Genomic DNA, 46,780 nt, shown 5'->3' with positions numbered 1-46,780 from the left:
ATTATTAAAGGACATGTGTAAGGGATTAGGGTATAATAATATTAAAGTATTGTGATTAAGGTGATGAAATGGTTATAAAGATTAAGGAAGAATTCGCAAAAAAGATGAAGCTCCTTTTAAAGGATGATTTTGAGAAGTTTATGAAGGAATATGAAAACGAGCCATATAAAGCACTTAGAGTCAATACGTTAAAGATTTCAGTTGAAGAGTTCTTAAAAATATCGCCATTTAATTTATCTCCAGTGCCATGGTGTGATTCTGGTTTTTACTATTCTAACGATGATAAGCCAGGAAAGCACTATTACCATGATGTTGGTTTGTATTATATTCAAGAACCAAGTGCTATGGCGGTAGTAGAAGCCTTGAATCCTGTGCCAGGTGATATGGTATTAGATTTAAGCGCGGCCCCAGGCGGTAAGTCTACACACATAGCTTCAAAGCTCAATGGGGAAGGCTTATTAGTATCTAATGAGATAAATTCCAAAAGAGTAAAAGTTCTTGCAGAAAATATCGAGAGAATGGGTATAAGAAATGTCGTAATTTTAAATGAATCACCTGAAAGATTAGAAAATAAATTTTCAGGATTTTTTGATAAAATACTCGTTGATGCTCCGTGTTCAGGTGAAGGTATGTTCAGAAAAGATGAAACAGCTATAGACGAATGGTCTTTGGAAAATGTATTAAGCTGCTCACTTAGACAGAAGAAGATATTAGATAGTGCAGCAAACATGCTAAAGTCAGACGGAATTATTGTATATTCAACATGCACATTTTCGCCGGAAGAAAACGAAGGTGTAATCGACCATTTTCTAAAAAATCACTGTGATTTCGAATTAATAGAAATTTATAACTATGAGGGATTTGATAATGGTCATCCTGAATGGGTCAATGGATGCAGCGATTTAAAAAAATGTGTCCGCCTTTGGCCACATTCAATTAAAGGGGAAGGACATTTTATAGCTAAATTGAGAAAGAAAGGGAGTTTTAACGATGGTAACAAAGCAAGTAAGAAGCTTAACATAAAAAAAATTGCAGCAAAAGATCTTTTTTATGATTTTTCAAAAAAGTACCTTAAAGCAAGATTAGATGATTTAAACTTACACCAAATTGGTCAGCATGTGTATCATGTTCCTTATGAAATGAACTTATCAGGCTTGAAGGTTTATAAACCAGGATTTGATTTGGGACAATTTAAAAAGGAAAGATTCGAACCGTCCCATTGGTTGGCTATGTCATTAAAAAAAGACGATGTAAATATGATTTATAATTTAAAAGATGAAGAAATAGAGAGGTACATTCACGGTGAAACATTAAATGATGATGTTGACGATGGATGGGTACTTTTGACGGTAAATGGTTATTCTATAGGTTGGGGAAAAGCTGTAAAAGGAGTTATAAAGAATTTTTATCCTAAATCTTTAAGAAAATAAAAAAATTTTATTTTTGTATAAGGTGATGCATATAACTTTGCATCATCTTTTTTTGTGTAATATTATTGCCTATGATTTTGAGTTTTTTATTTCTGATGAGAAAAAATAATGTGAAATTGGGAATAATAATTTTGTAAGTATTTTGGGATAAAGGAGATGTGTTTTTCTTGGAGTTGACTACTTTTTTACACATGCTAATTGGAGCTTTGTTTACGCTTTTTTTACTTATGATTTATGATAAATTGAAAAGTAAAAGTAATCATTATGATGAAGAAGTAAATTTACACGATATTTTATTAAATCAGGATGAGCTTAAAAAACACGCCCAAGAATTAGCACAAAACCACTACATAATGAGAGATACTAAGTTAAATTACATGCTTATACCTCGCATGAATAAAAGTTATAATTACATAAAATCCGTATACAAAAATATCAACATGGCAGAAAGGACGCAGTCTATATCGCAAGATGCCGAATGGCTTTTAGACAATTTTTACATAATCGAAGAACAAGTTAAAGAAATAAGAAAGAGCCTATCAAAAGGCTATTATTCAGGGCTTCCTGGACTTAAGAATAGCATATTGAAGGGTTATCCGAGAGTGTACGCTATTGCCATGGAATTAGTGTCCCATACAGACGGGAAAATTGATGAAGACACAATTATAGATTTTATCACTGCTTATCAATCCAAGTCCCTATTGTCAAGCGGTGAATTATGGGCTCTTGGACTTATGATAAAAATTGCTTTAATAGAAAACATAAAAAAGAGCTCTGAGAAAATAACCATAACTCAGAAACAGTGGAGCAAAGCAGATGAAGTAGCAAATATAATATTTTCAAATAAAAATATGGCATTTGACGATATTAAAAAGTTAATACATGATAAAGTCATGACTATTGGGAAGATTCCTACGTCTTTTTTTGAAAGATTGCTTCAAAGGATTAGGATGGAAGGCGATGATTCAACGGTAATTGTCCAGTACATCGATAGGATTCTTCAAGAATATGATACAAATATTACAGACATTGTTGAATTAGATCATCAGATATTAGCCGCAAGACAAGTTTCAATTGGCAATGCAATAACAAGCCTTAAATACGTATCGACTTTGGATTGGTCTCAAATATTTGAGAAGCTTAGCAGTGTTGAACAGATTTTGCGGCAAGACCCTGATGGTACGTATGAAATGATGGATTTTGAATCAAGAGATTATTACAGACATCAGATTGAGGAAATAGCCAAAAGGTATAAAACATCTGAGACATTTGTAGCAAGGAAGGCTTTAGAGTGTGCGAAAGAAGTTCTAAATGACAATAGCAAGCCGGAGTATATAAATCATGTAGGATTTTATATAATTGGCAAAGGTAGAAGCATATTGGAAAGCAAGATAGGACATAAGAAAAATTTTGTGAAAGTAAGTCGTGTCGTAAAAAGCAATATGGCTATTCTTTATATAGCATCTATAGTTGCTTTGACACTTTTTGCGTCTGTTGCTTTATGGGCTTTGTTAATATTTAATGGTTTGGCAGCTATATATGCATTTATCTTGGCAGCTATTTCGATAATTCCTATAAGCGAGTTTGTGGTGCAGGCAGTAAACTGGGCGATAATACACATTAAAAGACCTACGATAATACCTAAAATTGAATTAAAAAGTGGAATACCTAAAGAAGCCGCTACAATGGTTATAGTTCCTGTACTTTTGACAAGTGTAAAAAGAGTTAAAGAGCTTTTAGCACAATTAGAAGTAACATATATCTCAAATAAGGAGGACAACCTTTATTTTGCTATCGTAGGCGATTTTAAAGACACAAACAAGGAGAAAATGGAGGATGACGAAGAAATAGTAAATACTGCTCTTGGTGGAATAAGAGAGCTTAATGAAAAATACGGTGGAGGAAAAGACATATTTTTCTATTTTCACAGAAAACGTGTATATTGTCAGACACAAAATGCTTACATGGGCTGGGAGAGAAAAAGAGGTGCTATAGTAGAGTTTAACGAACTATTAATGGGTTCAAAAGATACCAGCTTCTACATAAAAAGCGCCAATATCGATGACCTGCCAATGATAAAATACGTCATAACACTTGATGCGGATACAAATTTGATCATGGATACAGCAAAACGGCTTATTGGTACAATGATGCATCCGCTAAACAAGGCAGTTGTTGATAATGAGAAAAATGTAGTTGTTGAAGGATATGGGCTTTTGCAGCCAAGGGTAGGAGTGGATATTTTGTCTTCGTCAGCCACTGTATTTTCTTCTGTTTTTGCTGGCAATGGCGGCATTGACCCATATACAACTGCTGTATCTGATGTTTACCAAGATCTATTTGGAGAAGGTATTTTCACTGGGAAAGGTATTTACGATGTGGAAGTATTTAGAACTATACTTAAAGATTTAATACCTGATAATTCTGTATTAAGCCATGACCTTTTAGAAGGTTCTTTCGTCAGGGCAGGACTTGTGACTGATATACTGCTTATTGACGGGTTTCCGTCTAAATACAACTCATATATGATGAGGATGCACAGATGGGTGAGAGGTGATTGGCAGCTTTTGCCGTATCTTTCAAGAAGAATTAAGACGAGACAAGGCAACTATATGGAAAATCCTCTTTCGATTATTTCAAAATGGAAGATAATAGATAACTTAAGGAGAAGCCTTGTTGCACCATTTGCTTTGGTTTTGCTTCTTTTAAGCAATCTTATGCCTTATAAAAGCTTTATCATGTATGGGGTGGTGATATTAGCTTTATTTGAACCGTTTATAGCGGCAGCAATTGATGCAGTGCTGGAAAAATCAAGAGATATGAATAGTCGCAGCAGTTTACTTGCAAATAGCTTAAAAAATACTTTTTATGCAAGCTTATTGCAGCTTGTATTTCTGCCTTATCAAGGCTATTTAATGATAGATGCGGTAGTTAGAACTATCTACAGAGTTTATGTGTCAAGAAAAAATCTGTTAGAATGGGTTACCGCTGCTGATATGGAAAGACAACTTAAAAATGATTTTATCAGTTTCTTGAAAAGAATGTGGGTATCCATTCCCATTGGGGCTATTTTAATCTTGATGAGCATGTACTTTAAACATGATATGCTGCCATACTCCATTTTAATTTCTTTGATATGGTTTGCGTCACCGTACATTGCGTATCGGATAAGCAGTCCTATTGTTGAACACGAGTTTGTGATGGAAGAAAGTGACATTAAAGAGCTGAGAAAACTGTCCAGGAAAATTTGGAGGTATTTTGAGGATTTTGTTACGGAAAATGACAATTATCTGCCTCCTGATAATTTTCAGTTAGATCCGTATGCGGGTATTGCCAGAAGGACTTCGCCTACCAACATAGGTTTATATTTGACTTCTACAATATCGGCGAGAGACTTTGGATATATCACTACCTCAGAAATGGTTGATAGAATAGATAAAACGGTCAGCACTATTGAAAAGATGGAGAAATGGCATGGACATCTTTACAACTGGTACAAGACAGACGACTTAGAGCCATTGAAGCCATACTATATTTCTACGGTAGATAGTGGAAACCTTGTTGGGTACATGATAGCGCTTAAAGAAGGCCTTAAAAAAGTTCCAGACACACCACTAACTGAGAAATTGCCAGCAGGTTTATCAGACTTAATTGAGATCGTGAATGATGAATTAAAAAGTAAAAAGATAAAATATGAGATGCTTGAAGGAGATTACACCATTGAAGACTGGCATAGAAGCTTGAAACAACTTAAAGACAGCTTAAGCAGTATTAAATATAGTGATGATGATGGATGGTATATGAAAATTGTCGATACAATTGATTCTGATATAAAAGAATTGGAGGATCTTGTGCCAATTTATGATTATGACGAATATGAACAAATGCTTAAGTCAAACAAAGATATTACGCTAAATAATTTGAAGGCAATGTATGAAAAAATTTTAGAAATGCCGTCATCTGATAAAGAAAAGTTTATAAAGCCTTACGAAAATGTGAAGCATTTAATAGAAAAAGTAGAAGATTTGATAATTAGATTAAATATTCTTATAGAGAAAACAGAGTTTAGGCCATTGTTTGATGAGAAAAGGCAGCTTTTTTCAATAGGTTACAATATAGAAGATGAAAAATTGACTAAATCGTATTACGATTTATTTGCCTCTGAAGCAAGACAAGCCAGTTTTATAGCTATAGCAAAGAAGGAAGTAGACGCAAAACATTGGTTTAGAATGGGGAGAATGGTGACAGGAGAAAATGCTCACAGAGGGTTAATTTCGTGGTCTGGTACAATGTTTGAATATTTTATGCCGCTTTTGATAATGAAAAATTTTAAAAATACTATTTTGGATCAGACGTACAAATTTGTCGTAATGATGCAAAAAAAGTATGCAAAAAAATACAGGATTCCATGGGGAATATCGGAGTCAGGCTTTTACTCGTTTGACATTAAGCTTAATTACCAGTACAAAGCTTTTGGTGTTCCTTGGCTGGGGCTTAAGAGGGGACTATCTCGAGATGTTGTCATAGCGCCTTATGGTGCTATTCTATCACTTAGGGTAGATCCGAAATCTGTTGTTGAAAATATTAAAAGATTGAAAGACCTTGGAGTTGAGGGTAAGTATGGGCTTTATGAGGCTGTTGACTTTACGCCAGAAAGAATTCCTTATGGGAAAAAGTATGCTATAGTGAAAAGCTTCATGTCCCACCATTTAGGCATGAGCATGCTTGCGCTAAACAATTTTATAAATAAAAACGTGATGCAGGAAAGATTTCACTCAGATCCGTATATAAAATCTGTGGAAATATTGTTGCAAGAGAGAGTACCAGGGGGCCCAATGATTCTTAGAGAAGAAGTAGAGGCGCAAAAGGAATTTGAAGAGCAGAAAAAAGAAGAAGTAAAGGACGTTAGGATCGTAGAAGAGATAGATGACATCTTTCCTCAGGTGCATATTTTATCAAATGGAGATTATTCTGTCGTTTTGACGGATAGAGGAACGGGTTACAGCAAGAAGGAAGGAATAAACGTAACCAGGTGGAAAAACGCTTTAGATGAAATTCATGGGACATTTATATTCATCCAGAATGTAAACTCAAATACCACTTGGTCTACAACTTATGCTCCATTTTTTACAAAAGATGAAAAATATAAGGTCGTATTTAAGCAGGATATGGCTAAATTCATTAAAAAAGTCGGGAATATAGATACAGAAACGGAAGTCATTGTATCACCGGAAGACGATGTTGAAATAAGGCGTGTGACGTTAAAAAATCACAGCGATCATGATAGAGTGCTGGAAGTTACAAGCTATTTCGAACCGGTCTTAAGCGACATCAATGCAGACATTGCGCACCCTGCTTTTAACAAGTTGTTTATAAAAACAGAGATCTTGTTTGACAGCGACATGATAGTTGCAAACAGAAGACCCAGAGATTTAAAAAAGTCGTATTTGTGGGTTGCTCATGCTGTATACGTGGATGGTGGCGAGACGATAGGCGATACTCAGTTTGAGACAGACAGGGCTAAATTCATTGGCAGAGGACGGACATTAAGGAATCCTGCTGCCTTAGAGGCAGATAAACCATTGTCAAATTCAGATGGCTCTGTTTTGGATCCTGTCATGTCATTGAGGAAAAGGATTAAGTTAGAACCAAATGAAACGGTGAAAGTTGTATACATTACTGCTGTAGCAGAATCAAAAGCAGAAGCAGTCAAATTGGCTAATAAGTACAAAAATGCCAGTGCGACGGAAAGAGCCTTTGAAATGTCAATATCCAGAGGCAAAGTCGAATTAGACTACCTAAACCTTAAATCAGATGAATTAGGGCTTTTCCAAAGTATGCTTCCACATATAGTATTTTCAAGCCCCGTCAGGATAGCAAAAAGAGATACTATATTGAAAAACCAAAAAGGTCAATCTGGGCTGTGGGCATATGGAATATCAGGGGATATACCGATAGTGCTTTTGGAGATACGCAAAAAAGAGGAATTGCCTGTATTAAAAAAGCTTCTTAAGGCCCATGAATATTGGAGAATGAAAGGGCTATACGTAGATTTAGTGATTTTAAACAATGACAAAGGCGGATATATTGATTCATTGGGCGATAGAATCAAAGACGTGATAAATGGAAGTTTTGCATATAACATAATGGGGCAGTTTGGTGGAGTGTTTCTGATAAATAGAAGTAGTTTAAAAGAGGAAGATTACATTTTGCTAAATACAGTAGCAAAATTATCTCTTACTGCTGATATGTCTATTGAAAAACAAATTGAATATAATGAAGCAAAAAATAATCAAAAAGCTAAATTGCTTAATATAGATGAAAGCAACATAAGAAAGGCGTATCCAGTTCCACTTAGAGAGAATTTGCAATTGCATTACAGCAATGGATATGGTGGATTTTCTTTAGATGGACATAAATACATTATAAATTTAGATGACGACAAGGTAACGCCTATGCCTTGGATAAATGTTGTATCAAACTATAAATTTGGATTTCAAGTTTCAGAATCAGGAAGCGGTTTTACATGGGCAGAAAACAGCAGAGAATATAAAATTACTCCATGGTCAAACGATCCTGTTCTGGATGAAGGTGGGGAGATTCTGTACTTAAGAGATGACTTTACAGGTGAATATTGGACGATAACGCCAAAGCCACTAAGGGATAAGGGACAATATGTGATTGAGCATGGATTCGGATATTCTTCATTTAAACATGGATGTTCAGGAATTAACCATGAGATGTTAGAGTTTGTGCCTATGAACGATACCGTCAAAATATCGCTTGTAAAATTAAAAAACGTAAGTGGAGAGAAAAGAAGGTTGAGCTTGTATTATTTCATAAAACCTGTATTAGGCGTTTCAGAAAGCATAACATCCCCTTATGTGGTTACAGAGATGAATGAAGAAATCGATGGGCTCTTAATAAGAAATGTGTACAACGAAGATTTTAAGGACAGGATTTCCTTTATAAGCTCATCTGTCAAAGTTCAGTCATATACAGGAAACTTGTCGGAATTTCTGGGATCTGATTTTGACACTAAACGACCTGAAGCATTAAAAATGGAAGCCCTATCGAATAATGTAGGAATTGGTTTAAGCCCATGTGCCGCGATTCAAGTTGTTGTCGAATTAGAAGAAAACGAAGAAAAAGAGCTGTCATTTTTGTTGGGAACAGGAATCTCTTTAGATGATGTCAGACGGATTGTAAGTTATTACAAGAATGTCAATAATGTAAAAGAAGCATTGAATTACGTCAATACGTTCTGGAACAACTTTGTCGGCACAATAAACGTAGCAACACCTGACAAATCTTTCGATTTGCTTTTAAATGGCTGGCTATTGTATCAGACTATATCGTGTAGAATTTGGGCCAGGTCTGCATTTTATCAGTCGGGTGGCGCATACGGATTTAGAGATCAACTACAGGATACTATGAATGTTGTGTACGTTGCACCAGAGCTTACGAGAGCGCAAATATTAAACGCTTGTGCACATCAGTTTAAAGAAGGTGACGTACTCCATTGGTGGCATCCTGGCACTGACAAAGGAATACGCACGAAATACTCAGATGACCTTTTATGGCTGCCATACGCTGTAGCGGATTACATTGATGTAACAGGTGATACAGAAATATTAGATATACAAATTCCGTTTTTAGACGAAGAACCTTTAAAAGACGATGAAGATGAAAGGTATGGCAAACCCAAAGTATCAGATGAAACAGCCACAGTTTATGAACACTGCATAAGGGCCATAGAGCATTCACTGAAATTTGGGCAGCATGGAATACCGCTGATGGGATCTGGAGACTGGAACGATGGTATGAATATGGTAGGCAACAAAGGAAAAGGTGAAAGCGTGTGGCTTGGTTGGTTTATGCATGTAACACTAAAGAAATTTTCTAAGATATGCATTGAGAAAAATGACCATGAAAGGTATGAAAAATATGAAGGAGTTGCCAATGACATAATAAAATCAATTGAAGAATATGGCTGGGATGGAAGCTGGTATAGGAGGGCGTACTTCGATAATGGAATTCCGCTTGGTTCAAGTCAGAATAATGAGTGCAAAATAGATTCTATAGCGCAATCATGGGCTGCAATTTCAGGAGCAGCCAAATGGGATAGAGTGAAAGAAGCACTTGATGCACTTGAAAATTACTTGATTGACTACGACAATGCCATAATTAAGCTTCTGTCGCCGCCATTCGATAAAGGAGATTTGAATCCTGGCTATATAAAAGGGTATGTGCCTGGTGTAAGGGAAAATGGCGGTCAGTACACCCACGCTGCAATATGGGCTATAATGGCCTATGCAATGATTGGCGATGGTGACAAGGCTTATAGGCTTTACTCTATGATAAATCCTATAAACCATTCAAGGACGCCTATAGAAAACTCCAGGTACAAAGTAGAGCCTTATGTTATGGCAGCCGATGTATATGCCGTAGAGCCAAACACAGGCAGGGGAGGTTGGACGTGGTATACAGGTTCCTCCGGATGGATGTACAGAGTTGGCATTCAGCATATTTTAGGGTTTGAGAAAGAAGGTGACACGATTGTCATCAATCCATGTATTCCAAAAGATTGGGCAAAGTATAAAATAGAGTACACGTACAAGAACGGCACGAAGTATGTAATCGAGGTAGAAAATCCTGAAATGGTAAACAGAGGTGTCCGTGAAATTTCTGTAGATGGGAATACAATTGATGACAATAGAATCACTTTAAAAGATGACGGGCAGGTACATCGTGTTTTCGTGGTTATGGGTTCGAAAGTGCCTGTAAAAGCATAAAAATCAGCAGATGAAACATATCTGCTGATTTTTCGTTGATTTAATAAAGGCGATTGACTTTTTGTGACACTTGTTATATTATATATATAACAGATATTACAGTGGAGGTGAAGGTAAACATTGCTGTTAAAGATAGAATTTGAGTCAGATGTTCCCATATACACGCAAATAAAAAATCAAATAATAGAAGGAATAGCTTTAGGATTGCTTAAAGAGGGGGATGAGATGCCATCAATACGGCAATTGGCAAGTGACTTTGGCATAAATCTTCATACGGTGAAAAAGGCTTACGATCTTTTGAAAGACGAAGGATTTCTAAACGTTCATAGAAGGAAAGGCTATGTCGTAACTAAAAATGCTTTTGCCGATGATAATTTTATAGAGAAATTGGAGAAAGATCTTCAGCCAATATTGGCAAATGCGTATTCCAGAGGGATGATGCAAGATGAAATATTGAAGATATGTGAAAATATACTGCATAAATTTAAAAACAAAGAATAGGAGGTCTTTTAAGTGAAGGGATTGTATTTTATCAATCTTTTGATGCCATATTTCATATTAATCATAATAGGTGTTATTACGCCATTCATTACACGCAAGACTATTGTATTTGGTGTCCATGTTCCTAAAGATTTTTTAAATGATAAAGAACTTCAGAGGATTAAAACTTCTTATATAATAAATTTTTTGACTATAAGCTTAGTTTTTTTGATTCTTGTCGTCATCAGAATGAAAAATATAAGTTTTGCCGTTGGTGGCGTTTTTGTTGAGGTAATCATAATGCTTGCAATGTATATGAAAGCTCACCATGAAGTGGCTGCATTGAAATCAAGAAAAGAGTGGAGCAAAGGGAAAAAAGAAGTAGCAGTTGTAGACATAGACTTCAGAAAGGAAAAGATAGTTGTATCGTCTTTATGGTTTTTATTGCCTGCGGCAATAGTAATTTTGACATTAGTTGTAGGCATTTATATGTATCCAAAGATACCGCAAAGAATACCTATGCATTTCAATTTTCGAGGTGAGGCTGATTCATTCGCAGACAAGTCAATTTTGTCAGTATTTTCAGTATGCATAGTACAGACAGTTATGACAGCTTTGATGTTTTTTGCATACAAGATGATTGAATTAGCTAAACAGCAGATAGATCCTTCAGATCCAGAGATTTCGAAGGAAAAAAACTTAAGGTTTAGGAGAATATGGTCAGGCTTTATCGTGCTTACATCTATCTTAATTAACGCTATGTTGATGGTAACGGCATTTATTATGTACGGAGTAGGTAAGGGTTGGCAAAATATTATGGCTGTGTTTTCACTGGTACTGTCATTGATCATATTGATTATTGTGATAGCCTTATCTATAAAGACGGGTCAGGGAGGTGAAAGGATAAAAATAGGCAAAGAAAATGATAAGCTGACATCAGTTGACAGAGATGATGATAAATATTGGAAGGGAGGACTCATTTACTACAATCCTGATGATCCAGCGTTGTTTGTAGAAAAACGATTTGGCGTAGGCTGGACTTTCAATTTTGCAAGGCCGACAGCGTGGCTATTTGTATTGGCAGTTATATTGATAATTTCAGTGATAGCATTAATAAAATGATTAGAAAGGATGAAAAAGTATGGTCAATGATATAAAGATTTACTTTATCATTATTTCAGTGGCAATATCCATTTTGACGCCTGTAATTTTAATCATTTACTGCTATAAAAGGTTTAGGATTTCATTTAAAGTTCTTGCAACAGGTGTATTGATTTTCGTTGTTTTCGCTTTAATTTTAGAGTCATTGCTTCACCAATTTGTATTTAAATACACTGATATTTTAAAATACCCATATGTTTATGCAATATACGGTGCGTGTGCTGCGGCTGTGTTTGAGGAATTTGGAAGACTTATAGGTTTTAAAATACTACTAAAAAAATATCGCGAATGGAAAGATGGCTTAAGTTATGGATTAGGACACGGTGGTGCAGAAGCAGTCATTATTGGCGGCATTAGTAACATAAATAATTTGGTGTATTCATACATGATAAAATCAGGCTCATTAGATGCTTTAAAGGCAAAACTGCCTGCTGCAGCAGTCCAACAAATAAAAAGCTCTATTATCAATACACCGTCATATATGTTTTTGTTAAGCGGTTTTGAAAGGTTGTTTGCTTTTACAATACAAATAGCGCTTTCGATATTAGTATTTTATAGCATAAAGAATGGTAAAATTAGGTATTTTGTTTATGCGCTGCTACTTCATTTTACAACAGATATATTTGCTGCATTATATCAAGCTAAAGTTATAAAGAGCATTTTTGTCGTGGAAGCAATTGTCTTTGTAATAGCTCTATTTTCGTTAATATTTGTTCTTAATTCTAAAAAGATTAGTGGAGAAGCATCATAAAAAGTTATGATTTACAATTTGTTCCATATGAAACAATTAAAAATTAATGTAAAATTTATATTTTAGCGCTTGAAATTGAAAATTAATTGGGTAATATTAGAATTGAAGATGATTTTTAGAAAGGAGATGCAATAGTATGGATGCATCGGTAATCTCAATTTTAAGCACTGTCTTTATTGGTGTTTTTGCTATTGAAGGTATTTGGTGGATTGTATGGATGGCAATAGCAGCATCAAGAAAGATCATGGCAAATTTCTACTTCATGCTGGTGACGTTTGTAATTTGGTGTGGCCTGGATATATATGCGGTAATAAATATGAACGTCAATTTTGCAGTGATTGGCATTGTATTAGTCATCATACCGTTTATAATACTGCCTGGCATGGTGAAAATAATTACGGAGTACCAAAGGGGAGTCCTGTTTCGATTTGGAAAATTGTCTGGACTCTTAGGACCTGGATTTAATGTTATATTTCCATTTGGGATAGATAGAGTAATAAAAGTAGATTTAAGGACTTTTACAATCGATGTTGCAAAGCAGGAAGTCATTACAAAAGACAATGTTCCTGTAAATGTTGATGCTGTTGTTTACTTTAATGTGTTTGATCCTATATTAGCTATCACGAAAGTTGCAAATTACACTCAAAGCACCACACTCCTTGGGCAAACAATATTGCGCTCAATACTTGGTCAGCATGAACTTGATGAAATGCTGGCAAAGAGAGCAGAGCTTAACGAAAAGCTTAGAGAATTGTTGGATGAAGCTACGGATCCTTGGGGAATCAAGGTTACGGCAGTTGAAATAAAGAGCATTGAACTTCCTGACACGATGAAAAGAGCTATGGCAAAACAGGCGGAGGCAGAAAGGGAGAGACGGGCGAAAGTCATTTTTGCGGATGGCGAGTTTCAAGCATCTCAAAAACTTAAAGAAGCTGCCGCCGTCATATCCACAGAACCTGCGGCATTGCAGTTGAGATACCTTCAGACACTTCCTGAAATAGCTGCTGAAAAAAATTCTACTATATTGTTCCCTATACCAATAGAGCTTTTTAACGTTTTTACGAAACTTGTTGAGGATAAGAAAGAAAAGCAATAAATATGATGATAAAGTGGAATCTCGAGAGAGGTTCTGCTTTGTTTATTTATTAAAGCATATAATATTATTGGAACTAATTTAGTGAAATGAAGGGATGTTATGGTCATTAACGTTATGACATACAATATTCATGGTGGAAAGGATATAGAAGGAAATTTGACATTGTACGGGATTTCTAATTTGATAAAAGAAGCAGGTGCTGACATTATCGGTTTGCAGGAGATTGATGTGTTTTTAAAGCGTTCATATTTTTTAAATGAGATTAAGTACCTGGCAAGCAGGCTTAAGATGCATTATGCTTTTGGGCCGAATTTAAGAATGGGGTTTGGATCGTTTGGCAATGGAATACTTTCCAGGTACCCTATTGTAAAGAAAAAGAATTATCACATCCACTCAGTAGGTGAAAGAAGGGGTTTATTGACAGCGCTGATACAGCTAAACGAAAACAAAAAAATATGGTTTTTGACTACTCATTTAGGACTTAATCGTAAAGAGAGGCTGAAGCAATCACAGGAAATATTGAAGATCGTTTCGAACTTGGAATATCCGGTGATTATGACTGGGGATTTTAATGAGACACCTGAAGAAGAAGCTTATTCCACCATAAGCAGAGTGCTTAAAGATGCTGCAAATGCTCAAAATTCCGTTTTTCACACTTATGTAGATGGTTGTGAAAATGTCAGAATAGACTATATAATGCATTCGAAAGGTGTGTGGGCTGAATCGATAAAGGCCATTGACTCTACTTTATCAGATCATTTGCCGGTAGTAGCTTCTTTAAGGTGTGATTTTTAAAAATGTACTTGACACATAGACAAAAATAAATTATTATTTAAATAACAAGTTATTACTTTATCACTTTACAAAGATAAAGTAAAGTAATAGAAGAGGTGCTTTGATGAAGAATCTACCTGATGGAGTACAGGATTTTTTGCCTGATGAGTTGAGGTTCAAGCGAAACATAGAAAATATATTGAGGAATACATTTGAATTATCGGGATATGAAGAGATAATGCCGCCTACATTTGAGTATCTTGACAACTTTGCTACGACTTCAGGAATTTTTTTCGACGAAAACAATATTTACAGGTTTTTTGATAAAAGAGGAGATCTACTGGCATTAAGGCCTGATGTTACGACACAAGTGGCGAGAATAGCATCTACAAAATACCATGAATATCCGCTTAAATTTTCTTACATCGCTAATGTTTTTAGATATGATAATCCACAAGTAGGTAAAATGAGGGAATTTACACAGGCAGGAATAGAGCTTATAGGTAAAAATCATGAGTATTCTGACGCAGAGTGCATATCTGTTGCGATTGAGGCTCTTAAAAATATTGGGATAAAAGATTTTAAAGTAGATATTGGTCAAGCAGAATTTTTTAAGTCGATACTTTTTGAGTTGAAGCTAACTAAGGAAGAAGAAGACATTCTAAAAGGACTTCTTAAAGACAAGAATCAGTCAGAGATCGAATATTTTTTAAAATACAACAACATTACAGGGCGTAACTATGAATTGGTAGCTAATTTGCCACTTTTCTTTGGTGGTATAGATGTTATAGAAGATGCTAAAGGCGTATATGAATTTGAAAGCGCCATGAAAGCTCTAAACTATCTTGAGAGAGTTTACGACATTTTAAAAGATTTTGGCATGGATAGCTATATTACGTTTGATTTAGGCATGGTTCAAAGTATCGATTATTACACAGGACTAATATTTAGAGTGTTTGTAAAAGACCTTGGTTATGCAATTTGTGCAGGTGGCAGGTATGACAACTTGTTGAAAAATTACGGTAAAGACTTACCAGCTACTGGTTTTGCCATAAGCGTTGAAAGAGCCATGTTAGCGGTTCAAAGCCAAAGCGGCATAACCACTAAAAAGCCTAAGAGGGTGGCAGTGGTTTTTGATGAAAGAAACAGAAAAGTTGCATACGACATTGCGGTGAGATTGAGAAGGCAAGGGAATATAGCTGAACTTGTAAATATGGATAACAGTGAATATGCGAATAGGAAGAAGTTTGATGAGATTATCAAGGCAGGTGTGTAAGATGGATAGCATAACAGTAGCGCTGCCTAAAGGGAGATTGGCAGAAAAGTCTTTTGAAGTATTTGCATCATGTGGCATAACTACAAACATTCAAAATGAGATGTCGAGAAAACTATTTATATACGATCATGAAAATAATCTCAATTTTATACTTGTAAAGCCATCTGATGTGCCTACTTATGTAGAGCATGGTGCTGCAGATTTGGGTGTTTGCGGAAAAGATGTGCTTTTGGAATTGAAAAGAGACTGTTACGAGGTTCTTGATTTAGGATTTGGCAGATGTAAAATGGTCGTTGCAGGCCCTTTGAATAAGAAAGATAATTTTTTAAGCAATAAGAGGGTTGCGACGAAATTCCCAGCTATAGCTGAAGAATTTTACAAAAAAAAAGGAGAAAATGTGGAAATCATAAAATTAAATGGTTCTGTAGAATTGGCGCCATTAGTAGGACTGTCTGAAGTCATAGTGGATATTGTAGAGACTGGTACAACCCTTAAAGAAAATGGCCTTACAGTGTATGAAGAGATATTTTCTTCCAGTGCGAGGCTTATCGTAAATAAAGCCAGCATGAAGACAAAAAGTGATAGGGTAAAGGAAATAATATACAAATTAAAAAGCGCCATATAAATATATGTTTAGGTTTAGTATTGATTTGAAGGAGCTGGTGATAGTGATAGAAATTTACGATTTTAGAAGCTCAATTGATTACAGAGTCATAGAAAAGTTGACTAATAGATCAAAATTAGAAGATAAAAGTATGGAGGACATAGTCTATGAAATAATTCAAAATGTAAAGATGAAGACAGATAAAGCTTTGTTTGACTACACACTGAAATACGATGGCGTTGAAATAGATGAGAGCACAATAATGGTATCACAAGAAGAAATAGATGATGCATACAGCAAAGTAGATGGCGATTTTTTATCGTCTTTGAGGAAAGCCATAAAAAATATTGAAGATTATCACCAAAATCAAAAGCAAAAGACGTGGATGGATTTTAAAGATGGTGTAGTGTATGGACAGAAGATCAGACCTTTAGAAAGGGTAGGTATTTACGTACCTGGTGGAACTGCTTCTTATCCATCATCTGTCATTATGAACAGCATTCCAGCAAAAGTTGCTGGAGTTGAGGAGATTATCATGGTTACACCCATAAAGGTGGGGATAAGTCCGTTTGTGTTGGTTGCTGCTAATGAAGTAGGAATTAAAAAAATATATAAAATAGGTGGAGCTCAGGCAATTGCGGCATTGGCCTTTGGAACAGAATCTGTGCCAAGGGTGGATAAAATAGTCGGACCAGGAAATATATTTGTTGCAATGGCTAAAAAAGCTGTTTATGGATTTGTAGACATCGATATGGTGGCAGGACCAAGCGAAGTTTTAATAGTGGCTGATGAAAGTGGCAATCCCTCCTATCTTGCGGCAGATCTTTTGTCGCAAGCAGAGCACGATGTTATGGCATCTGCGGTTTTAATCACTACTTCGATTGAGGTTGCAGAGAGTGTAAAGATGGAGATAAAAAGGCAAATTCAGTATCTTGAAAGAAAGGAAATAATAGAAAAATCAATAAATGATTATGGAGCCATAATCGTCGTTGATGACTTAGATGTGGCTTTAAGCATAGCAAATGAAATAGCACCTGAGCACTTAGAACTTGTTTTAGAAAATTCATTTGAGATGATAGGAAAAGTAAAAAATGCAGGTGCGGTTTTCTTAGGAGAAAATTCGCCAGAGCCTTTAGGAGACTATATGGCAGGTCCTAACCATGTGCTTCCTACCAGTGGAACATCGAAGTTTTTTTCGCCGCTTTCCGTTGATGATTTCATTAAAAAGATGAGCATCCTCTACTATGACAGAAAATCGCTGATGAAAGTAGCAGATGACATAGTAAGGCTTGCAGAATCAGAAGGGCTTACTGCCCATGCTAATTCCATAAAAGTGAGGTACAGATAATGATATACGATTTGATTAGGGATGAGATAAAGGGTTTTAAGAATTATGATGTCCCCACAATAGAATGTATGTATAAAATGGACGCAAATGAGACCCCTTTTGGCCTTCCTGAAGCTACTATGAATAATCTTCAGGAAATAGTAAAAAGTGCGAATGTCAATAGGTATCCGGACCCTGTAAGCTTAAAATTGAGAGATAAATTAGCGGAATACTGTGGCACAACCAGAGAAAATATCTTTGTAGGGAATGGTTCTGATGAGATAATTCATATATTGATGAATGCTTTTGTCTCAAAGAATGATTGTGTCGTATACCCCGTACCGTCTTTCAGCATGTACAAAGTGTATTCTCAAATAGCTGGTGCAAAAAATGTAGAAGTGGCCTTGAAAGATGATTACAGTTACAATGTCGATGAAATCATAAATACAATAAACATATTTAATCCTAAAATGGTCATTTTATGCAATCCCAACAATCCAACAGGTACTACGTTGGATAGAGATGACATAGTAAAAATACTGAAGGTTAACGATGGAATTACGGTTGTTGATGAGGCTTACTATGAATTTTATGGAGATACAGTAGTTGATTTGATTGGAAAATTTGAAAGGCTTATTGTATTAAGGACCCTTTCAAAGGCGTATGGCCTTGCAGGATTGAGAGTTGGATATGCAGTATCAAACTCTGATGTGATTAGCTGCCTTAATATGGTTAAATCACCTTACAATGTAAACAGCATATCGCAAGCAATTGCATTAAGTGTTTTAGAAGAAGGACGAGTTGACGAAAAAGTTGATTACATCAAAAATGAAAGAAAATTTTTACAAGATGGATTAAAGGAAATAGGCAAATTAAAAGTGTATGATTCTAAGGCTAATTTTCTGCTGATAGAATTTGATGATGCCTACTATGTGTACAATAAACTATTAGAAAAGGGCGTACTTGTGAGAAATTTCTCAGGAGACAAAATCCTCTCTAATGCACTTCGCGTGACGATTGGAACGAGAGAGGCAAATAGTTATTTTTTAAAATGTCTTAAGGAGATATTAGTATGAGAGAAGCGGAAATTAGAAGAAAGACAAATGAGACAGATGTATATGTGAAGATAAACATTGATGGGAAAGGAAATTCGTCAATTGATACTGGAATAGGCTTTTTAGATCATATGTTAACTCTTTTTTCGAAACACGGTCTTTTTGACTTGCAAGTGGTTGCAAAAGGCGATTTGCACGTTGATACGCATCATACTGTTGAAGATGTAGGCATAACCTTGGGACAGGCTTTCTTAAAGGCTTTGGGCGACAAGATGTCGATTAAGCGTTACGGTGTTTCATATGTCCCAATGGACGAGGCACTTTTAAGAACGGTGATTGACATAAGCGGAAGGCCATATCTTTATTACAAATTGAGGCTTGGCTCAACATTGCTTGGGAACTTTGAAACGGAAACTGTAGAAGATTTTTTTAGAGCATTTGCGTTTAATTCTTTGATTACGCTTCATGTAGAAATGCTGCATGGTAGAAACACACATCACATAATAGAGGGTGCTTTTAAATCGTTAGGACGTGCATTAGATGAAGCGACAAAAATAGATGACAGAGTAGATGGAGTACCATCAACGAAAGGTTCATTATGATTAAGGCGGTGTTTAAATGATAGGCATTGTAGATTATGGAATGGGTAACTTAAGAAGCGTAGAAAAAGCATTCCAATATATTGGACATGACGCAAAAATCATCGATGATATAAAAGAAATTAAAGATGCTGCAGCGCTGGTATTGCCTGGAGTAGGAGCTTTTCCAGACGCTATGGAGATATTGAATAAAAGAGGAATTTCAAATGCCATCAAAGAAGAAGTGGAAAAGGGAAAGATGCTATTAGGTATATGCCTTGGCATGCAGCTTTTGTTTGATAGAAGCTTTGAGGTTAGGGAGACTGAAGGATTGCACATATTGAAAGGCGAAATATCTGAGATTAAGACAGATTTAAAAGTTCCACATATAGGCTGGAATTCTCTTATCATAAAAAAGGATAATCAACTTTTAAATGGGGTAAGGGATGGAGACAGCGTATATTTTGTCCATTCGTATTATCTTTCAAATGGAGATTTAGGTGATATATGCGCTACAGTTGATTATGGGATTTCAATACCTGCCGTTGTATGTAAAGACAATGTATTTTCTTGCCAATTTCATCCTGAAAAAAGCGGCGATGTTGGGCTTAAGATATTAAGGAATTTTGCAGAGATGATATGATTTTGGTTTTTGGAGGGATTTGATGCTTATTATACCTGCTATAGATATAATAGATGGTAAATGTGTAAGGCTTACAATGGGCGATTATGAGACAAGCACAGTGTACTATGAAAAACCTGATGATGCGGCGAAGGCTTGGAGAGATCATGGCGCTAAAAGAATTCACATTGTCGATTTAGAAGGAGCAAAAGAAGGACGCCTTGTGAATTTGCGTTCTATTGAAAAAATAAGAAAAGCATTTGACAAAGAGATAGAAGTCGGTGGCGGAATAAGAAACATTGAAACTGTTTCAGAGCTTTTTAATTTAGGTGTTGATTACATTATTTTAGGCAGTGTAGCAGTACACGATAGGCGACTATTATTAGAGATCACTGAAAAATATAAAGATAAAATTATCGTGGGAATTGATGCAAAAGACGGATATGTCGCTACGAAAGGATGGCTTGAAAAAAGCCACATAAAAGATGATGTACTTGCAAAAGAGATTAAAGATATAGGTCTTAGTACGGTCATATACACAGACATTAAAAAGGATGGAATGATGGAAGGCCCTAATTTTGACGCAATAAAAAATATCGTTAATAGTCAGTTGAATGTCATTGCTTCTGGAGGAATTGCCACATTGGATGACATACGGAGATTAAAAGACATTGGAGTATTTGGAGCTATAATAGGCAAAGCTCTTTACACAGGCAGAATAAGTTTAAAGGACGCATTGGAGGTCGTACAATGATTTCAAAGAGGATTATACCTTGTCTTGATGTAAAAGATGGACGAGTTGTAAAAGGTGTGAATTTTGTAAATTTGAAAGATGCCGGAGATCCTGTAGACATAGCAGATGAATACAATAAGGCTGGTGCTGATGAGATAGTCTTTTTAGATATTACAGCGTCTTATGAAAAACGGGATATAATGATAGATGTTGTTAGGAGAACGTCAGAGAAAGTATTTATACCCCTTACTGTAGGTGGAGGAATAAGGACTGTAGATGATTTCAGGCGGATACTGAAGGCAGGCGCTGATAAAATATCAATCAATTCCGAAGCAGTTAAGAATCCAGATCTTATAAAAGATGCCGCAAAGAAGTTTGGCAGCCAATGCGTCGTTGTTGCAATAGATGCCAAAAGAAAGAATGATGGCAAAGGCTTTGATGTGTATATAAATGGAGGTCGTGTTAATACAGGATACGATGTATTAGAATGGGCAAAAAAGGTAGAAAACTTAGGCGCTGGTGAGATTTTGCTTACAAGCATGGATGCAGATGGGACAAAAAATGGATATGATATTGAATTGACGAGAATGGTGGCTGAAAATGTAAGAATACCTGTTATAGCATCAGGCGGTGCAGGCTGCAAAGAACACTTTAAAGAGGTTTTTTTGGAGGCAAAAGCAGATGCAGCATTGGCAGCTTCCCTATTTCACTATGGAGAGCTTGAGATAATTAAGCTTAAAAATTATCTTAAAGATAACAATATACCAGTCAGGATGATTTGATGGAAAGGATCGTGTTTATGTACATTGATGAATTGAAATTTGATGAAAACGGGTTGATACCTGCTATTGTTCAAGATTACAAGACAAAGGAAGTCCTTATGATGGCTTACATGAACAGAGAAAGCCTTGAGAAAAGTTTAGAAACTAAGGAGACGTATTTTTTCTCAAGAAGCAGGCAGTGCTTATGGCATAAAGGCGAGACATCTGGCAACATTCAACACATTAAATCTATCAAATACGACTGCGATGGTGATACGATCCTTATAGAGGTTGAAGCGGATGGACCTGCTTGTCATACAGGCAATAGAAGCTGCTTTTACAGAAGCATTTTAAATCTTTCGGATGATGAAAGTGAATCGATTTTAGATAATCTCTACAGAAGGATCGAAGGTAGAAAAGAAAATCCTGTAGAAGGGTCTTACACAAATTACCTTTTTTCAAAAGGATTGAATAAAATTTTGAAAAAGATAGGGGAAGAAAACACTGAAATATTGATCGCATCAAAAGAAGGTGACAAGGAAGAAATAATATATGAAATAGCTGATTATATTTATCACTTGTTGGTTTTGATGGTAGAAAAAGAAATAGGTCTTAAAGATGTGTATGATGAACTTTCAAGAAGGTATTACAAAACAAATGAATTTCAAGAACAACACAAAATGAGAAAAGAGACAAAATAAAGATGCATCGCAAACTTCCATTAAGTAGTTTGCGATGCATCTTTATTTTCGATTTTGTAGACGTTCCAAGGAATCTTGTCTATCAATTTGTTTTTGTATATTGAATCAGCTCCCATAAATATATAATTCAAATTTTGCGTATTTGGAATGTCAATCTTAATCCAGACTACATTTTTGTTAAAGACTGGATTTGAAATTGGGACATTGTAGATGGAGTTTTTAGCCTTTCTGTACTCGTAAAGTTTTCCGCCTATCAATCCTATATCTATTCTTTTTATATCACCGTTGTAAAATAGCCTCATTTCCAAATGATAAGCTACTTTTTTTGATATAGGTGCCAATGATTTCATTCCTACGTAAAGCTCATTTCCTTTGTAGCAAAATGATGCCATCTCAGTGAGGTCTGCGCTTCTGTATATCTCTTGATTTAATACGCCTCCTGCAGGAACTTTAAACAATGTGTACGGCATTTTCGGCTGATTTAAGTTTGGAAGCGTGCTGACATCCTTTATATCTATTACAGGTTTCGTGCCAAAAAGCTCGTTTTGCCTTACAAATCCCATTAAAAATGGTTCCATCACAGCGATTTGAGATTTGTATTTCTTAAGTGCAACTTCCTTCTTCTGGATTTCGCTCGGCGTCAATTTAAACACCTGCCATTTTGTATTGCTGTCAGCCATATCAACAGGTGGAAGAAGCGGTCTGTTTGGCTCTAAAAGCCATGGGACAGGCCATTGTGGATGATGAATCAAAAACATATGCTCTCGTACATTTAAGTTCATGGCTACGATGGCATATCTTACAAAATTGCTTACAGCCCAATGATCAGGGTGTACGTCATCTGCCATTGGATAATAAATATCTGTAGGATTGAAAGATTTTATAATTTCTTGTATACAATTTTCAAGATTGTTTCCTGTATATGCTATGCCAGGTTTATACACATTTTTATAGGGGGAAAATGCGGATTTTGTTCCGCCACTGATTCTGGGAATGTTATTGTCCCAAAAATCGCTCCATAAAAAACGAGTGCTACCATCAGCAAAACCCAAAAATACTACATCATTTTTTGGAAGACCAAGTTCTGCCATTGCAGCTATGCTTTCACTCTGTCTTTGAAGGCCAAGCTTATAAAAATCTGATGGCGTAGGATTTACATGACCGGTAAGTACGGCAGCAGCCTTTTTGTAGCTATCTCCATTTGTAACTATGACTACTTTTACCGGAATGTTTTGGCTTATTGCTCGCTGTATGACTCCTGCCATCCCTAAAGATTCATCGTCAGGGTGTGGTACAATAACAAGTATCCGTTGCCCAGGATTTTTAAATTCCGGCTCCGGCTTTTTTTCCGTAAGATTTGCGAAGGTGGTCTTTAAATTCATAACATATGATACCAATAGCAATAATACAATTATAGTAATTATTAAATATTTCTTCACCTTCATCGTTTCACACCTCCAATTATGTCATAATTGTAGCATATATTTATTAATAATTTGTTAAAAAATTGAGATTTTATGTGAAAAATTTTTTGTAATGTATAACCATAAGCGTAAAATATTATTTGAAAGAAAATTTTTAGGAGGCATTGGCATGATAGTTGATTTTCATTGTGACACGCTGTACTTGGCTGAAAAATACGGAAGAGATATGACGATAAAAAATACTGATGGGCATGTTGACTTAGTCAGATTAGAAGAAGGATTGGTACATCTTCAAGTATTTGCCACTTTTGTTGAACCAGAATTTATGAAAAAAGATGCTGCAGCAAAAACGTTAAAGATGATCGATAAACTGTATCAAGCCATAGAAAAAAGCGACAGAATCAAATTAATTTTAAGTGGTGATGATATTGACGAAGCAAAAAATAAAAACAAATTAGGCGCATTATTGTCAATAGAAGGCGGTGAAGCAATAGAAAGCGATTTGTCTCTCTTAAGAATGTTTTATAGACTGGGTGTGAGAGCTATGACGCTTACTTGGAGCCTAAGAAATGACATAGGTGATGGCGTATTAGGATGCAAAGATTGCGGCATTACGCAATTCGGTAAAAGTGTCGTAAAAGAAATGAACAGGTTAGGCATGATCGTGGACGTATCACATCTAAATGAAAGAGGATTTTGGGATGTTGTAGATTTGTGTGATAAGCCATTTATAGCGTCCCATTCTGATTGTAAAGCTCTTTGCAATCATCCGAGAAATCTAAGTGATAACCAGATAAAGGCTATTGCTGATAAAAATGGCGTCATAGGAATTAATTTGTGCCCTGATTTTTTGAAAGAAGATGGCAATGCTACAATAGAAGACGTACTTGATCATGTGGAATATATTGCGGAATTAATAGGTGCAGAGTATGTTGGATTTGGCTCAGACTTTGATGGCATAGAAAAAACACCTGTTGGGCTTCATGATGTATCGTGCTTTCCCAAGGTACTTGAAGGACTCAAAAAAAGAGGCTTTAACGATGACGAAATAGATTTAATATCACACGGCAATTTCGAAAGAATAATAAAAGAAATCTTACATTGATTATTTTTACAATAAAAAATAGCCCCGATGATTTAATTGGGGCTTGCATATGTTAAAGGGGGAGTCATTGTTTTGACCAAGAATACATTATACATATAATTCAAATAAAAATCAAGAGGTTATTAAAAAATTATTTGATAAATAAATTTTCAGAAGATTATATTTTAGTGTCAACTTTTATACTTTTTTGTTGAACAATTTAGCTTCAGTAATTATAATAAAAATATAGCACTTTATTGCTGTATAGTGAAAATAAAAATTGGAGGTAAGACAATGAATATCGATATTATAAGAGAAGTAGATCCTGAAGTGGCTGATGCAATTTCTAATGAGATCAAAAGGCAGAAAAATAAAATTGAACTGATCGCATCGGAGAATTTTGTAAGCCCTGCAGTCATGGAAGCGATGGGTTCACCGCTTACAAACAAGTATGCTGAGGGGTATCCTGGAAAGCGGTATTACGGAGGTTGCGAGTACGTGGATGTGGTTGAGGAATTGGCAAGAGAGAGGCTTAAAAAGCTTTTTGGAGCGGAGCATGCAAATGTGCAACCTCATTCAGGCGCTCAAGCCAATATGGCAGCTTATTTTGCATTGATAAATCCAGGTGATACAGTATTGGGCATGAATTTGGCACATGGTGGGCATTTAACGCATGGCAGCAAAGTAAATTTCTCTGGCAAGTTGTATAACATCATACCTTATGGAGTAAGGGAGGATACCGGTTTTATAGACTATGATGAGTTAGAAAGATTGGCAAAAGAGTACAAGCCAAAGCTTATTGTAGCTGGTGCAAGCGCGTATCCCAGGATAATAGATTTCAAGAGATTTAGAGAAATTGCAGATTCAGTTGGAGCATATTTAATGGTAGACATGGCACACATTGCAGGACTTGTAGCGGCGGGACTTCATCCTAATCCTGTAGAGTATTCAGACGTTGTAACATCTACAACACATAAGACTTTAAGAGGTCCAAGAGGCGGCATAATCTTATCTAAAGAGGTTCACGCAAAGGCCATCGATAAATCTGTTTTTCCAGGAGTACAGGGTGGTCCACTGATGCACGTAATCGCTGCAAAAGCGGTATGCTTTAATGAAGCATTAAAGCCAGAATTTAAAGAATATCAAAAGAAGATCGTGAGAAATGCAAAAGCCTTGGCAGATAGCCTTATGGACAGAAAAGTGAACTTAGTTTCAGGTGGTACAGACAATCATTTGATGTTATTGGACTTAAGAGGGACTGGCGTCACAGGCAAGGAATTAGAAAAAAGGCTTGACTATGTAGGAATAACGGCAAATAAAAATGCCATACCAAACGATCCATTAGGTCCTAATGTCACTTCTGGTCTAAGGCTTGGCACACCGGCGGTTACTACGAGAGGCATGAATGAAAGTGACATGGATGTGATTGCTGATATAATCTATAATGTTTTAAAAGATGAAAATTACGTTGATGTAGCTAAAAAGAGAGTAAGTGAACTTCTTGACAAATATCCACTTTATGAATAAGCCTGCAGTTAGGCTTATTTATTTTTACGTGTTTTAGGATTTCTTATGAATGATAGTATCAATGCTATAAGCGGTATGATTATTTGCAGCGGCACATGAATATAAAGCGTCGTCAATTTAAGGCCAATCAGAATGTGAAGTGGGTATGAATCAGCTATTAATATAGATAAGGCGTATACGATAGTGCCCACAGGTATTAGCAAAAATTTATACTCTTTTAAGTTGAAGATCGTCTGTATTGTCTTTATGGCTGCATATGTAAAGACAGTTATTTTTATGACACCTCCTATAACAGTTACTATTGCATAAAATGGGTCAAGATTTCTAAAAGTTCCAAATTTCATTATAAGTGCAAGCTCATAAAATGGGAAATTTGCCCTTGTGGCTTCTGCAACTCCAAGGACTGAAAATATTTCCACTGTGTTTAATGCAAGCCAAAGACCTGTTACTATAACCAATGTAAAGCAGTATTTAGTCAATTTATTTGTGTTAAACTTGAATTCTGGGAACACCATCATAAATGTGATAAGTTCCCCGTATGGAAATGTAAGTATATTTGGGAAAGCAGCTTTTACAACAGGCATAAATCCATTTCCTAGAATGGGGAATATTTTTTTTATAGTTACACAATTTACGCTGAATACGCCAATGAATTGAAAAAATGCCATGATGATAAAAGTAGGCAAAAGGGCGTGTGACGATTTTATCATAACGCTTATGTCGAACATAAGGTAGTAGATGACTACAACTAAAATTGCAATTGAAAAGGCCGATACAGGTGCTTGCTTGTATATGGTGCCTATATTAAGCTCGGCAAAATCTCTTGTGACGCGGGCAGCTATGTACAAGAAGTAAAAGGCGTAAATGGCAGAAAGAACTTTGCCAAATGCCTTTCCAAATGCGGTTTCCAAAATTTGAGGAAGATTTCCATCGTGCATTTTATAAAGGGTTACGTATAAGTAGACCAGTGGCAGTGCAGCGACAGTTGCCAGCAATATGGATATCCATGCGTCTTGCTTTGCAGATGCGCCTAATACAAATAATACAGCACTTCCTAATTCAAATACCAGCATTGCAGAAAAAAGTTCCTTGTACGTTATTTTATTCATTAGTTTCACATCCTAATCTGATATTCTTGCTATTATGTTGTGAACAATTTTGTATTTTTACTCACTTAGTACCATTTTCAAACATAATTTCTATAAAATAAAACAGGTATTTTATTATAGGTATTACCAGCAATGTTGAAACAATGTTAAAAAACATATGGCTATTTGAAATTTGCAAAGATACATTGCCTGGAGTAATAAATTTCAAAAATTTATAGTAATAGTGTGTCAAAGGGAGAAACACGATTGTTCCTATTAGATTAAAAAGCACGTTAAAAATGGCTATTTTCTTTCCTTCTTTGTTTGTGGCTATGCTCATCAATAAAGCTTCAGAACACGTACCTATATTAAGTCCATACACGATGTAGATGGCATTGTACACAGGCATTATTTTAACATTTGCAAGAACTTGAAGCATTGCGATGCAAAATGTGCTGGACTGCATGATAAGTGCCATGATAATTCCAGTTATTATGCCATAAAATGGGTTTTCTGTCATGGCGACAAAATTCTTTATGGCAGAAAAATTTCTAAGTGGTGAAACGGCTATATCGATTATTTTTAGCCCTGCAAAGATAATTCCAAAGCCTAAAAGTATATTGCCTATGAACTTAAGGGTCTTTTGTTTTTGAAATCTGAAAATGGAGCCTAAAAATATCAAGTAAGGTACAGCACTATAAAGGTCAAATGCGTAAAGTTGAACGGCAATTGTTGTTCCGATATTTGCTCCCATTATTATGCCTGCTGCGCTGTACAAGTTTAAAAGTCCCGCATCAGCCATACTGACAGATACTATTGTAATCATGCTGCTGCTTTGCATCATTATAGCCAGAATGAATCCAATAAATATTGATAAATATATATTCCCTGTGTATTTTTCAATAAGTGTCTTAACTCTGTGCTTTGAAATGATTTTTAACGATGAAGTTAAAAATAAAAGTCCAAGGAGAAAAATTGCGATGCCTAAAACTATAAAAAAGATCGTATTTACCATTTCGACCTCCAGCGTTTTTTTAATACATATTTACTTTGATTTTGAAATATTACTACTAAATATGACTTTGTATAAAATGAATTTTTTTCTGGATACTAATTAGTAGTAATAATCATAGAAGGTGATGATATGAAAGCGATAATCATGGCTGGTGGTGAGGGTAGCAGGTTAAGGCCATTGACATGTGGAATTCCTAAGCCTATGGTACCTATGGCCGGGAAGCCAGCTATTTGGCATATTATAAACCATGTTCAAAAGCATGGCATAAATGATGTGGGTGTAACCCTTTTTTATTTGCCTCACAAGATAAAAGATTATTTGTATGAACAATACGGTGACTTGATAAAGTACTATATAGAAGATAAACCTCTTGGGACTGCAGGCAGCGTAAAAAATGCTGCTGAATTTCTTGATGATACATTTGTGGTAATAAGCGGCGATGTGATAACAGATATAGATCTAAAAAAAGCTTATGAATTTCACAAAAACAAAGGTTCGAAAGTGACATTGGTGCTTACAAAAGTAGATATTCCATTGGAATATGGCGTTGTAATAACAGATAATGAGGGAAAAATCGTGAAGTTTTTAGAAAAACCATCATGGGGAGAGGTGTTTAGCGATACTGTAAATACAGGTATTTACATCATAGAGCCTGAGATTCTAAATTTCATACCTGAAAACAGGCAATTTGACTTTAGCAAGGATTTGTTTCCAATGCTGCTTGAAAAAAATGTTCCTGTGTACGGATACATCAGCAACGATTACTGGTGCGACATAGGGAATGGGGTTCAATACCTTAAAAGCCACAATGATCTCCTAAGTGGGAATATCGATCTTGGATTTAAAGATAAGATAATCAAAGATGGGATGATTTTTGGTAAAAATGTGTTTGTATCTCAGAGTGCCAAGCTTGTTCCGCCTTTAATAATAGGCGACAGTGTTATTATAGATGATGGTGCAGTAATTGGGCCAAATGTAATAATTGGAAGTGGAAGCTATGTAGGACCTATGTCAACATTAAAAAACAGCGTACTTTGGGACAATGTAAAGATTGGCAGAAACAACGAAATCAGAGGAACTGTATTTTGCAGTGGAGCAATTACCGAAAATAACGTCAGGACTTTTGATAATTCAATAATAGGTGAAAAATCTAAGCTTCAATCGTTTTGTGAGATTAAACCAAACACGAAAATATGGCCCAATAGAATTATATCAACAGGGAATATAGTGGAAAGAGATGTTGTGTGGGGAAATAATGATGAAGCATCATTGTTTGGAGATAGAGGGATAAAGGGGAACTTGTATGATAATCTTGTGCCTGACAATTTGGTAAGATTAGGTGAAGTAATAGGCAGCGTATTTGATGGAGATATACTTGTGGGATGTGTGGATGATTCTTATGCAAGATTGGCTTTAAATCTTTTAAAAGATGGGATAATATCAGCGGGAAGAAAGGTGTACAATGCTCATTCTACCATATTGCCTGCCATGAGGTATTCTATCAAAAAAAATGGATATAAAGCAGGCGTATTTGTAAAAAAATTAGATAAAAAAGCGGTAAATATTATTTTAATAGATGAGAATGGGTGTGATGTTGACAGAAATGTAGAAAAAAAGGTATTGAATAAATACAAGATTAACGATTATAGTATAGCCTATGTTATAAATGACGAAGTTATAGTAGATGTAAACAAGGAGTACGCTGAAAGTTTATCTTTAAATGGCGATTCATTTGAAAATTTAAATGTAAATTTTATTGGTCAGGCCACAAAAAGTTTATTAAGTGTGTTGAATCAAAATCGCGGTTATGAAAAAGCTGTGGCAAATTACGATATAAGCATTAAGATTTCAGATGATGGGGAAAATGTTGAAATTTATGATGATGAAGGACATTTGCTTGATGAAGATGAATTGGATTATTTGAGGATACTTGTCGGCAAGGAAAATGGGAAAAGTAAGTTTATAATACCATTCAATAGCTCTCAGTTTTTAAGTGAAATGTCGAAAGAGCTTGGCATCGAGACGAAGTTTAGTAAAATCTCTCAGAGCGAAAAGATGAAAAGAATGTTTGAGATTGAAAGCAATAATGGTGATGAGAATTCTCAGTTTAACCTTAGTTTTGACGGCATAAATTTTACATTGAGATTAGTTGAATATTTAAGCAAAAACAAGCTTAAATTGTCTGATTTAAAGAAGTCTATACCACAGAGGGTGAAACTAAATAAAGTGATAAACTGCGATTGGAAGGACAAGGGCTTGATAATAAGAAAGTTTTACGAAAAAAAGGATGAAAAATCGATGTTTTTAGATGGGATAAGATTTAATTATGGCGATGCTTGGGTTTTGTTAGTTCCAGATTCAGAGCTGCCTGCATGCAGAATATATTCAGAGGCTCCCACAAAGGAAAAAGCAGAGTCACTTTTAAACAAGTATGTGGAATGTGTGAATGAAATAATAAAGTCTAAAGACAGTTAATAAAAAATTAATGTCTAAAACATTGCAGATGAACCTAAAAATTGATATAGTTAATATTGTGGAATGATCTGCAATGTTTTTATTTTTGCTTAGAATGGTGATAATATGTCAAACAAATACATATCTGCTTCTGAGATAAATCAATACTTGTATTGCCCATATCAGTGGTACTATGAGAAAAAGTACGGACATAAATATATAAATGAATTGAGAGAAAAAAACGGCATAAGGTATGAAGATAGCAACTTTAAAAAAGGCATTGAGTATCATGAGAAATACTATAGAGATATTGTAAGGTTAAAATACAAGAAAATAGCCATTGCCATATTGATTCTCTTGGCTTTGGTAGCTATTGTAATAGGGTTTTTGAAATGATAGTGTTAAATTTTGTCTTTACACTTTTAATACTTTACGTCATCTTGAAGGAGATTGCAGAAAAAAGACCTCCTTATAAGGAGATGAAAAGGACAATCGGTTTCAAAAGAGGAAAGCTTATATACATAGATAAGCAGGAAGAGGTAAAAAAGGACGGCGTTATGTACAGCAAGCTTTTAAAATCTCCCAAATATGGCATAAGTGGAAAGCCAGATTATATTTACGATGTTGGGAATGAATTGATACCGTTGGAGCTAAAAAGTTCAAAAGCCGAAGGACATTCCCCGTTTTTGAAAGATGTGATGCAATTGACTGCTTATTTTTTGATAATAGAAGAAGAATTTGGTAAAAAAGTAAGACGGGGTAGAATCGTCTATCAAAATACGATGTTTGAAGTATATAATACTAAAGATCTTAGAAGAGAACTTATTAAAATTATAAAAGAGATGAGACTTTTAGAAGAAGAAAAGTTTTTCCCTGATGTGGAAGGGGATTTTCTAAAGTGCAGATTTTGCCCATGTAGAGACACTGTGTGCGAGATATATAAAGGAAGCAAAGTAAAAATCTGATAAGAATACAAAACATCTGAATGCAAAAAATACGTAAGAAGATATTTTTGAAATGAGGATGATAAAATGTTAAAAAAGTTAGGTGTTTTATTTTTTGTCATAGTGATGGCTTTATCGACAGCGTCTTGCAGCTTTTTAAAAACCAAAAATCCAACAAACGTGGAAAAGAAGTCTGTTCAAAAGCCAAGTGTGAATGTGAAGACAAATAGCAGTGTGGCAAGCAATAATGGGAAAGAAAATTCAGTTAAAAATACTTCTAACGATGTTAGTAATGCTAAGACTGCGGAAAACAACACTGTGAATAGCGATGTGTACAGTAATTCTCTGATAAATACACAAGGCCTTGATAATACATTGTACGGATGGGGTATGAGGGTGTTACCTGATCACAAGACGCCTGAGATTACATCGAAAGCTATGAGTCTTATAAAAAAATACGATGGAATATTTACAGGAGACATAACAAAAAAATACGTGTACTTGACATTTGACGAAGGATATGAAAACGGATATACACCAAAAATTCTTGATATATTAAAGGCAAATAATGTAAAAGCGGCTTTTTTTGTAACGGGTCCGTATATTAAAGAGCATGGTGATCTTGTAAAGAGAATGGTGGCTGAGGGACATATAGTAGGCAATCATACGGTAAATCACCCCAGTCTTCCTAAGCTTTCAGATGAAAAAGTTAAAACCGAGATAACTGGTCTTGCTGAAATGTTTAAAGAGCTTACGGGAAAAGATATGCATTATTTGAGGCCACCTATGGGTGAGTACAGCGAAAGGACATTGTATATAGCAAAGTCTTTAGGGTATAAGACGGTGTTTTGGAGTCTTGCTCTTGCTGATTGGCAGCCACTGCCAGGAGGTCCTGATGAAAGCTACAATACCGTTATGGCCAGAATTCATCCAGGAGCAGTAATACTGCTTCATGCTGTCTCAAAAGATGATACGATGGCTCTTGATAGGATATTAAAAGATATAAAAGCGCAGGGATATGTATTTAAGACTTTAGATGATATAAGCGAATAAAGCGAGGGGATAATTTTGAATCATATATTAGAGAGGAAGAATTTTTACATGATGGCTGTTGCGTTCATTTTAAGCTTTGGCGCTATAGCCATCATAATGAAATTTTCGGGGTATCAGGGCTTAAAAGATGTTATGAATATAAATCCTATATACATTGGCATAATGCTGCTTTTTATTTTTTTAAGCTTGATGGTTGATACTTATAGGATAAGGGACTTACTTTTGGCGTTAGGAGAAGATCTAAGCGTTGGATATCTATTTAAGTTCAATTTGGCTACTTTTTTCTTCAGTTATATAACTCCATTTGGTTCAGGTGCACTTCCAATAACTATTTACCTTTTAAACAAAAAAAAGATACCACCAAATAAAAGTCTTATGATTTTTACAGCCAAGATTTTGTTTTCAGGTATTTTTTTCGGCACCATACCTCCTATTCTGCTGATTTTCTTTAGAAAGCAGTTGGAGCTTACACATGCTTTGTCTATATTTGCTATATTGGTTTCATTTATACTTTTGCTTTTATTGATAGCTCTTGTCTATATAATATTGAGGCCAGCTTTTTTGATCTCTGTAGTGAATTTGATTGCTGGCATAAGGTTTTTCTCAGGTGAAAGGTATAAAAAGTTTTTTGAAAATACAAAAACTGAAATTATTGAGTACAATCACAGATTTAATGAACTTTTCATGGTAAGTTCGGGAGGAAAGCTTTTAATATCACAGCTTTTGTATGCTATGCTTTTTTGGACTTTGTTTTACAGCATTGCACCAATTTTGATGATAGCGATGAACATAAAATTCAACATTTTAGCTGTCATATCAAGGCAAATTATATTTTACGATATTCTTGCTTATAATGTGATACCAAGTGGGGCAGGATTTGTTGAAGTTGGCTTTGCCAGCATATTTTCAAATATTGTACCGCACCATTTGTTAGGAGTATTCATAGGCATTTGGAGGTTTTTCACATACTATGTATACTTGATTGCGTCAGGAATAGGATTTTTCTTGATGATGAGAAAAGATAAAGACAAGCCGTTAGGCGCTGAATGATTATTTTAAGTCATTGCGCCTTAAAAAATCTTTTTGTTGACTTTATTCGAAAAAACGAATATAATTAGTTGGGAAGGGTGATAACATGGTAACAATTGATTTGTACGATAAGACGGCTGAGTACTTTAAAGCACTGTCACATCCGACAAGAATTAAGATAATAGAGCTTCTAAGCAGAAATGAGATGTGCGTCTGTGAAATGATGGCTGTTTTGAATCTTGACCAATCTCATATTTCAAGACATCTTATGGTGTTAAGAGCAAATGGGATAGTAAAAGATTCAAGAGAAGGGACTAAGATTTATTATACTCTTAAAAACAAGGACATCGTTAAAATTATAGATGAAGTTAAGAAAATAGTTGGGGAGTAAGCATTTGCTTATCTTATATATTCGAATAACCGAATAAAGAAATAAAAATTGTTCAATTATATGTTTAAAAGCAAATTAGTTATTTTTTTATCAATATAATCTGAAAAACCGAATAAATATATAAAAATAGTGGTGGGAGAGGAGGTGAAAAGCATGGCTAAAAATTGGTATCCAATCATTGACCACGATAAATGCATACAGTGCTATCAGTGTGTTAATTTCTGCAAACACGATGTTTACACAATAGGTGATGATGGTTTTCCGCTTGTAATAAATCCTGACAACTGTGTAGAATTTTGCAGAGGTTGCCAGAAGATATGTGATAACGATGCTATATCTTATTTTGGCGACAATAAATAAGCTTAATTTACAATCTCGCTTAAAGATTTTAAAAAATTATAAATTTAATTGGAGGGAATAATAAAATGAGTAAAAAGGGATTGCTTTTATGTGTATGCCAAGGCACATGTCCTTCATTTCAGGATATGGACACATTCGAAGTTTTAAACACATTGAGAAGAGAAAATATATTTGAATGGGTAGGATTGCACCCACAGCTTTGCGCAGAGGATGGTGACAGGTATTTACGTGAACTTTTGAAAGGTGCAGACATAGATGAGTTATACGTCGCTGCATGCGATCCAGTGATGCAGAGAAAAATGTACAGGGATGCTTTTGACGCAGTAGGATTCGACAGAGAAAAGCATATCGGCATAGAAATAAGAAATATGAACACAGAGCAAGTAATCAATGAGATTAAAAAGGCTGTTAAAGAAAAATGAGTTGTAAAAAATAAGTTATATGTAAAAAAGTGCTGCAGGATTTTTAGATGCAGCATTTTATTTTTTAAGATAATGTAAAGTGAAAGTAGTATGCTATAATATAAAACAAAGATTTTAATATAGTTTAAAAAATTGGGAGGTTGTTAAAATGGCTCATCATCATGAACATGAAGTTAAAACTAAGAAAAGCTTAATAACAACGATGTTTTTGAATTTTTCAATAACAGCAGCAGAAATTATTGGAGGGTTATTTTCAGGAAGTCTATCCCTCATATCAGATGCGCTGCACAATTTTAGCGATGCTATATCTATTATAATTAGTTATTTTGCTATGTTAATATCACAAAGGGAAAATAATGAAAGAATGACGTTTGGATATAAGAGAGCGGAGATTCTTGCAGCTCTTTTCAATTCAGTTGTTTTAGTTGTAATATCTGTATTCTTGTTTAAGGAGGCTTATATAAAGTTTTTCAATCCAGAGCCTATCAATGGAGCTATAATGATTGTAGTCGCACTAATAGGTCTTTTGGCAAATGCACTATCAGTATTTCTGCTTAAAGAAAATGCAGAAGAAAATCTCAACATTCGTTCTGCCTATGTACATCTTCTGTCAGATGCATTGTCTTCTGTAGGAGTGGTCATTGGAGGAATATGTATATATTTTTTTAAAATTTATTGGATAGATCCGCTATTGACGGTTTTAATTGGCATATATATAATTAAAGAAAGCTTTGAAATAATCAACGAATCCGTAAGCATACTTATGCAAGGCACACCTGAAAACATAAATTTAGAAATCGTAAAAAGAGAAATTGAGAAATTACCAAATGTAAAAAATATTCACCATGTTCATGTTTGGCAGACAAATGACGACGATGTACATTTTGAATGCCATGTAAATTTAAAAGATGATGTTAAAGTAAGTCAATCAAAAGAGGTGATGGAACAGATTGAAATTGTTTTAGATGAATTGTTTGACATACACCATGTTACATTGCAGATGGAGTACGAATGTTGTGAAGATGTTGGCTTGATAAAAAAGGTTGATGATACTATTAATTAACACATTTCTGCAATTTAAAGTGGGAGAGGAATGTGATGCGAAATGATAGTCAGTGCTTTTTTGTTTTTAGGCATTATTTCTGGTTTTGTTTTATTTAGAAATTTGAAGGTGCCGTATGACAATCAGCCTCTTGAAAAGCAGTATAAAATTTCTGTCATAATCCCTGCAAGAAATGAAGAGAAAAATCTCCCATATATACTTGAGTCTTTAAAAAATCAGACGTATATGCCTTATGAAGTAATTGTAGTTGATGATTTTTCCTCAGATAGGACTTTTGAGATCGCTGAAAGTTACGGTGTCAAAGTGATGAAAAATACAGAAATGCCAGATGGTTGGACTGGGAAGACGTGGGCTTTGTGGAATGGATATAAAAATTCTACAGGCGATGTATTTGCATTCATCGATGCTGATGTTAGGCTATCTCCCCGTGCTTTGGAGTCATTGGCGAAAGCGAGGGAGAAGGTAAATGGAGCTATATCTGTTGTACCATATCATAGCCCTGAGAAATTTTATGAAAAGCTTTCATTGATACCATATATTTTGGGGATTTTTGCATTTACATCGCCATTTGAAAAATACAATCCACGAAAAGGAATGTATGGCTCTTGTATTGTCGTATCTCGTGAAGATTATGAAAAGGTAAACGGACATCACAGTATAAAGGGAGAGCTTTTGGACGATTTAAATTTAGGAGAGAGATTTACGTCAAATGGTATAAATGTCCAGAATTTCATAGGATACGATCTTATTTCGTTTAGGATGTATCCATACGGTATAAAAAGTGAAGTAGAGGGGTTTGGAAAAGGAGCGATATTAAGCACATCCAAATTAGAAGTTATGACGACAATTTTTATTGCGCTATGGCTTATAGGCTTATTGGCGGTAGAGTTTATTACTCCATTTCTTGCATTTTATAAAAGTGATTTGTTTGGTTTGTTTTTGGTGCTTTACATTATGTACACATTGCAGATAATTTATATAGACAACTGGACAGGGCGTTATGGCATCATAGTTCCTTTATTTCATATATTATCATCGCTATTTTTTATATACATCATGTTTTACTCATTGTACCAAGTTTTCTTTTTAGGATATGTCACATGGAAGGGGAGAAGAATTAAGGTTTAAGGGGGGATTGCGTTGATAATGCTTTTTGTCTTAATAGGATTTCTAAGCGGTTCAATGATGTTTTCGTACTGGTTAGGATTATTGGCTTTAAAAGATATACGTCATTACGGTGATGGAAATCCCGGTGCTTTTAACTTGTGGCATGCGGCTGGATATAAATTTGGTATTTTAGGAGTTGTCCTTGACTTTTTAAAGGGGTACTTTCCATTGTCATTCATGATGGCAAAGGGATACATTAGTGGTACCGAAATAGTTCCTGTGGCTGTCGCTACTATATTAGGTCATGTTTTTTCTCCTTTTCTAAAATGGCGTGGTGGTAAGGGAATAGCTGTTACGTTTGGCGTATGGAGTGCTTTAACATCGTTTAGAGTGTCTATTGCATACGCCGTCATATTGGCGATATTGTATGTCATAGCCGTCATTTTAAACAAGGGAAAAGCTACATCATCTGAACTAGATGGATTGATGGCTGTGGTTGGGATGTTGACTTTGGTATTATTTCTTTATTACAAATCATACCAGATGTATATTTATGATATATGGTTTGCTAATCTTCTCATCATTACATATACAAATAAGGAAAAGCTCTATAAGCTTTATAAAGATTTTTACGAGAAACGTCATGAAAAAAACGCTGTTACGAGATAAGCCAGCAAGAAAACTTGCTGGCTTAAATAGAAAAAGGGTATTGTGGATATGCGTTAATTTAAGTTTATTTCATTATTTTTAATTCTTTTGATGAGTTCTTTAACTTTTGATTCGATTATGTCTCTTGTCTTTCTAAACTCATCTATTGGTTTCCCATCGGGATCATCTAAGCCCCAGTCTTCTTTTAACTTGCAAGGTATATACGGGCATTCTACATTGCATCCCATAGTAATCAAGATGTCCACTTTTGGCGGTATCTCATCTAAAAGTTTTGGATTGTGATTACTTATGTCGATGCCTACTTCTTTCATGACTTCAACCGCATTTGGATTTACCATTTCAGCAAGTTTTGTGCCAGCGCTATAGGCTTCTAATATATCTGACCCTAAATGTTTTGCAAAACCTTCTGCCATTTGACTTCTGCATGAATTTGCTACACAGATGAAAGCTACTTTTACCTTCATACTAAATTCTCCTCTCTTATCTTTCTGTATTTGATTTTTTATTTGTATTCCAGTTGAGCCTTTTCCTAAAATACAATGCTACGTTTACTAACATAAGCATCACAGGAACTTCTATTAATGGGCCAATTACACTTGCAAAAGCTTCATTTGAACTAAGGCCAAAAACTGCGACTGCAACTGCTATTGCCAATTCAAAGTCATTGCTGGCTGCATTTAAACCAACAGTTGTACTTTCTGAATATCCGTATTTTAATTTGTACGACGTGAAAAATCCCAGCAAGAACATTATAATGAAATATAGCGTCAACGGGATGGCTACCATTAAAACTTCCAAAGGCAAAGTTACTATATATTTTCCCTTTAGGGAGAACATAACAATAATCGTGAATAAAAGAGCTATAAGAGTAATAGGACTTATTTTAGGTATAAAATTCTTTTCATACCACGTGTTACCTTTAGCTTTAACAAGTATCAATCTCGATAGAACCCCTGCAACAAATGGGATACCAAGATATATAAGGACAGACGTAGCAATATCTTTTATAGAAATATTTAAATTAATTGCTTTGGTACTAATACCGAAAATCGGAGGAAGTATTTTTATAAATACGTAAGCAAAAATGGAATAAGTGATTACCTGCCATATAGCGTTGAAAGCTACCAAAAGAGCAACAAAATCTCTATCACCATCTGCTAAATCGTTCCAGACCAATACCATTGCAATGCATCTTGCAAGTCCTACCAGTATTACACCTATCATTAGGTGTGGATAATTGTGAAGAAATATAATGGCGAGCAAAAACATCACCAAAGGTCCTATAAACCAGTTGTATAAGATTGCAATTTTAAAAGGTTTTTTTGAAGTTTTGCTTTTTCCTATTTCTTCGTATTTAACTTTTGCAAGTGGTGGATACATCATTAAAATAAGCCCAATTGCAATTGGAATCGACGTTGTTCCTATGCTAAGCTTATTAAGCACATTTGCAAAATTAGGGAAAATGTATCCTATCAAAATACCAATGATCATTGCTAATAAAATCCATACAGTTAAAAACTTGTCTAAAAAAGATAATCTTCTTTTGCTTTCTCTCAATGTCAATTTCCTTTCTTTGTAAATTGTTCGCAAGATATATTGCTTTCCTTATGTTTTTTGTAATTTTCATTGTCTTCTACAAATTTTGGATGATTTCTTAATGTGCTAATAAGGTAATCATACAATAATTTATTTTCTTTTATAAAATTATCATCAATTTTGTAATAAGCCCACTGGGCTTTTTTTTCATATGCTATGATTCCTTCGCTTTTTAGCTTATTTAGATGGCGGGAAACATTTGATTGAGTCATGTTTAAAATGGCTTCTATATCACATACACATAATGTGTCTTGTGATAAGAGGTTAAATATTCTCAATCTGTTTTCATCACATAATGCCTTAAAGACGCCAACAATATTCAATAGCTACCCTCCTTATGATTATATTTGATTATACTCATATTATAGCTTAACAAATTAAAACTGTCAAATTGATATTGATATTAAATACCATGTAAAAGCATAAAATTGATAATATATATCAACTTATTAATTCCGTATATGCTAAAATAAATGAAGATGTGTTGGCATACAATTTGCATTTATAAAATGATAGGAGGAATTGAAGTGGAGAATTTTATTATCGAAAGGATCAAAAATTTTCCCATTATCGCAGCCATAAGAAATTTAGAGGATTTAAAAGATGTTTACTCATCTAACTGTGAAGTAATATTTTTGTTGACAAGTAATATATTGATATTGAAAGATGCAATTGATGACATTAAATCACATGAGAAAACAGCATTCATTCATTTTGATTTAGTAGAAGGGCTTGGTAAAGATTATAAGGCGGTGGAGTATCTTAAAGAAGTAGTAAAACCAGATGGCATAATTTCTACGCGTACTAATATACTTACATATGCTAAGGAGTTGAATATTCCTTGTATTGAGCGCATTTTTCTACTGGATACGCAAGCGCTAAAAACAGGTTTAAATTCAATTAAGCAGATTGAACCAACTGCAATAGAAGTGATGCCAGGTGTTGCACATGATGTGACGAAAAAGCTTACTACGGAAGTGTATCAACCTATCATTGCAGGCGGTTTAGTTAAAACAAAAGAAGATGTGATAAATGCTCTTTCTTCTGGTGCAGTAGCAGTTTCTACAAGCGAAAAAAGTCTTTGGTTTATCGACTGACAAGGAGGTGGTGGTATTGAGAGCATAGATCAGATTTTAGGAAAAATTTAAAAATTTAAACGGAGGGGTTTTTATGGAAATATCATTGTTTGGCAAGATTTTGTCCGAGTTTTTTGGTACCATGATACTCATTCTCCTTGGTGACGGCGTTGTTGCAAACGTTGTACTAAATAAGACAAAAGGTCAAAATAGTGGTTGGATAGTCATAACAGCAGGATGGGCTTTTGCAGTTGCTGTACCTGTGTATATTACGGGATGGATAGGTGGAGCTCATTTTAATCCAGCAGTGACAATATCATTGGCGGTTTTAGGTAAATTCCCTTGGTCGCAAGTTCCGGGATATATTGTAGCTCAATTTTTAGGAGCATTTGTAGGAGCTTTGCTTGTATATGTGGCATATAGAGATCACTTCCATGCTACAGAAGACAAGAATTCAAAACTTGGTGTTTTTTGCACAATTCCAGCCATCAGAAATCTGTTTTACAATTTCTTGACAGAGGTCATTGGAACTGCAATGCTATTAGTTGGAATACTGGGTATAACAAATGAGCACAATCAAGTTGGGGCATTAGGTGCATTCTTAGTAGGTATTTTAATTTGGGTTATTGGTCTTACACTTGGTGGTCCAACAGGTTATGCTATAAACCCAGCGAGAGATTTAGGACCAAGGCTTGCACATGCTGTATTGCCGATACCAGGCAAGAGAGATTCTGATTGGGGATATGGTCTTATTGTTCCGTTATTTGGACCTATAGTAGGAGGTATTTTAGGAGCTTTGATATATCAGGCATTCATAAATATGTTGTAAAATTTATAAAGGATGAAATATAGAATATAGGGGGAACGTAGCATGTCAAAGTATATAATGGCATTAGATCAAGGCACCACAAGCTCAAGGGCAATAATCTTTGATCACAGTGGAAACATAGTTGCATCACAAAACAAGGAGTTTACGCAGATTTACCCTAATCCGGGATGGGTTGAACACGACCCTATGGAGATTTTGGATTCTCAGATAGAAGTGGCTAAGGCGGTGCTTGAGAAAACTGGGATTAAAGCAGAAGACATTGCAGCAATCGGCATAACAAATCAAAGAGAGACGACTGTGGTTTGGGATAAAAATACAGGCAAACCGGTGTACAATGCGATAGTCTGGCAGTGTAGGAGGACTGCACCTATCTGCGATGAAATCAAAAATAGTGGGTTTGACAAAGAAATTCTAAAAAAGACAGGTCTTGTAGTTGATGCTTATTTTTCAGGTACGAAGATAAAATGGATACTTGATAATGTAGAAGGCGCAAGGGAGAAAGCAGAAAATGGCGATCTTTACTTTGGAAATATTGATAGCTGGTTAATTTGGAATTTGACTGGTGGAAAGGCACATGTGACAGACTATTCTAATGCTTCTCGTACGATGCTTTTCAACATATACGAATTGAAGTGGGATAAGGACATATTAGAATATCTTGGCATTCCAGAATCGATGCTTCCTGATGTTAAACCGTCCAGCTATGTATACGGATACACGGACAAAAACATATTTGGCGTTGAAATACCTATAGCAGGTGATGCAGGTGACCAACAAGCAGCACTATTTGGTCAGACCTGCTATGACAAAGGAATGGCTAAGAATACTTATGGAACCGGATGCTTTATGCTTATGAATACAGGTGAAAAGGCTGTACCGTCTAAGAATGGGTTGCTTACCACGATAGCATGGGGCATCGACGATAAAGTTGAATATGCCTTAGAAGGAAGTATATTCATAGCTGGTGCTGCTATACAGTGGCTAAGAGATGAGCTTAAGATAATTGACAATTCACCGCAAAGTGAAGAATACGCTCAAAGGGTCAGTGACACAAATGGAGTATACGTAGTGCCGGCATTTGTGGGATTAGGTGCACCATACTGGGATATGTATGCGAGAGGCGCGATTTTGGGATTGACAAGAGGTGTGAAAAGAGAGCACATAATAAGAGCAACGTTAGAATCTTTGGCGTATCAGACAAGAGACGTCTTAGAGGCTATGCAGGATGATTCTGGCATAAAGCTAAGTGCATTAAAAGTTGACGGAGGAGCATCAGCAAATAACTTCTTGATGCAATTCCAGGCAGACATACTTGGCGTGCCTGTAGATAGACCTACTGTCATAGAGACGACTGCATTAGGCGCATCATATCTTGCGGGTATTGCTACAGGCTTCTGGAGCGGCAGAGAAGAAGTAGCAAAGAATTGGGGCGTTGACAGACATTTCGAGCCTAATATGGACGATGAAACAAGAGAAAAACTTTATGCGGGATGGAAAAAAGCCGTAGAAAGGTCTATGAATTGGGCTAATTAAGTGGTATAATTAAATTGATAAACAAAAGATACAATTGAATATTAGGATGGCGGAGAATAGGAGAGCCATATATAACCGGAGAGCCGGCTATATATGGCTTTGTCTTTTTTTAAGATTAATTTTGGTAGCTGAAAGGGATGGTAAAATGTACGATGTCATAATAATTGGCGGCGGTGTAGTAGGTTCATCAATTGCCAGAGAATTATCTAAATACGACATTAAAGTTCTGCTTATAGAAAAAGAAGATGATGTTGCGTCAGGTGGTGCATCAAAAGCCAATAGTGCCATACTTCATGCTGGATACGACCCAGTGCCTGGCACATTGAAAGCCAAGCTAAATGTAAGAGGAAACGAAATGTTTGATGAGCTTTGCAAAGATTTGGATGTTCCAATGAAAAGAGTTGGTTCACTTGTTGCCGCATTTTCACAAGATGAAGTAGATAGCCTTTATAAATTGTATGATAGAGGGCTAAAGAATGGCGTCAAGAATATGTCTATTATATCTTCAGATATGGTTAAGGAAATTGAACCAAACATAAACGACACAATTGTTGCTGCTTTATATGCAAAGACAGCAGGCATTATATGTCCTTACGGTTTTGTAATAGCTTTGGCTGAAAACGCTGCACAAAACGGCGTCGAATTTGTATTTAATCAAGAAGTCGTATCTATAGATAGAGAAGACGATGTTTTTAGGGTAAAAACGCAAGACAGTGAGTATTTTAGCAAATACGTAGTAAATGCGGCGGGGCTTTATGCAGATGTGATAAACAACATGGTAAGCGATAAACATTTCTCGATTCATCCAAGAAAAGGCGAATATTTGATTTTAGATAAAGAAGAAGGTTATTTGGCAAATACAGTTATATTTCAGGTTCCTACAAAGATGGGGAAAGGAATACTGGTGTCGCCAACTGTTGATGGAAATTTGCTTATAGGGCCTACATCTGAGGATATAATCAATAAGGAATTTCGAAAGACTACTTACAAAGGATTGGAGAAGGCCATAAAAGGTGCCAAAAAAAGCGTTGAAAAATTTAACGAAAGGAAGACGATAACACAATTTACTGGCGTAAGAGCTGTGCCAGATGTGGATGGGGAAGATTTTATTATAGGCGAATCAGATGTTAAAGGGTTTATAAATGTAGCAGGCATTGAATCACCTGGTTTCACATCATCACCAGCAATTGCGGAGATGGTAAGAGAAATTCTTAAAGATGCAGGACTTAAAATGGCTGAAAAAGATAATTTTAATCCCAAGAGAAAGCCTGTCATCCGCTTTAATGAATTGACAGATGAAGAAAGAAATGAACTGATAAAGAGAGAGCCTGCTTATGGAAAGATCATTTGCAGATGTGAAACAGTTACTGAAGGTGAGATAATTGATGTCATAAGAAGACCTGTTGGAGCAAAAAGCATTGACGGCGTAAAGAGGCGTGTTAGAGCTGGCATGGGCAGATGTCAAGGTGGATTTTGCAGTCCCAGAGTGTTAGAGATTCTGTCAAGAGAGCTTAATGTAGATCCCCTTAGTGTCACAAAGTTTGGCGGCAATTCAAATATTTTAACAGCCAAAGCGAAAGAATACGTCGCAAATTTGTACAAAGAACTATTAAAAAGCGAGGTGTAGATGATGATGGAATACGATATAGTAATAATTGGTGCAGGTCCTGCAGGACTTGGAGCAGCAGTTGAAGCGTATGAAAAAGGTGTAAGAGACATTTTGATAATCGAAAGGGACAGCTATCCAGGAGGAATACTTCAGCAGTGTATACACAATGGATTTGGACTTATCGAATTCAAAGAAGAATTATCTGGTCCGGAATACGCAGAAAGATTTATAGAAAAGGTAAATAAATATGGGATAAAGATTATGCTTAATACGATGGTATTAAACATATCAAGCGATAAAGTAGTTAAAGCAGTAAATCAAGAAAATGGCGTCATGGAGATTAAAGCTAAGGCGATAATACTTGCGATGGGCTGTAGAGAAAGGCCAAGAGGGGCAATCAGCATACCTGGCACAAGACCTGCAGGGATATTTACGGCTGGGACGGCACAAAGGTATGTAAATATGGAAGGATACATGCCTGGCAAAGAGATTGTAATATTGGGTTCTGGCGATATCGGACTTATAATGGCCAGAAGGTTTACACTTGAAGGTGCTACAGTAAAAGCCGTTGTTGAACTTATGCCTTATTCCAGTGGACTTACCAGAAACATTGTTCAGTGTTTAGATGATTTTGGCATACCGCTTCTTTTAAGTCATACTGTGATAGAAATACGCGGCAAAGAAAGAGTTGAAGGCGTGACGATAGCACAGGTAGATGAAAACAAGAGGCCAATATTAAACACGGCTAAATACTTAAGTTGTGATACTTTAATATTGTCTGTAGGTTTGATTCCTGAGAATGAACTGTCAAAAAGCGCAGGCATAATATTAGATCCCGTTACTGGGGGACCGCTTGTGAATGAAAGCATGGAGACGAATGTGGAAGGGATATTTGCCTGTGGCAATGTGTTGCAAGTGCACGATCTTGTGGACAATGTTACAAAAGAAGCAAGGCTGGCGGCTGATTCTGCAGTAAAGTACATTAATAATATGTTAATAAAAGAAGGCCGATACATCATTGCGAAAGCTGGTTCAGGCATTAGATATGTGGTGCCGCAAATAGTAAATTATGAGAATATAGATGCAAAAGTTAAATTTCACATGAGGCCTACTGATGTGTATAAAAATGCTTATATCGCTGTGAAATCAGGCGACAGAGATATAGTCAGGAAAAAAATGCAGAGGCTAACACCAGGAGAGATGATATTAATAGATGTGCCAAAGGAAAAATTTTTAAGAGATGATCTATCTCCTGCAGATGAAATCACATTCGAAGTAGAGGTGGTGTAAAATGATAAAAAAGGAGTTAACATGTATTGTCTGCCCTAATGGTTGTCGCTTGGTTGTGGAAATTGAAGAAAATAAGATCGTAAATGTCAGTGGATACGAATGCAAAAGAGGCTTAAAGTATGCTGAAGATGAGATAGTTGCCCCCAAAAGGACTCTGACTACAATAGTAAAGGCTGAAATGGGTCATCTTCCAGTAGTTTCTGTCAGGACTAAAGAGCCAATTCCAAAAGAGCTTATCGGCAAAGCCGTATTGGAGCTATCTAAAATAACTTTAAAGCCACCGATTAATGTAGGAGATGTCGTTGTCAAAAACATCTTAAATACTGGTGTAGATGTTATTGCAACGAGAAATCTTTACAGCAAATAATTGTTTTTGGTTTATCAATTATGATACATTTTAATGAGGAAGGAATGCAAAGTATGGAGAAAATTTGTGAGAGAATAAAGTCTCCAATTAATATACACTCGCAAATATCTGCAATGATAGTCAGGAGAGTAAATGACGTATGCAAAAAGGACAATGTCAAAGTTATGCTTAAAAAAGCTGAAAGCGCAAGGCTTGTGCCTGCCAATAGCATGCTTTCCATGATAACTTTTTTTGCATCAGAAGGCGATGATATCGATATAATCGTAGAAGGAGATAACTGCATTTCTTCAATGGAAGAGATTAAAAAGATTTTTTTAGTGGATTTAAAAAAGGTAAATGACGAGAGTGGAACATATGAGCTTTTAAAGAATACGTCTATTGCGTACGAAGAAATATTTAACTCCATTGCAGTTGGCATAATTGCTACGGACGATAATGGAATCATAACTATATTTAATAAGGCGTCTGAAAAAATAACAGGCTTTAGCCTTGATAAGGCAATTGGCAAAAATATAAGTGAGGTTATGACAGATATAGATGTAAGTCAAGTCTTAAAATATGGAAGTGAGTTTTTAAACAAAAAATACGTCATAGGTGAAAAGACGCTTTTTTTAAACATGACTCCTATTTATGCTGGAGGCAACATTACTGGATCATTGGTGGTATTTCAAGATTTTCCGCAAATCGAGTACCTTGAAGGAGAACT

The 46,780-nt window shown here is 35.5% G+C and carries 42 protein-coding genes; 36 read left to right on the top strand and 6 right to left on the bottom strand.

Translation table 11 applies throughout. The features are described 5' to 3' along the window. Positions 1 to 68: 68 nt before the first annotated feature. From JJQ93_RS12940 to hisIE, 16 genes are all read left to right on the top strand, one after another. Positions 69 to 1,430, top strand: coding sequence for an RsmF rRNA methyltransferase first C-terminal domain-containing protein (locus JJQ93_RS12940; RefSeq protein ID WP_274894136.1), 1,362 nt, complete (start codon positions 69 to 71; stop codon positions 1,428 to 1,430). A gap of 227 nt (positions 1,431 to 1,657) precedes the next feature. Continuing rightward, positions 1,658 to 10,225, top strand: a complete 8,568-nt coding sequence (locus JJQ93_RS12935; RefSeq protein WP_274894135.1) for a glycoside hydrolase family 94 protein — start codon at positions 1,658 to 1,660, stop codon at positions 10,223 to 10,225. Positions 10,226 to 10,345: 120 nt separating this feature from the next. Beyond that, positions 10,346 to 10,726: a GntR family transcriptional regulator gene (locus JJQ93_RS12930; protein WP_274894134.1), complete on the top strand. Its 381-nt coding sequence runs from the start codon at positions 10,346 to 10,348 to the stop codon at positions 10,724 to 10,726. Positions 10,727 to 10,738: 12 nt separating this feature from the next. Further along, complete coding sequence (locus tag JJQ93_RS12925; RefSeq protein WP_274894133.1) at positions 10,739 to 11,827, top strand: DUF1648 domain-containing protein; 1,089 nt, start codon at positions 10,739 to 10,741, stop codon at positions 11,825 to 11,827. Positions 11,828 to 11,846: 19 nt separating this feature from the next. Further along, positions 11,847 to 12,617, top strand: a complete 771-nt coding sequence (locus JJQ93_RS12920; RefSeq protein WP_274894132.1) for a YhfC family intramembrane metalloprotease — start codon at positions 11,847 to 11,849, stop codon at positions 12,615 to 12,617. Between the two features lie 136 nt (positions 12,618 to 12,753). Then, positions 12,754 to 13,713: a slipin family protein gene (locus tag JJQ93_RS12915; protein ID WP_274894131.1), complete on the top strand. Its 960-nt coding sequence runs from the start codon at positions 12,754 to 12,756 to the stop codon at positions 13,711 to 13,713. A gap of 114 nt (positions 13,714 to 13,827) precedes the next feature. Beyond that, positions 13,828 to 14,508 carry an endonuclease/exonuclease/phosphatase family protein gene (locus JJQ93_RS12910; RefSeq protein WP_274894130.1) on the top strand — a complete coding sequence of 227 codons (681 nt, stop codon included), beginning with the start codon at positions 13,828 to 13,830 and terminating at the stop codon, positions 14,506 to 14,508. Between the two features lie 103 nt (positions 14,509 to 14,611). Then, complete coding sequence (gene hisZ / locus JJQ93_RS12905; RefSeq protein ID WP_085112366.1) at positions 14,612 to 15,763, top strand: ATP phosphoribosyltransferase regulatory subunit; 1,152 nt, start codon at positions 14,612 to 14,614, stop codon at positions 15,761 to 15,763. 1 nt (position 15,764) lies between these two features. Then, positions 15,765 to 16,388 carry an ATP phosphoribosyltransferase gene (hisG, locus tag JJQ93_RS12900; RefSeq protein ID WP_274894140.1) on the top strand — a complete coding sequence of 208 codons (624 nt, stop codon included), beginning with the start codon at positions 15,765 to 15,767 and terminating at the stop codon, positions 16,386 to 16,388. Positions 16,389 to 16,431: 43 nt separating this feature from the next. Next, positions 16,432 to 17,715 (top strand): histidinol dehydrogenase, encoded by a 1,284-nt coding sequence (gene hisD, locus JJQ93_RS12895; protein ID WP_274894139.1) that lies wholly within the window; start codon positions 16,432 to 16,434, stop codon positions 17,713 to 17,715. Beyond that, the gene (gene hisC / locus JJQ93_RS12890) at positions 17,715 to 18,770 is read left to right on the top strand and encodes a histidinol-phosphate transaminase (protein ID WP_274894128.1); all 1,056 of its coding nucleotides are present in this window, start codon (positions 17,715 to 17,717) and stop codon (positions 18,768 to 18,770) included. The genes hisD and hisC overlap by 1 nt, the downstream gene beginning before the upstream one ends. Then, a complete protein-coding gene (hisB, locus tag JJQ93_RS12885; RefSeq protein ID WP_274894127.1) occupies positions 18,767 to 19,351 on the top strand; it encodes an imidazoleglycerol-phosphate dehydratase HisB in 585 nt (194 codons plus the stop codon). Before hisC ends, hisB begins: the two co-directional genes overlap by 4 nt. 16 nt (positions 19,352 to 19,367) lie before the next feature. Beyond that, entirely contained in the window at positions 19,368 to 19,970 is a 603-nt protein-coding gene (gene hisH, locus JJQ93_RS12880; protein ID WP_274894126.1) for an imidazole glycerol phosphate synthase subunit HisH, read from the top strand. A gap of 22 nt (positions 19,971 to 19,992) precedes the next feature. Beyond that, positions 19,993 to 20,703, top strand: coding sequence for a 1-(5-phosphoribosyl)-5-[(5-phosphoribosylamino)methylideneamino]imidazole-4-carboxamide isomerase (gene hisA, locus JJQ93_RS12875; protein ID WP_274894125.1), 711 nt, complete (start codon positions 19,993 to 19,995; stop codon positions 20,701 to 20,703). Continuing rightward, positions 20,700 to 21,464 carry an imidazole glycerol phosphate synthase subunit HisF gene (gene hisF, locus JJQ93_RS12870; RefSeq protein WP_274894124.1) on the top strand — a complete coding sequence of 255 codons (765 nt, stop codon included), beginning with the start codon at positions 20,700 to 20,702 and terminating at the stop codon, positions 21,462 to 21,464. Before hisA ends, hisF begins: the two co-directional genes overlap by 4 nt. Beyond that, positions 21,464 to 22,144, top strand: coding sequence for a bifunctional phosphoribosyl-AMP cyclohydrolase/phosphoribosyl-ATP diphosphatase HisIE (gene hisIE / locus JJQ93_RS12865; RefSeq protein ID WP_274894123.1), 681 nt, complete (start codon positions 21,464 to 21,466; stop codon positions 22,142 to 22,144). Before hisF ends, hisIE begins: the two co-directional genes overlap by 1 nt. A 20-nt stretch (positions 22,145 to 22,164) precedes the next feature. On the opposite strand, the gene JJQ93_RS12860 is transcribed toward hisIE, so the two are convergent. Next, complete coding sequence (locus JJQ93_RS12860; RefSeq protein WP_274894122.1) at positions 22,165 to 23,589, bottom strand: PIG-L deacetylase family protein; 1,425 nt, start codon at positions 23,587 to 23,589, stop codon at positions 22,165 to 22,167. A 148-nt stretch (positions 23,590 to 23,737) separates the two neighbouring features. Between JJQ93_RS12860 and JJQ93_RS12855 the strand changes: the two genes are divergently transcribed. Continuing rightward, positions 23,738 to 24,673, top strand: coding sequence for a dipeptidase (locus JJQ93_RS12855; protein ID WP_274894121.1), 936 nt, complete (start codon positions 23,738 to 23,740; stop codon positions 24,671 to 24,673). A gap of 273 nt (positions 24,674 to 24,946) precedes the next feature. Further along, positions 24,947 to 26,179, top strand: coding sequence for a serine hydroxymethyltransferase (glyA, locus tag JJQ93_RS12850; protein WP_274894120.1), 1,233 nt, complete (start codon positions 24,947 to 24,949; stop codon positions 26,177 to 26,179). 14 nt (positions 26,180 to 26,193) lie between these two features. Here glyA and JJQ93_RS12845 read toward each other — a convergent pair whose 3' ends face one another. Both JJQ93_RS12845 and JJQ93_RS12840 read right to left on the bottom strand, forming a co-directional pair. Further along, positions 26,194 to 27,288, bottom strand: a complete 1,095-nt coding sequence (locus tag JJQ93_RS12845; protein WP_274894119.1) for a GerAB/ArcD/ProY family transporter — start codon at positions 27,286 to 27,288, stop codon at positions 26,194 to 26,196. A 61-nt stretch (positions 27,289 to 27,349) separates the two neighbouring features. Then, positions 27,350 to 28,282 (bottom strand): Na/Pi cotransporter family protein, encoded by a 933-nt coding sequence (locus JJQ93_RS12840; protein ID WP_274894118.1) that lies wholly within the window; start codon positions 28,280 to 28,282, stop codon positions 27,350 to 27,352. A 129-nt stretch (positions 28,283 to 28,411) separates the two neighbouring features. Between JJQ93_RS12840 and JJQ93_RS12835 the strand changes: the two genes are divergently transcribed. The 11 genes from JJQ93_RS12835 to JJQ93_RS12785 all read left to right on the top strand — a co-directional run bounded on the left by JJQ93_RS12835 (position 28,412) and on the right by JJQ93_RS12785 (position 37,774). Further along, positions 28,412 to 30,757 (top strand): sugar phosphate nucleotidyltransferase, encoded by a 2,346-nt coding sequence (locus JJQ93_RS12835; RefSeq protein WP_274894117.1) that lies wholly within the window; start codon positions 28,412 to 28,414, stop codon positions 30,755 to 30,757. Between the two features lie 105 nt (positions 30,758 to 30,862). Further along, positions 30,863 to 31,132 carry a hypothetical protein gene (locus tag JJQ93_RS12830; protein WP_085112352.1) on the top strand — a complete coding sequence of 90 codons (270 nt, stop codon included), beginning with the start codon at positions 30,863 to 30,865 and terminating at the stop codon, positions 31,130 to 31,132. Next, on the top strand, positions 31,129 to 31,701 hold the full coding sequence (cas4, locus tag JJQ93_RS12825) for a CRISPR-associated protein Cas4 (RefSeq protein ID WP_274894116.1): 573 nt from the start codon (positions 31,129 to 31,131) through the stop codon (positions 31,699 to 31,701). Before JJQ93_RS12830 ends, cas4 begins: the two co-directional genes overlap by 4 nt. Positions 31,702 to 31,767: 66 nt before the next feature. Then, a complete protein-coding gene (gene pdaA, locus JJQ93_RS12820) occupies positions 31,768 to 32,733 on the top strand; it encodes a delta-lactam-biosynthetic de-N-acetylase (protein WP_274894114.1) in 966 nt (321 codons plus the stop codon). Positions 32,734 to 32,748: 15 nt separating this feature from the next. Then, positions 32,749 to 33,783 (top strand): lysylphosphatidylglycerol synthase transmembrane domain-containing protein, encoded by a 1,035-nt coding sequence (locus tag JJQ93_RS12815; protein WP_240495811.1) that lies wholly within the window; start codon positions 32,749 to 32,751, stop codon positions 33,781 to 33,783. 85 nt (positions 33,784 to 33,868) lie between these two features. Beyond that, positions 33,869 to 34,153, top strand: a complete 285-nt coding sequence (locus JJQ93_RS12810) for an ArsR/SmtB family transcription factor (protein ID WP_085112350.1) — start codon at positions 33,869 to 33,871, stop codon at positions 34,151 to 34,153. Between the two features lie 153 nt (positions 34,154 to 34,306). Then, positions 34,307 to 34,513 carry a 4Fe-4S dicluster domain-containing protein gene (locus tag JJQ93_RS12805; RefSeq protein ID WP_014758088.1) on the top strand — a complete coding sequence of 69 codons (207 nt, stop codon included), beginning with the start codon at positions 34,307 to 34,309 and terminating at the stop codon, positions 34,511 to 34,513. Between the two features lie 65 nt (positions 34,514 to 34,578). Beyond that, positions 34,579 to 34,935: a heterodisulfide reductase subunit A-like protein gene (locus JJQ93_RS12800; protein WP_274894113.1), complete on the top strand. Its 357-nt coding sequence runs from the start codon at positions 34,579 to 34,581 to the stop codon at positions 34,933 to 34,935. 148 nt (positions 34,936 to 35,083) lie between these two features. Then, positions 35,084 to 35,998, top strand: a complete 915-nt coding sequence (locus JJQ93_RS12795; RefSeq protein ID WP_085112346.1) for a cation diffusion facilitator family transporter — start codon at positions 35,084 to 35,086, stop codon at positions 35,996 to 35,998. A 42-nt stretch (positions 35,999 to 36,040) separates the two neighbouring features. Continuing rightward, complete coding sequence (locus JJQ93_RS12790) at positions 36,041 to 37,126, top strand: glycosyltransferase family 2 protein (RefSeq protein WP_085112345.1); 1,086 nt, start codon at positions 36,041 to 36,043, stop codon at positions 37,124 to 37,126. 18 nt (positions 37,127 to 37,144) lie between these two features. Continuing rightward, the gene (locus JJQ93_RS12785) at positions 37,145 to 37,774 is read left to right on the top strand and encodes a glycerol-3-phosphate acyltransferase (protein ID WP_464852089.1); all 630 of its coding nucleotides are present in this window, start codon (positions 37,145 to 37,147) and stop codon (positions 37,772 to 37,774) included. 53 nt (positions 37,775 to 37,827) lie between these two features. Here JJQ93_RS12785 and JJQ93_RS12780 read toward each other — a convergent pair whose 3' ends face one another. Genes JJQ93_RS12780 through JJQ93_RS12770 form a run of 3 tightly spaced genes read right to left on the bottom strand, consistent with a single transcriptional unit; the run spans position 37,828 to position 39,693 of the window. Next, positions 37,828 to 38,238 (bottom strand): arsenate reductase ArsC, encoded by a 411-nt coding sequence (locus JJQ93_RS12780; protein ID WP_085112343.1) that lies wholly within the window; start codon positions 38,236 to 38,238, stop codon positions 37,828 to 37,830. Positions 38,239 to 38,254: 16 nt separating this feature from the next. Further along, positions 38,255 to 39,331, bottom strand: a complete 1,077-nt coding sequence (arsB, locus tag JJQ93_RS12775) for an ACR3 family arsenite efflux transporter (RefSeq protein WP_085112342.1) — start codon at positions 39,329 to 39,331, stop codon at positions 38,255 to 38,257. A gap of 2 nt (positions 39,332 to 39,333) precedes the next feature. Then, the gene (locus JJQ93_RS12770; RefSeq protein WP_085112341.1) at positions 39,334 to 39,693 is read right to left on the bottom strand and encodes an ArsR/SmtB family transcription factor; all 360 of its coding nucleotides are present in this window, start codon (positions 39,691 to 39,693) and stop codon (positions 39,334 to 39,336) included. 204 nt (positions 39,694 to 39,897) lie between these two features. Between JJQ93_RS12770 and JJQ93_RS12765 the strand changes: the two genes are divergently transcribed. The 7 genes from JJQ93_RS12765 to JJQ93_RS12735 all read left to right on the top strand — a co-directional run. Beyond that, positions 39,898 to 40,467: a glycerol-3-phosphate responsive antiterminator gene (locus tag JJQ93_RS12765; protein WP_085112340.1), complete on the top strand. Its 570-nt coding sequence runs from the start codon at positions 39,898 to 39,900 to the stop codon at positions 40,465 to 40,467. Positions 40,468 to 40,540: 73 nt separating this feature from the next. Then, positions 40,541 to 41,275 (top strand): MIP/aquaporin family protein, encoded by a 735-nt coding sequence (locus JJQ93_RS12760; protein ID WP_085112339.1) that lies wholly within the window; start codon positions 40,541 to 40,543, stop codon positions 41,273 to 41,275. Between the two features lie 42 nt (positions 41,276 to 41,317). Further along, positions 41,318 to 42,808, top strand: a complete 1,491-nt coding sequence (glpK, locus tag JJQ93_RS12755; protein WP_085112338.1) for a glycerol kinase GlpK — start codon at positions 41,318 to 41,320, stop codon at positions 42,806 to 42,808. 145 nt (positions 42,809 to 42,953) lie between these two features. Further along, positions 42,954 to 44,435, top strand: a complete 1,482-nt coding sequence (locus tag JJQ93_RS12750) for an NAD(P)/FAD-dependent oxidoreductase (RefSeq protein WP_274894138.1) — start codon at positions 42,954 to 42,956, stop codon at positions 44,433 to 44,435. 3 nt (positions 44,436 to 44,438) lie between these two features. Continuing rightward, positions 44,439 to 45,707, top strand: a complete 1,269-nt coding sequence (locus tag JJQ93_RS12745) for an NAD(P)/FAD-dependent oxidoreductase (protein WP_274894111.1) — start codon at positions 44,439 to 44,441, stop codon at positions 45,705 to 45,707. Position 45,708: 1 nt separating this feature from the next. Further along, positions 45,709 to 46,074, top strand: coding sequence for a DUF1667 domain-containing protein (locus JJQ93_RS12740; protein WP_274894110.1), 366 nt, complete (start codon positions 45,709 to 45,711; stop codon positions 46,072 to 46,074). Positions 46,075 to 46,127: 53 nt separating this feature from the next. Then, positions 46,128 to 46,780: PAS domain-containing protein (locus JJQ93_RS12735; protein WP_274894109.1), on the top strand; the 653-nt coding region annotated here is incomplete at its 3' end.

The organism is Thermoanaerobacterium sp. R66, assembly GCF_028895185.1.
Lineage (GTDB): Bacteria > Bacillota > Thermoanaerobacteria > Thermoanaerobacterales > Thermoanaerobacteraceae > Thermoanaerobacterium.
Note: the sequence above shows the minus strand (reverse complement) of the source record. Positions and strands in the feature narration are given on the sequence as shown.

Excerpts from the sequence above, each read along its gene's own strand:
- hisF (WP_274894124.1), top strand. The coding sequence starts at position 20,700 with ATGATTTCAAAGAGGATTATACCTTGTCTTGATGTAAAAGATGGACGA.
- JJQ93_RS12805 (WP_014758088.1), top strand. The coding sequence starts at position 34,307 with ATGGCTAAAAATTGGTATCCAATCATTGACCACGATAAATGCATACAG.
- JJQ93_RS12855 (WP_274894121.1), top strand. The coding sequence starts at position 23,738 with ATGATAGTTGATTTTCATTGTGACACGCTGTACTTGGCTGAAAAATAC.
- JJQ93_RS12760 (WP_085112339.1), top strand. The coding sequence starts at position 40,541 with ATGGAAATATCATTGTTTGGCAAGATTTTGTCCGAGTTTTTTGGTACC.
- hisZ (WP_085112366.1), top strand. The coding sequence starts at position 14,612 with ATGAAGAATCTACCTGATGGAGTACAGGATTTTTTGCCTGATGAGTTG.
- JJQ93_RS12830 (WP_085112352.1), top strand. The coding sequence starts at position 30,863 with ATGTCAAACAAATACATATCTGCTTCTGAGATAAATCAATACTTGTAT.
- JJQ93_RS12785 (WP_464852089.1), top strand. The coding sequence starts at position 37,145 with ATGCTTTTTGTCTTAATAGGATTTCTAAGCGGTTCAATGATGTTTTCG.
- pdaA (WP_274894114.1), top strand. The coding sequence starts at position 31,768 with ATGTTAAAAAAGTTAGGTGTTTTATTTTTTGTCATAGTGATGGCTTTA.
- JJQ93_RS12910 (WP_274894130.1), top strand. The coding sequence starts at position 13,828 with ATGACATACAATATTCATGGTGGAAAGGATATAGAAGGAAATTTGACA.
- JJQ93_RS12845 (WP_274894119.1), bottom strand. The coding sequence starts at position 27,288 with ATGAATAAAATAACGTACAAGGAACTTTTTTCTGCAATGCTGGTATTT.
- JJQ93_RS12780 (WP_085112343.1), bottom strand. The coding sequence starts at position 38,238 with ATGAAGGTAAAAGTAGCTTTCATCTGTGTAGCAAATTCATGCAGAAGT.
- JJQ93_RS12940 (WP_274894136.1), top strand. The coding sequence starts at position 69 with ATGGTTATAAAGATTAAGGAAGAATTCGCAAAAAAGATGAAGCTCCTT.
- hisIE (WP_274894123.1), top strand. The coding sequence starts at position 21,464 with ATGGAAAGGATCGTGTTTATGTACATTGATGAATTGAAATTTGATGAA.
- JJQ93_RS12740 (WP_274894110.1), top strand. The coding sequence starts at position 45,709 with ATGATAAAAAAGGAGTTAACATGTATTGTCTGCCCTAATGGTTGTCGC.
- JJQ93_RS12835 (WP_274894117.1), top strand. The coding sequence starts at position 28,412 with ATGAAAGCGATAATCATGGCTGGTGGTGAGGGTAGCAGGTTAAGGCCA.
- JJQ93_RS12915 (WP_274894131.1), top strand. The coding sequence starts at position 12,754 with ATGGATGCATCGGTAATCTCAATTTTAAGCACTGTCTTTATTGGTGTT.
- glpK (WP_085112338.1), top strand. The coding sequence starts at position 41,318 with ATGTCAAAGTATATAATGGCATTAGATCAAGGCACCACAAGCTCAAGG.
- JJQ93_RS12750 (WP_274894138.1), top strand. The coding sequence starts at position 42,954 with ATGTACGATGTCATAATAATTGGCGGCGGTGTAGTAGGTTCATCAATT.
- hisC (WP_274894128.1), top strand. The coding sequence starts at position 17,715 with ATGATATACGATTTGATTAGGGATGAGATAAAGGGTTTTAAGAATTAT.
- cas4 (WP_274894116.1), top strand. The coding sequence starts at position 31,129 with ATGATAGTGTTAAATTTTGTCTTTACACTTTTAATACTTTACGTCATC.
- JJQ93_RS12840 (WP_274894118.1), bottom strand. The coding sequence starts at position 28,282 with ATGGTAAATACGATCTTTTTTATAGTTTTAGGCATCGCAATTTTTCTC.
- hisA (WP_274894125.1), top strand. The coding sequence starts at position 19,993 with ATGCTTATTATACCTGCTATAGATATAATAGATGGTAAATGTGTAAGG.
- JJQ93_RS12810 (WP_085112350.1), top strand. The coding sequence starts at position 33,869 with ATGGTAACAATTGATTTGTACGATAAGACGGCTGAGTACTTTAAAGCA.
- glyA (WP_274894120.1), top strand. The coding sequence starts at position 24,947 with ATGAATATCGATATTATAAGAGAAGTAGATCCTGAAGTGGCTGATGCA.
- JJQ93_RS12935 (WP_274894135.1), top strand. The coding sequence starts at position 1,658 with ATGATTTATGATAAATTGAAAAGTAAAAGTAATCATTATGATGAAGAA.
- JJQ93_RS12920 (WP_274894132.1), top strand. The coding sequence starts at position 11,847 with ATGGTCAATGATATAAAGATTTACTTTATCATTATTTCAGTGGCAATA.
- JJQ93_RS12745 (WP_274894111.1), top strand. The coding sequence starts at position 44,439 with ATGATGGAATACGATATAGTAATAATTGGTGCAGGTCCTGCAGGACTT.
- hisH (WP_274894126.1), top strand. The coding sequence starts at position 19,368 with ATGATAGGCATTGTAGATTATGGAATGGGTAACTTAAGAAGCGTAGAA.
- hisG (WP_274894140.1), top strand. The coding sequence starts at position 15,765 with ATGGATAGCATAACAGTAGCGCTGCCTAAAGGGAGATTGGCAGAAAAG.
- JJQ93_RS12860 (WP_274894122.1), bottom strand. The coding sequence starts at position 23,589 with ATGAAGGTGAAGAAATATTTAATAATTACTATAATTGTATTATTGCTA.
- JJQ93_RS12795 (WP_085112346.1), top strand. The coding sequence starts at position 35,084 with ATGGCTCATCATCATGAACATGAAGTTAAAACTAAGAAAAGCTTAATA.
- JJQ93_RS12800 (WP_274894113.1), top strand. The coding sequence starts at position 34,579 with ATGAGTAAAAAGGGATTGCTTTTATGTGTATGCCAAGGCACATGTCCT.
- hisB (WP_274894127.1), top strand. The coding sequence starts at position 18,767 with ATGAGAGAAGCGGAAATTAGAAGAAAGACAAATGAGACAGATGTATAT.
- JJQ93_RS12790 (WP_085112345.1), top strand. The coding sequence starts at position 36,041 with ATGATAGTCAGTGCTTTTTTGTTTTTAGGCATTATTTCTGGTTTTGTT.